General features: G+C 69.0%; 54 protein-coding genes, 3 tRNA genes and 2 pseudogenes (1 of these 59 running past the window's edge). 24 read left to right on the top strand and 35 right to left on the bottom strand.

What is annotated here, in order from left to right:
• Positions 1-524 (bottom strand): annotated as a pseudogene (locus tag ACFQPD_RS04285) (hypothetical protein); the annotation flags it as partial.
• Positions 525-701: 177 nt separating this feature from the next.
• Between ACFQPD_RS04285 and ACFQPD_RS04280 the strand changes: the two are divergent.
• The 10 genes from ACFQPD_RS04280 (at position 702) to ACFQPD_RS04235 (ending at position 12,021) form a co-directional block, all read left to right on the top strand.
• Positions 702-774: transfer RNA gene (locus ACFQPD_RS04280), tRNA-Gly, on the top strand.
• 49 nt (positions 775-823) lie between these two features.
• Positions 824-894, top strand: a tRNA-Cys gene (locus ACFQPD_RS04275).
• A 1-nt stretch (position 895) separates the two neighbouring features.
• Positions 896-967 (top strand) — tRNA-Val (locus ACFQPD_RS04270).
• Positions 968-1,835: 868 nt separating this feature from the next.
• On the top strand, positions 1,836-3,791 hold the full coding sequence (locus ACFQPD_RS04265) for an N-6 DNA methylase (RefSeq protein WP_385898755.1): 1,956 nt from the start codon (positions 1,836-1,838) through the stop codon (positions 3,789-3,791).
• Positions 3,788-5,047, top strand: coding sequence for a restriction endonuclease subunit S (locus ACFQPD_RS04260; protein ID WP_385898753.1), 1,260 nt, complete (start codon positions 3,788-3,790; stop codon positions 5,045-5,047). Before ACFQPD_RS04265 ends, ACFQPD_RS04260 begins: the two co-directional genes overlap by 4 nt.
• A complete protein-coding gene (locus ACFQPD_RS04255) occupies positions 5,044-8,262 on the top strand; it encodes a type I restriction endonuclease (RefSeq protein WP_353082496.1) in 3,219 nt (1,072 codons plus the stop codon). The genes ACFQPD_RS04260 and ACFQPD_RS04255 overlap by 4 nt, the downstream gene beginning before the upstream one ends.
• A gap of 88 nt (positions 8,263-8,350) precedes the next feature.
• Complete coding sequence (locus ACFQPD_RS04250; protein WP_353082497.1) at positions 8,351-8,950, top strand: Pycsar system effector family protein; 600 nt, start codon at positions 8,351-8,353, stop codon at positions 8,948-8,950.
• A 37-nt stretch (positions 8,951-8,987) separates the two neighbouring features.
• A complete protein-coding gene (locus tag ACFQPD_RS04245) occupies positions 8,988-9,911 on the top strand; it encodes a hypothetical protein (protein WP_353082498.1) in 924 nt (307 codons plus the stop codon).
• A 36-nt stretch (positions 9,912-9,947) separates the two neighbouring features.
• Positions 9,948-11,747: an SIR2 family protein gene (locus ACFQPD_RS04240; RefSeq protein ID WP_385898750.1), complete on the top strand. Its 1,800-nt coding sequence runs from the start codon at positions 9,948-9,950 to the stop codon at positions 11,745-11,747.
• Between the two features lie 85 nt (positions 11,748-11,832).
• The gene (locus tag ACFQPD_RS04235; protein ID WP_385898747.1) at positions 11,833-12,021 is read left to right on the top strand and encodes a hypothetical protein; all 189 of its coding nucleotides are present in this window, start codon (positions 11,833-11,835) and stop codon (positions 12,019-12,021) included.
• A 19-nt stretch (positions 12,022-12,040) separates the two neighbouring features.
• Here the strand turns inward: ACFQPD_RS04235 and ACFQPD_RS04230 are convergent, their stop codons facing one another.
• Positions 12,041-12,205: a hypothetical protein gene (locus ACFQPD_RS04230; RefSeq protein ID WP_385898744.1), complete on the bottom strand. Its 165-nt coding sequence runs from the start codon at positions 12,203-12,205 to the stop codon at positions 12,041-12,043.
• A 274-nt stretch (positions 12,206-12,479) separates the two neighbouring features.
• Between ACFQPD_RS04230 and ACFQPD_RS04225 the strand changes: the two genes are divergently transcribed.
• From ACFQPD_RS04225 to ACFQPD_RS04215, 3 genes are all read left to right on the top strand, one after another.
• Positions 12,480-13,256, top strand: coding sequence for a DUF1801 domain-containing protein (locus ACFQPD_RS04225; protein ID WP_385898742.1), 777 nt, complete (start codon positions 12,480-12,482; stop codon positions 13,254-13,256).
• The gene (locus tag ACFQPD_RS04220) at positions 13,253-14,005 is read left to right on the top strand and encodes a PIG-L deacetylase family protein (protein ID WP_385898739.1); all 753 of its coding nucleotides are present in this window, start codon (positions 13,253-13,255) and stop codon (positions 14,003-14,005) included. The genes ACFQPD_RS04225 and ACFQPD_RS04220 overlap by 4 nt, the downstream gene beginning before the upstream one ends.
• A gap of 108 nt (positions 14,006-14,113) precedes the next feature.
• Positions 14,114-14,809 carry a DUF937 domain-containing protein gene (locus tag ACFQPD_RS04215; RefSeq protein WP_385898736.1) on the top strand — a complete coding sequence of 232 codons (696 nt, stop codon included), beginning with the start codon at positions 14,114-14,116 and terminating at the stop codon, positions 14,807-14,809.
• 4 nt (positions 14,810-14,813) lie between these two features.
• Here the strand turns inward: ACFQPD_RS04215 and ACFQPD_RS04210 are convergent, their stop codons facing one another.
• Genes ACFQPD_RS04210 through ACFQPD_RS04195 form a run of 4 tightly spaced genes read right to left on the bottom strand, consistent with a single transcriptional unit; the run spans position 14,814 to position 17,169 of the window.
• Positions 14,814-15,437, bottom strand: a complete 624-nt coding sequence (locus ACFQPD_RS04210; protein ID WP_385898734.1) for an L-threonylcarbamoyladenylate synthase — start codon at positions 15,435-15,437, stop codon at positions 14,814-14,816.
• Positions 15,438-15,457: 20 nt separating this feature from the next.
• Positions 15,458-16,348, bottom strand: a complete 891-nt coding sequence (locus ACFQPD_RS04205; protein ID WP_385898731.1) for an aldo/keto reductase — start codon at positions 16,346-16,348, stop codon at positions 15,458-15,460.
• 9 nt (positions 16,349-16,357) lie between these two features.
• Entirely contained in the window at positions 16,358-16,783 is a 426-nt protein-coding gene (locus tag ACFQPD_RS04200) for a pilus assembly protein (protein WP_385898729.1), read from the bottom strand.
• A complete protein-coding gene (locus ACFQPD_RS04195) occupies positions 16,780-17,169 on the bottom strand; it encodes a TadE/TadG family type IV pilus assembly protein (protein WP_385898727.1) in 390 nt (129 codons plus the stop codon). The genes ACFQPD_RS04200 and ACFQPD_RS04195 overlap by 4 nt, the downstream gene beginning before the upstream one ends.
• 142 nt (positions 17,170-17,311) lie before the next feature.
• Between ACFQPD_RS04195 and ACFQPD_RS04190 the strand changes: the two genes are divergently transcribed.
• The 4 genes from ACFQPD_RS04190 to ACFQPD_RS04175 all read left to right on the top strand — a co-directional run bounded on the left by ACFQPD_RS04190 (position 17,312) and on the right by ACFQPD_RS04175 (position 23,485).
• Positions 17,312-18,532, top strand: a complete 1,221-nt coding sequence (locus tag ACFQPD_RS04190; protein ID WP_068751452.1) for a pyrophosphate--fructose-6-phosphate 1-phosphotransferase — start codon at positions 17,312-17,314, stop codon at positions 18,530-18,532.
• 105 nt (positions 18,533-18,637) lie between these two features.
• The gene (locus ACFQPD_RS04185; protein WP_385898725.1) at positions 18,638-19,171 is read left to right on the top strand and encodes a hypothetical protein; all 534 of its coding nucleotides are present in this window, start codon (positions 18,638-18,640) and stop codon (positions 19,169-19,171) included.
• Between the two features lie 4 nt (positions 19,172-19,175).
• A complete protein-coding gene (locus ACFQPD_RS04180; RefSeq protein ID WP_385898723.1) occupies positions 19,176-21,197 on the top strand; it encodes a beta-galactosidase in 2,022 nt (673 codons plus the stop codon).
• Positions 21,194-23,485: a glycoside hydrolase N-terminal domain-containing protein gene (locus ACFQPD_RS04175; protein WP_385898720.1), complete on the top strand. Its 2,292-nt coding sequence runs from the start codon at positions 21,194-21,196 to the stop codon at positions 23,483-23,485. Before ACFQPD_RS04180 ends, ACFQPD_RS04175 begins: the two co-directional genes overlap by 4 nt.
• Here ACFQPD_RS04175 and ACFQPD_RS04170 read toward each other — a convergent pair whose 3' ends face one another.
• The 16 genes from ACFQPD_RS04170 to ACFQPD_RS04095 all read right to left on the bottom strand — a co-directional run bounded on the left by ACFQPD_RS04170 (position 23,486) and on the right by ACFQPD_RS04095 (position 35,770).
• A complete protein-coding gene (locus ACFQPD_RS04170; RefSeq protein ID WP_385898717.1) occupies positions 23,486-24,676 on the bottom strand; it encodes a YhjD/YihY/BrkB family envelope integrity protein in 1,191 nt (396 codons plus the stop codon).
• Positions 24,677-24,712: 36 nt separating this feature from the next.
• Positions 24,713-25,273, bottom strand: coding sequence for a MerR family transcriptional regulator (locus ACFQPD_RS04165; RefSeq protein ID WP_269466674.1), 561 nt, complete (start codon positions 25,271-25,273; stop codon positions 24,713-24,715).
• 171 nt (positions 25,274-25,444) lie between these two features.
• A complete protein-coding gene (locus ACFQPD_RS04160) occupies positions 25,445-25,918 on the bottom strand; it encodes a bifunctional nuclease family protein (RefSeq protein WP_068751446.1) in 474 nt (157 codons plus the stop codon).
• Between the two features lie 14 nt (positions 25,919-25,932).
• Entirely contained in the window at positions 25,933-26,613 is a 681-nt protein-coding gene (locus ACFQPD_RS04155) for a MerR family transcriptional regulator (RefSeq protein ID WP_068751445.1), read from the bottom strand.
• Positions 26,613-27,098, bottom strand: a complete 486-nt coding sequence (locus tag ACFQPD_RS04150) for an FHA domain-containing protein (RefSeq protein WP_353082156.1) — start codon at positions 27,096-27,098, stop codon at positions 26,613-26,615. The genes ACFQPD_RS04155 and ACFQPD_RS04150 overlap by 1 nt, the downstream gene beginning before the upstream one ends.
• Positions 27,099-27,185: 87 nt before the next feature.
• Positions 27,186-27,941 carry a DUF881 domain-containing protein gene (locus ACFQPD_RS04145; RefSeq protein WP_068751443.1) on the bottom strand — a complete coding sequence of 252 codons (756 nt, stop codon included), beginning with the start codon at positions 27,939-27,941 and terminating at the stop codon, positions 27,186-27,188.
• Positions 27,934-28,266 (bottom strand): small basic family protein, encoded by a 333-nt coding sequence (locus ACFQPD_RS04140; RefSeq protein WP_068751442.1) that lies wholly within the window; start codon positions 28,264-28,266, stop codon positions 27,934-27,936. The genes ACFQPD_RS04145 and ACFQPD_RS04140 overlap by 8 nt, the downstream gene beginning before the upstream one ends.
• Positions 28,267-28,279: 13 nt before the next feature.
• Positions 28,280-29,026, bottom strand: a complete 747-nt coding sequence (locus ACFQPD_RS04135; protein ID WP_385898712.1) for a DUF881 domain-containing protein — start codon at positions 29,024-29,026, stop codon at positions 28,280-28,282.
• Positions 29,027-29,043: 17 nt separating this feature from the next.
• Positions 29,044-29,631: a CDP-alcohol phosphatidyltransferase family protein gene (locus ACFQPD_RS04130; protein WP_385898710.1), complete on the bottom strand. Its 588-nt coding sequence runs from the start codon at positions 29,629-29,631 to the stop codon at positions 29,044-29,046.
• 4 nt (positions 29,632-29,635) lie between these two features.
• Positions 29,636-30,688, bottom strand: coding sequence for a glycosyltransferase family 4 protein (locus ACFQPD_RS04125; protein ID WP_385898708.1), 1,053 nt, complete (start codon positions 30,686-30,688; stop codon positions 29,636-29,638).
• Complete coding sequence (locus tag ACFQPD_RS04120) at positions 30,685-31,512, bottom strand: hypothetical protein (protein WP_385898706.1); 828 nt, start codon at positions 31,510-31,512, stop codon at positions 30,685-30,687. Before ACFQPD_RS04120 ends, ACFQPD_RS04125 begins: the two co-directional genes overlap by 4 nt.
• A gap of 1 nt (position 31,513) precedes the next feature.
• Entirely contained in the window at positions 31,514-32,050 is a 537-nt protein-coding gene (locus tag ACFQPD_RS04115; RefSeq protein ID WP_385898703.1) for an HIT family protein, read from the bottom strand.
• On the bottom strand, positions 32,043-34,079 hold the full coding sequence (gene thrS, locus ACFQPD_RS04110; RefSeq protein ID WP_385898702.1) for a threonine--tRNA ligase: 2,037 nt from the start codon (positions 34,077-34,079) through the stop codon (positions 32,043-32,045). Before thrS ends, ACFQPD_RS04115 begins: the two co-directional genes overlap by 8 nt.
• Positions 34,080-34,152: 73 nt before the next feature.
• Positions 34,153-34,437, bottom strand: a complete 285-nt coding sequence (locus ACFQPD_RS04105; RefSeq protein WP_385898699.1) for a GNAT family N-acetyltransferase — start codon at positions 34,435-34,437, stop codon at positions 34,153-34,155.
• 9 nt (positions 34,438-34,446) lie between these two features.
• Complete coding sequence (locus ACFQPD_RS04100; RefSeq protein WP_385898697.1) at positions 34,447-34,854, bottom strand: aminoacyl-tRNA deacylase; 408 nt, start codon at positions 34,852-34,854, stop codon at positions 34,447-34,449.
• Between the two features lie 34 nt (positions 34,855-34,888).
• Positions 34,889-35,770, bottom strand: a complete 882-nt coding sequence (locus tag ACFQPD_RS04095) for a DMT family transporter (protein ID WP_385898695.1) — start codon at positions 35,768-35,770, stop codon at positions 34,889-34,891.
• A 189-nt stretch (positions 35,771-35,959) separates the two neighbouring features.
• Between ACFQPD_RS04095 and ACFQPD_RS04090 the strand changes: the two genes are divergently transcribed.
• From ACFQPD_RS04090 to ACFQPD_RS04080, 3 genes are all read left to right on the top strand, one after another.
• Positions 35,960-37,717 carry a hypothetical protein gene (locus ACFQPD_RS04090; RefSeq protein WP_385898692.1) on the top strand — a complete coding sequence of 586 codons (1,758 nt, stop codon included), beginning with the start codon at positions 35,960-35,962 and terminating at the stop codon, positions 37,715-37,717.
• Positions 37,718-37,746: 29 nt separating this feature from the next.
• A complete protein-coding gene (locus tag ACFQPD_RS04085) occupies positions 37,747-38,964 on the top strand; it encodes a hypothetical protein (RefSeq protein WP_385898691.1) in 1,218 nt (405 codons plus the stop codon).
• 98 nt (positions 38,965-39,062) lie between these two features.
• Entirely contained in the window at positions 39,063-39,503 is a 441-nt protein-coding gene (locus ACFQPD_RS04080; RefSeq protein ID WP_385898689.1) for a PTS glucose transporter subunit IIA, read from the top strand.
• A 2-nt stretch (positions 39,504-39,505) separates the two neighbouring features.
• Here ACFQPD_RS04080 and ACFQPD_RS04075 read toward each other — a convergent pair whose 3' ends face one another.
• From ACFQPD_RS04075 to lpdA, 3 genes are read right to left on the bottom strand one after another with little or no spacing between them, the layout of a single operon-like run.
• Positions 39,506-40,459 (bottom strand): aldo/keto reductase, encoded by a 954-nt coding sequence (locus ACFQPD_RS04075; protein ID WP_385898686.1) that lies wholly within the window; start codon positions 40,457-40,459, stop codon positions 39,506-39,508.
• 18 nt (positions 40,460-40,477) lie between these two features.
• Positions 40,478-40,723, bottom strand: a complete 246-nt coding sequence (locus tag ACFQPD_RS04070; protein ID WP_385898684.1) for an SDR family NAD(P)-dependent oxidoreductase — start codon at positions 40,721-40,723, stop codon at positions 40,478-40,480.
• Between the two features lie 2 nt (positions 40,724-40,725).
• Positions 40,726-42,126, bottom strand: coding sequence for a dihydrolipoyl dehydrogenase (gene lpdA / locus ACFQPD_RS04065; protein ID WP_385898681.1), 1,401 nt, complete (start codon positions 42,124-42,126; stop codon positions 40,726-40,728).
• A gap of 91 nt (positions 42,127-42,217) precedes the next feature.
• On the opposite strand from lpdA, the gene ACFQPD_RS04060 reads away from it, so the two are divergent.
• Positions 42,218-43,756, top strand: a complete 1,539-nt coding sequence (locus ACFQPD_RS04060; RefSeq protein ID WP_385898679.1) for a helix-turn-helix domain-containing protein — start codon at positions 42,218-42,220, stop codon at positions 43,754-43,756.
• On the opposite strand, the gene pdxY is transcribed toward ACFQPD_RS04060, so the two are convergent.
• Positions 43,757-44,614: a pyridoxal kinase PdxY gene (gene pdxY / locus ACFQPD_RS04055; protein WP_353082143.1), complete on the bottom strand. Its 858-nt coding sequence runs from the start codon at positions 44,612-44,614 to the stop codon at positions 43,757-43,759.
• A gap of 101 nt (positions 44,615-44,715) precedes the next feature.
• Between pdxY and ACFQPD_RS04050 the strand changes: the two genes are divergently transcribed.
• Both ACFQPD_RS04050 and ACFQPD_RS04045 read left to right on the top strand, forming a co-directional pair.
• Positions 44,716-45,486, top strand: a complete 771-nt coding sequence (locus ACFQPD_RS04050) for a glycerophosphodiester phosphodiesterase (protein WP_353082142.1) — start codon at positions 44,716-44,718, stop codon at positions 45,484-45,486.
• A 61-nt stretch (positions 45,487-45,547) separates the two neighbouring features.
• Complete coding sequence (locus tag ACFQPD_RS04045) at positions 45,548-45,889, top strand: RNA polymerase-binding protein RbpA (RefSeq protein ID WP_068751425.1); 342 nt, start codon at positions 45,548-45,550, stop codon at positions 45,887-45,889.
• Here the strand turns inward: ACFQPD_RS04045 and ACFQPD_RS04040 are convergent.
• The 3 genes from ACFQPD_RS04040 to lnt are packed head-to-tail and all read right to left on the bottom strand — an operon-like array spanning position 45,883 to position 48,696.
• Complete coding sequence (locus tag ACFQPD_RS04040) at positions 45,883-46,398, bottom strand: FxsA family protein (protein WP_068751424.1); 516 nt, start codon at positions 46,396-46,398, stop codon at positions 45,883-45,885. The genes ACFQPD_RS04045 and ACFQPD_RS04040 overlap by 7 nt on opposite strands.
• Entirely contained in the window at positions 46,395-47,171 is a 777-nt protein-coding gene (locus ACFQPD_RS04035; protein WP_385898678.1) for a polyprenol monophosphomannose synthase, read from the bottom strand. The genes ACFQPD_RS04040 and ACFQPD_RS04035 overlap by 4 nt, the downstream gene beginning before the upstream one ends.
• A gap of 10 nt (positions 47,172-47,181) precedes the next feature.
• Positions 47,182-48,696 carry an apolipoprotein N-acyltransferase gene (gene lnt, locus ACFQPD_RS04030; protein WP_385898676.1) on the bottom strand — a complete coding sequence of 505 codons (1,515 nt, stop codon included), beginning with the start codon at positions 48,694-48,696 and terminating at the stop codon, positions 47,182-47,184.
• 53 nt (positions 48,697-48,749) lie between these two features.
• Here lnt and ACFQPD_RS04025 point away from each other — a divergent pair, with 53 nt between their 5' ends.
• A complete protein-coding gene (locus ACFQPD_RS04025) occupies positions 48,750-49,640 on the top strand; it encodes a 5'-3' exonuclease H3TH domain-containing protein (RefSeq protein WP_385898674.1) in 891 nt (296 codons plus the stop codon).
• Here ACFQPD_RS04025 and metW read toward each other — a convergent pair.
• From metW to ACFQPD_RS03995, 6 genes and pseudogenes are all read right to left on the bottom strand, one after another.
• Entirely contained in the window at positions 49,630-50,232 is a 603-nt protein-coding gene (gene metW, locus ACFQPD_RS04020; RefSeq protein ID WP_068751422.1) for a methionine biosynthesis protein MetW, read from the bottom strand. The two genes, ACFQPD_RS04025 and metW, sit on opposite strands and share 11 nt — an antisense overlap.
• Positions 50,229-51,371: a homoserine O-acetyltransferase gene (locus tag ACFQPD_RS04015; protein ID WP_068751421.1), complete on the bottom strand. Its 1,143-nt coding sequence runs from the start codon at positions 51,369-51,371 to the stop codon at positions 50,229-50,231. The genes metW and ACFQPD_RS04015 overlap by 4 nt, the downstream gene beginning before the upstream one ends.
• A gap of 34 nt (positions 51,372-51,405) precedes the next feature.
• Positions 51,406-52,122, bottom strand: coding sequence for a VIT1/CCC1 transporter family protein (locus ACFQPD_RS04010; protein ID WP_353082138.1), 717 nt, complete (start codon positions 52,120-52,122; stop codon positions 51,406-51,408).
• Positions 52,123-52,393: 271 nt separating this feature from the next.
• The gene (locus ACFQPD_RS04005; RefSeq protein ID WP_385898776.1) at positions 52,394-52,471 is read right to left on the bottom strand and encodes a PLP-dependent transferase; all 78 of its coding nucleotides are present in this window, start codon (positions 52,469-52,471) and stop codon (positions 52,394-52,396) included.
• Between the two features lie 35 nt (positions 52,472-52,506).
• A pseudogene (locus tag ACFQPD_RS04000) lies at positions 52,507-53,754 on the bottom strand (O-acetylhomoserine aminocarboxypropyltransferase/cysteine synthase family protein); the annotation flags it as partial.
• 77 nt (positions 53,755-53,831) lie between these two features.
• On the bottom strand, positions 53,832-54,256 hold the 3' portion of the coding sequence (locus ACFQPD_RS03995) for an alpha/beta fold hydrolase (RefSeq protein WP_385898672.1). It continues 286 nt past the right edge of the window; 425 of the gene's 711 nt are visible here — the last part of the coding sequence; its start codon lies beyond the right edge, outside the window; its stop codon occupies positions 53,832-53,834.

Genomic DNA, 54,256 nt, shown 5'->3' with positions numbered 1-54,256 from the left:
ATCTGGATGATCCCGGGGATGGTGTCGTTCCACTCGGCCCAGGTCTTGAGCGGGATCGAGGTCTTCAGCAGTGATCCGGGGCGGGTGTGTGACAGGCCCTTGCCTGCGACCAGTCCCTGACGGTGGGGCGCGAGGCGGCGGTCGATGGTGGCCGGTGACATGCGGAGCACGGCCTCGACCACTGCTTGCTCGGTGGGGGTGAGGCGGCCGTGGCGGTCCAGGTTGGTCAGCAGGTCAGGCAGGGCAGAGTGGAGGCGTTTCCCGGAGGGGCCGTCGAGGATCGCCCAGCAGCGCGACAGCAGTGCGACGGTGGCGTCGTCGTAGGTGCGTACCGGGTCGCGTGGCGCTCGGGGGCGGCTGGCCTTGTCGGGGTCGGCGAGCAGGGTTCTGATTGCCTTGCGGGCGTGGTCGCGATGCCAGCCGGTGAGTTGGACCACGGCGTCCAGGATGGCTGATTTATCGGCGCGTGTGGCTTTGGGCCACTTGGCCAGCTGAGCCTGCGTGACAGCCCTGCGTGTCGCCATCGTCAACTCCATCCCCGAGTCTGACCCACGCGGGCATCTTCAGATGAGTCAACGACTCCAGCTACGCGGGCATCTTCGATGAGTCAACGCGTGATTTTGCATCCTTGGAAAGGCTGCGCTAATGTTCTCTACGCGCCAGACGGCCCAGCCCACAAGGGCAGGAACCGCGAGACGCAGGCGGACGTGGCTCAGTTGGTAGAGCATCACCTTGCCAAGGTGAGGGTCGCGAGTTCGAATCTCGTCGTCCGCTCGGAGATAAGTCTCTCCCAACCCGCTTGGGGAGGGTAAACCTCCATCCAGGTGGAGTGGCCGAGAGGCGAGGCAACGGACTGCAAATCCGTGTACACGGGTTCAAATCCCGTCTCCACCTCGGGCGGTTGGCGCAGTGGTAGCGCGCTTCCTTGACACGGAAGAGGTCGCCAGTTCAAACCTGGCATCGCCCACCGACGAACCCCCTCGCAAGAGGGGGTTCTTTGTTTGTCGGCAGCGGCCCGGGCGGTGGGGCTCGGAAGCTGGTGGACCGTCCAGGTCGACCGGACGAAGGACCAGATCACGAACCCGCTGTAGGACTCCGCGGCCTCCGGCCCGTTCCGTGGTGACCGATGACCGATAAGCTGCATTATGTCATCTCACTGGTCCTCCACGACGCAGCATCCCCAAGATGTTTGTCTGCTCCCACAAAACCAGGGACACGCCCAGGACGGCTGGAGTGCCTCTGCCGGTGCACCAGCAGCGATGGCACCCTCACGCAGCGACAACCCGGCCACCCGCGCCACACCCCGAGTCGGGCCGGGACATGTCGGTGTTTGACGCCTTGGCTGTCTGGGCCCGCGCTTCCGACCGAAACTGGCGACCGCACCCGCCGCCCCGCTGGGCGATGGCGGAAGCCGGGACTCCGGTCGTCAAGGCTGAGACCCTGCTTCCGGGCATTCGGGCAGCGCTCCGAGCGGGTTACTCCCCGCGCTCGGTCCTCATGGGCCTCGGCATGTGGGACTCCGAGGGTTTTCGCAGTCCCCGGCAGGTCGAGGAGTGGGTCCAGAAGTCGGCACGTCAGGCTCCAGAGCCCGCCCAAGCCATGAGCGTCCCTGACCTTTTGGCCGAGGGCCGGGAGCGCTACACACGCCTTTTGGGACGCAAGGTCACGGCCACGCCGTCCAAGGCTGATCTTCGTCGCCAGCGGTCGTTGGCTGCCATCCGTGAGTTCACCGAAGGACCACCATGACTGAGCGGCTAGCCCTTGCTCGGCCACGCCTGGCGCCCTGGGCGGGCCAGGCCAAATACGATCAGTGGACCGACTGCAAGGAAGTAAGCGTGACGAAGCCTGACCCGAACTTCATCTGGTCCATCGCGGACCTGCTCCGTGGCCCTTACCGGCCCAAGGAGTACGGCACGGTGATCCTCCCGTTCACCGTGCTCGCCCGGCTGGACTCCGTACTGGCTCCGAGCAAGGAAGCCGTGCTCGATGCGGCGGTGAAGTACGAGAACAGTCCGGCGCTGGTGCGACAGGAGATGTTGCGGCGGGCCTCGGGCCAGACGTTCTACAACACCTCCCCCTTCAGCCTGAAGAACCTGGGCGACCCGGCGAACCTCGCAGCCAACCTCCAGGCCATGATCGAGGGCTTCGACCCGGACGTGTTCGAGGTCTTCGAGCGCTTCGACATGCCCAAGATCATCCGCGACCTGGACGACCGAGATCGGCTGCCGGAGATCGTCAAACGCTTCGCCGCCCTCAACGTGCACCCCGACCGGGTGAGCAACGCCGAGATGGGCGATGTGTTCGAGGAACTGATCCGCCGCTTCATGGAGGCGTCCAAGGACGTGGCCGGCGACTACTTCACCCCGCGCGAAGTGGTCCGCCTCATGGTGAGCCTGCTCTTCGCCCCGGACGAGGACGACCTGTCCGACCCGCACGCCATCCGCCAGGTCTACGACCCCACCTGTGGCACTGGAGGGATGCTGTCGGAAGCCCACGAGTGGCTCCAGAACCACGGCAGCGGCGCGACCCTGAACCTCTTCGGGCAGGAGTTCAACGCACTCTCCTACGCCATGGCCAAGGCCGATCTCATCATCAAGCGGCAGGACGCGCAGAACATCTTCTTCGGGGACACCCTGCTGAAGGACGGGCACGAGGGGCGCACCTTCACCTATTGCCTGTCCAACCCTCCGTTCGGGCAGGAGTGGAAGGTCCAGGAGAAGTCGGTCAGGGCCGAGCGGGAGCGCGACGGCGACGAGGGCCGGTTCGCTGCGGGGCTTCCCAGCGTGGGCGACGGCGCGATGCTCTTCCTCCAGCACTTGGTCTCCAAGATGCGCCCCGCCTCGCAAGGCGGAGCGCGAGGAGCCATCGTCCTCAACGGCTCGGCCCTATTCACCGGGGCGGCTGGCTCGGGGCCCTCGGAGATCAGGCGCTGGCTTCTGGAGAACGACCTTGTGGACGCCATCGTGGGCCTGCCGACCGACATGTTCTACAACACCGGCATCGCGACCTACATCTGGGTGCTGGACAACAACAAGCCCGAGGAGCGGCGAGGCAAGGTCCAGTTGATCGACGCCACCGCGCAGTGGGTGAAGATGCGCAAGTCCATCGGTGCGAAGCGACGGATGCTCTCCCCCGCCAACATCTCGACCATCGTCAACCTCTACGGCGAGTTCACCGACGCAGACCCCGAGGTCTCGAAGGTCTTCAACACCGAGGACTTCGGCTACCGCACTATCACCGTCGAGCAGCCGTTGCGTCTGGTCTTCTCCGTGGACGCCGACAAGGTTGAGCAGGTCATGGAGGCCAAGGCGGTTGCGGCCCTCGACAAGGACCACCGCCACGACCTTCGGACGGCGCTGGAGACGTTGGAGAAGGATCGGACATGGAAGAGCCAGGCGGACTTTGAGAAGGCGCTCGGCCCGGCGTTGGGTGCGCACGGCGTGACGTTGAAGCCAGCCGTCCGCAAGGCGGTCGTCGCCGCGTTCGCGGAGCCCTCCCCCGAGGGAGAGATCGTCAAGACGCCGCGCGGCAAGATCGAGGCCGACTCGGGGTTGCGCGACACCGAGAACGTTCCGCTCACCGAGGACGTGAACGCGTACGTGGAACGCGAGGTTCTCCCTTGGGCTCCCGAGGCATGGGTTGACGAGTCGAAGACCAAGATCGGCTACGAGATTCCCTTCACCCGGGCGTTCTACAAGTACGTCCCGCCGCGACCACTCGCGGAGATCGATGCCGACGTGCAGGCCGCCATCGCTCGCGTACAGGCACTCTTCGCGGAGGTGAAGGCTTGATCCAGCCGCGAGAGGCTCGCCTCTTCAACGTCTCCGATGTCCGCGTTAGCACCGTGGATAAGCACACCAACGAGGGTGAGCAGGCGGTTCGGCTATGCAACTACGTGGACGTGTACAAGAACGAGGTCATTCTCAACGACTTCGACTTCATGCCCGCAACCTGCACGCCGGATGAAATCGCCCGTTTCCGGCTCGCACCAGGCGATGTCGTCTTTACGAAAGATTCGGAAACGGCTGACGACATCGGCATTCCCGCCTTTGTCAAGACGAGCGCGCCTGACCTAGTGTGCGGCTACCACGTCGCCATCGCGACTCCGCACCAAGACTTGGTTGATCCAAAGTTCCTCTTCTGGTACTTGAATAGCCGACCGGCGTTCGCGTGGTGGGAAACGCGTGCGAGCGGCGTAACGCGGGTGGGCCTGCGACAGGAGGACATTCGGCATCTACCCCTGGGCGCGCTTCCACCTATGTCGCACCAACGAGCCATCGCTGACTTCCTCGACCGCGAGACTGCACAGATCGACGCCATGATCGAAGCGCAGGAAGTTTTGATTCTGCGGATAAGCGAGTACGACTCGGCGTGGCGAGCGTATGCTGTGCTCCCACTGCTGGGTTCCGGAGATCGGCTGAAGACCGCCATGTTCGAAACTGAAGAGCGCGCGAATGACGCGGCAGATTCTCTCCCTTTGCTGTCCGTGTCCATCGACTGGGGAGTCAGGCGTCGAGATGAGACCTCCACTAACCAAGCCGCGAGCGAAGACCTCTCGAAGTACAAGGTCGTGTGCAAGGGCGACATCGTTCTTAATCGCATGAGGGCATTCCAAGGAGCCTTGGGACACTCGGACGAGGATGGAATCGTCAGTCCCGACTACGCAGTCTTCCGAGCGCGGGAGGGAGTGAACCCTGAATGGCTCTCTTCGATCATGCGTAGCGCGCCGTTCATCGAAGAGATGGCTTCTCGCATCAGAGGGATCGGTTCGGCTGACTCCGGACAAGTGCGCACCCCACGGCTCAACGCACGTGACCTCCTGGATATCCGACTCGCGCTGCCAAGCCAAGCCGCGCAGGAGGACGCACTGGCCGACTGGCGAGAGAGAACGGGCGAGGTGGAAAGAGTGCTCGACGCTGCTTCTGAGGGAGTTAGACTTCTCCGCGAGCGCCGCGACGCACTCATCACCGCTGCCGTCACGGGCAGGATCGACCCCGCCACCGGCGTCGAGCGGAGCGACCCGACGACGGAAAGGGAGGCGTCGTGACCGAGGCGCACAAGGAACTGGCGATGGAGAACGAGGCCGTCGCACTCCTGGACTCGAAGGGCTGGCTCTACGAAGAGGGCAGCAACGCCCGCTACGACAGGAAGCGTGCCCTGTTCCCCGAGGACGTGTTCGCCTGGCTGGAGGCCACGCAGAGTGACGAACTGGCGAAGTTCATCAAGCCGGGCATGGACTCCACACAGGAGATGAAGGCCCGCGATGGCATCCTCGACGCCCTCGCCACGGCGCTCAATCAGCCTGTCGAGAACGGCGGGGGCACGCTCAACATCCTCCGCAAGGGCTTCCGTCGCATCGGGTCTCGCTTCCTCATGGCCCAGCCCAAACCTACGGAGACCTTGAACCCGAAGACGGTCGAGGACTACCAGCACAATCGGCTGCGCGTGGTGCGGCAGGTGCACTACTCCGTGACGGACTCCAAGAAGTCCATCGACCTGGTGCTCTTCCTCAACGGCCTGCCGGTGGCGACCATCGAGTTGAAAACCGAGTTCACCCAGTCCGTCACCCGGGGGCAGGTGCAGTACAAGAACGACCGCAACCCCGGCGCGGACGGCAAGGAGACGCTGCTGGCGTGGGGCAAGCGAACCTTGGTGCACTTCGTGGTCACCGACAACGAGGTCTCGATGACCACGAAGTTGGACGGGCAGAAGACAACGTTCCTGCCGTTCAACAAGGGCGATGACGGCGGCAAGGGCAATCCCTTGAACCCGAAGGGTGCGCGCACCGAATACTTCTGGGCCGACATCCTCGACAAGGACATGTTCCTGACGATCCTGACCAAGTACCTGGTCACGCGAAAGGAGGAGAAGCCCAACCCGGTCACGGGCAAGCAGGAGACCTCCGTCTCGCTGCGTTTCCCCCGGTTCCACCAACTCTCTGCCGTGGAGAAGATCGTCGGCCACGTCAAGGATCACGGTGTCGGGGACCGCTATCTCATCGAGCACTCGGCTGGCTCCGGCAAGACCGACACCATCGTGTGGACCTCGTTCCGGCTCGCCGCCCTGCACGACGCAGACAACAAGAAGGTCTTCGATTCGGTGATCGTGGTGACCGACCGAAACGTGCTCGACAAGCAGATGACCGACGCCATGCGGCAGTTGGACCCGCGAGGCACCCAGGTCGTCTCCATCGACGGCGCGGGCTCGTCCAAGTCGAAGGAACTGGCTGAGGCCCTGGCCATGCGTACCCCGATCATCGTCGTGACGATCCAGACCGCTCCCTTCGCTCTCCAGTACCTGCGCCAGCAGGCCGAGTCGAAGGGGGGTCACTACGCAGTCATCGCGGACGAGGCGCATTCATCCCAGACCGGCATGGCTGCGTCGAAGTTGAAGGCTGTCCTGAGCCCCGAGGAACAGGCTTCTCTGGACGAGGGCGGCGAGGTGGACACCGAGGCCGTCCTGGCCGCAGAACTGGGCCAGCGGGCAGAGACCCCGAACGTCACCTATCTGGCGTTCACCGCGACGCCGAAGTCGAAGACGCTCGAACTGTTCGGAACCCCCAACCCCGACGTGCTGGACGACGAGGGTAACCCCAAGCCAGAGCCCTTCCACCGCTACACGATGCGGCAGGCCATCGAGGAGGGCTTCATCCTCGACGTGCTCCAGAACTTCACCGAGTACAAGGTCGCCTACGAACTGGCCCTAAAGACCAAGGACGACGACATCAAGTCGGTCGACAAGGAGGCCGCGCGCAAGGCTGCGGTCAAGTGGGTGCAACTCCACGAGCACAACATCAGCCAGAAGGTGGCACTGATCGTGGAGCACTTCCGCGCCAACGTGTCGCACATGCTGGGTGGTGCGGCCAAGGCGATGATCGTCACCTCCTCGCGCAAGGCAGCCCTGCGGTACTACAACGCGGTTGAGCGTTACGTCGCCAAGCGTGGCTACACCGACGTGCACGCCTTGGTCGCCTTTTCCGGGAAGGTCACCGTCAGCAACGATGACCACGACATTGCACCCGATGACCTGCTGGGGGTCGGTGAGTACACCGAGGCCAGCGTCAACACAGGGACCAAGGGCAAGAGCCTCGCGGACGCCTTCCACGGCCCGAACTATCAGGTGATGATCGTCGCCAACAAGTACCAGGTCGGCTTCGACCAGCCGCTGCTGTGCGCGATGTACGTCGACAAGCGCCTCGACGGAGTGATGGCCGTGCAGACCCTCTCACGGCTGAACCGCACGTGGGCTGGCAAGGACCAAGTGTACGTGCTCGACTTCGTGAACTCCGGCGAGGACATCCTGACAGCGTTCATGCCCTACTACGAGGGAGCCGAACTCACCGAGACCACGGACCCCGACCTGGTGAACCGGATCGCAGCCAAGTTGGACGCCGTGGGCCTGGATCGCGTCTATACGGAGGAGGAGATGGGTGAGGCCAGCGACGCCCTGACCAAGGGCCTGCACGGCATGCTTGCTGGGGCCATCGACCCCGGAGCCAAGCGCTTCGTTGACGCGCTGCACCAGTCGCGCGAGGACGAGGACGACGAGGAAGTTCAGCGACTGGAAGGCTTCCGCTCCGACCTGTCCAACTACGTCAAGGCGTACGACTTCCTGTCCCAGATCGTGCCCTACGGCGTCGAGATGGAGCAGCGAGCGATCTACTACCGCCTGCTGGCCAAGCGCCTGCGTGACGAACAGTCCGGAGTGAAAGTGCGCGTGGCTGACATCGCCCTGTCCCGCTACAAGATCGACAACAAGGGCAGCCAGAGCCTCGACCTAGCCAAGGGAGAAGCCACTCCCCTGACCCCATTGGCCGAGATGGGAACAGCCCAGGCTCGCGAGCGCGACCAGGCCCAGTGGGATGAGATCATCGACGCCATCAACAGCCTCTTCGCGGACAGCGGGCTGACCGCCGACGACGCGGTGCAGCAACTGGAACTGACACTGCGCAAGACCAAGGAGAACACCGACCTGGTGGCCAAGGCGAAGGCGAACTCCGATCAGGACTTCAACTCCGACCCCGGCGTCGTTGCGGCCTTCCTGACCACAGTGATCGACATGGCGCAGAACAACGCCGACTTCACGACTGCGCTGCTGAAGGACCAGAACCACCATTCGCTGTCGGTTCTTCTGGAGATGCTCGGCTACCGCAAGTACCTCGCCACGGTGGACTACTCGTTCCCGAACGAGTCGATCTCGGTGGAGTTCGACGCCCGCGCCAGTCGTACGCAGACCAAGCCCGAGGAGGAGGTCCGGGCATGATCGGGTCACGTCGGCACCCGGCAGGCCATCAGGGAATCGAAGACGGCCAAGGGGCTCTACGAGTCCGGTGCGGCTAGCGACCACTGAGATGGGCTTCTTTGATTGGCTTCGTCGCACCTGGACCTCTCCGGTGCCGGAAAGCAGTCCGCCCGCCGCATCGACCTCGACAGGTGCCCCCGATCCGAAAACAGCCACGGAGGCGTGGGGCGTACTGACCAACGTCAACGAGTGGGTGAAGCATGCCGAAACGAAACTCGGCGTCGTTCTGGCGTTCCTGGGCGTCCTGGCGGCGGGACTAATCACGTTGGTCATCGAAGTGGGGCGCGGCTCCGCCCTCATGCTGGCCCTGGAGGGTGTCTCCGGGCTGCTGCTGCTCTTGGCCACTGGGTGCGCCTCGCTGGGTCTCCTGCCCCAGTTCGCACACGAGCCCGACCATGCCAAGTTGAACCCGCTCTACTACGGCGACATTCGACGGCACTTCGCAGGGAAGCCCGAGGAGTATGCGGCACATCTCAGGGAAGCGCTCTCCAGCCCGCCAGCAGTCACGGACCACCTGGCGCGTCAGATTGTGGCCAACTCCGAGGTAGCCGTCCGCAAGTACACGTGGGCCAACCGGGCCATCTTTCTCGGTTTCCTGTCCCTACTGAGCACGGTGGCCGTAGTCGTAGGCCAGGCGCTGTGTTGGTAGCCCAGGAGTGTCAGACCGGCTCCGTAGCCTTGTTCACATGAGTGATGAACCCGCCTTCCTGACCTCCCTCCTCGACGAACTGGGCGAGGAGGTGAACACAGTCCTGAACAACTCCGACATCCCTGTGGTGGAGAAGGACGGCACCTTCAAGGCGCAGGACATCCCCTCCTCGTCCAGCGACACGTGGATCAAACTTCCTGAGGTCGTCGCCGTGGTCTGTGACCTGAAGGGGTCCACCCACCTCGGGACCGGCAAGCACGACAAGTCGACCGCCCGCATCTATAAGAGCAGCGTCGAGGGTGCGGTGCGCATCTTCCACGACTTCGAGGCGAACTTCATCGACATCCAAGGCGACGGCGGATTCGGCCTCTTCTGGGGCGACCGGGCCTACGAGCGTGCCCTGTGCACAGCCGTCACGATCCGCACCTTCAGTGACGATCTCGTGCAGCGACTGGAGAAACGTTGGCCGAACGCGCCGGAGACGGGCTACAAGGTAGGCATCCACGCCGCTCGCACGCTGGTGAAGCGCATCGGCACACGCAAGGTCGTGAGCGAGCAGGAGGCAGTCTGGGCCGGGAAGCCGGTCAACTACGCCGCCAAGTGCGCGCAGGCGGCAGAGCGCCACCAGGTCATCGTCACGCAGGCAGTGTGGGAGAGGTTCAAGGCGAACGACTACATCGTCTTCAGTTGTGACTGCAACGACGGTCCGTCCGCGAACCTTTGGACGGATACGACCGTTGACCGTCTCCCGCAGGACGACCGGGCCGCCGTTGTTCTCAAATCAGGTTGGTGTGAGAAGTGCGGGCCGGAGTTCTGTGACGCCATACGAGCGGGGAAAACCCAGCGCGACATCCCCACCCACGTTCGGGGCGCGATCCAGAAGATGCGCATGCAAGAAGCCCTCGCTGCCAAGCGTGAGCGCGACGCCCAGCGACGCAGCGCGTTGCGCGGCCTGCGCTGAGTCTCTGCCACTCAGCGCCTTACCCGAAGGAGAATCATGGCTGCCCCTCTGTCACCCAGCGCAATGCTGGCCACCTCGATGCACGCTCAGCCGGGGGTCTACGCACTGCTGCTCGGTTCGGGGGCGTCCACCGGAGCGGGCATGCCAACCGGCTGGGGCGTCGTCAATGACCTAGTGCGCAAGGTGGCCGCTCAGGAGGACTCCGAAACCGTGGACCAGGCTCAGGCGGACCCTGAGTCGTGGTGGCAGGACAAGCACGGCGAGCCCTTGGGATACTCCTCACTGCTGGGGTCGCTTGCCCCAACCGCTGCCGCACGCCAGGGACTCCTCGCCGGGTACTTTGAGCCCACGGACGAGGAGCGTGAGGAGGGGGTGAAGACCCCGAGCAAGGCGCACCAAGCCATCGCCCAACTCGTGAAGAAGGGCTACATCAAGGTCGTCATCACTACGAACTTCGACCGGCTCATGGAGCAGGCGCTGGAGGCCGAGGGGGTCGCACCGCAGGTCATCGCCCGCCCGGAGGCAGTTGCGGGCATGGAGCCGCTGGCGCACGCCACCGCCACGGTCATCAAACTCCATGGCGACTACAAGGACTTGGGTTCGCTCAACACGCCTGATGAACTAGCCTCCTATCCCGAGCAGTGGAACCGGCTGATCGAGCGTGTACTGGACGACTACGGGCTCCTGATCTCGGGGTGGTCGGCGGACTGGGACACCGCACTGGTGGCCCTGATGGAGGCTTCCCCCAATCGGCGCTACCCGCTCTATTGGGATGGCCGGAGCAGCAGGGGGGACACAGCCCAGCGGTTGCTGGCCGGGCGTCGGGGAACCGTCATTCCGGCAGCGGGGGCGGATGAACTGTTCACCGCGATCGCCTCCAACATCGAGGCGCTGGAGCGGCTGGTAGTTCCTCCACTCACAACGGCGATGGCCGTCGCACGTCTGAAGCGCTATCTGCCCAATCCCGTGCGACGGATCGACCTGCACGACCTCGTGGTCAACGCTACAGAGGACGTGGCCCAGGGCGTCATCGACCAGGCTCTGTCCTTGCCGGGTGACAGGGGCACCTCTCTCCAGCATGTGCTCGACGGGCACCGGGAGAGGTCGCACCTTCTGCGGACACTCCTTGTGGAAGGCGTACGGCACGACGACGGCGTTCACGACCGTCTCTGGATGGATGTGTTCCAGAGGCTGGTGGACGTGGGCTCGGTCCGCCGCTTGGGTGTCCCCACCCAAGCGCATCTGGAGAGAGCGAGGCTGTACCCAGCCCTGCTTGTCCAAGCCGCGCTCGGGACCGCTGCGACGTATCGCCGCCGCGACGGACTCGTCATCACACTGGCCACGCAGGTAATCGGAACACTTGACCACGGCGTCCGCCTTCGCTTGCCTGCGGCACAGATCGTGCACCCGTGGCGAGTTCTCGACGCAGACGACGTGAACCTCTTGCCACGCTGGGGAGGGGGACGATGGACCTACCCCATCAGCCGTCTCTTGAAGCAGGACACGCGCGATGTGTTCCGTGACCTCATCCCCGATGATGCGCAGTACGCAGAGACCTTCCACGGCTACGAGTACCGGATGAGTCTCATTTACGCCGTCACCGCTGAGGGCTCCGATCACCTCTACGGCCCTATGCAGGGCGAGTACGTCGGAGAGACAGCCTGGTCATGGCAGCAACAAGATGTGCCCTTGGCAGAGATCGCATTCCGCGAAGCAGGCGAACTCGCCAAAGAGTGGCCATGGATCGACTTCCTCGGTGGAGAGAGCGAGCAGGACCAACGACTGGTAGCGCATCGGGAGAAACTCGCACACTTCAAGTACCACAACCTGCGTTGAAGTAGGGCATGACCTGAATCGGACACCTGTGTGTCTACGCTCGATAGCACCCAGTCGCACAAGCCCCCACCCAGGAGGGATGGTCATGACCCAGCAGAACCCCAAGGACACCCTCCAGGCCGATCTGGAGGCACTCGCCAAGGTCTTCGAGGCCGAAGAGCGAGAGGATCGCCGCAAGGAGGCCCAGCGCCGCCGTGACGGCCTTCCCGAGCCCAAGCGGGACATCCGGACGTTCCCCGGCTTCGCGGACGGTGCGGCGGCTCCCCGCAACTGAACACCTCGCTCCCGGGCCGCTACCTCTGCGCGACCCATGCCTCCACCAAGAGAGTCGAGGCAACGGCGTACTCGCAGCGGTCTCGGTCGAGGTCGGGGACGAGGTGGGTGAGGTCCTGGCTGGCACGCGCGGCTGCCTCGAAGACGGTGGAGATCAGGGTCTGCTGCTTGGTCGCTCTCGTCATGCGCCTGGACTGTAGCCAGGTTCTTTGGCCTTGCGCAGCGATGCTAAGTCATGCACCTTGCTTCTCTAGTAACGTCCATGCTGGAGTTTAGGTGATGAAGCGCAGGGGGTTTCGGATTGTGCCAACTGCCTGCGAATACTGTTTCTTGGTCATCTCTCGCAACTACTTGACACTTGCCCTAGGTGCTGGTGACAGATACGGGTCTACCTGACAGAAGCTGCACGGCGTGATACTGAGCCTTGACAGCTGCGTTCCCTGCACGGACAGTGGACAGATGCCCGGCGATCCAGTGACCCGCCCCACTTCTGTACCGGTGCAGGAGTTTCTCGACACCGTCCCCGAGCGGCGCCGCGGTGAGGCGGCGGAGCTGATCGCCATGATGCGGGACATCACCAGGGCGGAGCCGACGATGTGGGGACCCAGCATCATCGGGTTCGGGTCGCAGCACTACCGCTACGACAGCGGGCGGGAGGGCGACATGCCCAGACTCTCTTTCAGCCCGCGCAAGGCGACTCTGACGATCTATTTCAGCGAGGGGTTCGACCGGTACGGCGACCACCTCGCGCGGCTGGGCACGCATCGGACCAGCGTGTCGTGCCTGTACCTCACGAAGCTCAACGACGCGGATCTCGGTGTCCTGCGCGACATGCTCGAGGCCAGCTATTCGCTCGCGGAGGCCCCGCCGACCAAGCCGTCCACCGTGGACGAGTACGTCGCTACCGTCCCACCGGTGGCCCGGCCCAAGTTCGATGAGCTCCGACGGCTGGTGCGCGACACCTTCCCCCAGGCCGATGAGGTCCTCAGCTACGGCATCGTGGGGTACAAGCCCGTCATGGGCCGCGCCAGGGTCTTCGTCTCGGGGTGGAGGGACCACGTGGCCATGTACCCGATTCCCGCGCAGCCCGACCTGCAATCCGAGCTCGCCCCGTACGTCCGCGGCAAGGGAACCCTGTGGTTCCCGCTCGAGGAGCCGCTCCCCCGTTCCCTGATCGTCCGCGCGGTGACCGCGCTCGCGGTCGACACGCCGATACGCAACGAGGAGGAAGCATGAGCACAGCTGAGGCTGGGCCGCGCTCGCTGGATGTCCTGCCCGACGACGGCTTCCGGAGGATCCTGTGCGTCGTGGCCCATCCCGACGACGTCGAGTACGGGCTGTCGGCGTGTGTCCACCGCTGGGTCGCCCAGGGCGCCGAAGTGGCCTACCTCCTTCTCACCGCGGGCGAGGCAGGCATGCAGCGTCCGCCGTCGGAGGTCGGCCCCCTGCGCGCGAGGGAGCAGCGTGCTGCCTGCGCGGAGGTCGGGGTCACGGATCTGGAGATCTTGGACCACCCAGACGGGATGCTCGTGTACTCGCTCGCTCTTCGCCGAGACGTGGCGCGGAAGATCCGGCGGTTCAGGCCCGACGTCGTCGTCACCACCTCGTGGGATGTCGAGGTGGGCTGGGGGCTCAACCAGGCGGACCACCGGGTCGCCGGATTGGTGACCCTCGACGCGGTCCGCGACGCCGACAACACTTGGGTCCACCCCGAGCTCGCTCGTGACGAGGGGCTGCCGAAGTGGGCCGCCAGCTGGCTGCTCGTGGCCGCGGACAACTCCCCCACGCACGGCGCTGTGCTGACGAGCGACGACGTCGACGCCGGTGTCCGCTCGCTCGAGGCCCATGCGGCCTATCTCGCCGACATCCCGGGGCACCCAGCCCCCAGGGACTTCATCCCCGAGATGCTGGCTGGCCAGGGCCAGATGATGGGCGTGGACCACGCCTGCCTGTTCCGAGCGCACCGTCTGGGGCCGCCGGCCTGACGCGGTCCCGGGTTCCGGCTGTCGCGATCGAGCCCGACACGGCGTCCGGCTGGGTAGCGTGGACATACGGCACCGACGAGCCGTGCCCGCACCAGAAGGAGTACGCACGTGTTCGATTACGACGACCTCATGTCCACCCTCCCCGTCGACCAGTTGGCCCGCCGTGTGGGCGCCACTCCGGAGGAGGTCGAGCAGGCCGCGCGGACGGCCCTCCCTGCCCTGCTTATGGGCATGGGCGCCAACGCCCAGGACCCCGCGGGCGAAGCCTCGCTGCGCTCCGCCCTCTCTCAGCACGATCCGCACCTGCTCGACGGTGGGGTCGACCTCGACGCCCTCGACGAGAACGACGGCGCGAAGATCACGCACAACGTGTTCGGCTCGAATGAGCAGCAGGTCGTGGACCGCCTGGGCGGCCTGGGCGGCGGCAGCTCGCTCATCCAGAAGCTGCTGCCGCTCCTGGCGCCCATCGTGATGGCGTGGCTCGCGGGCAAGCTGACGGGGCGAGGCCAGGGCCAGCAGCAGTCCGGCGGCGGGCTCGGCGACATCCTGGGCCAGATCCTCGGCGGCGGGCAGCAGGGCGGCCGTCCCGCGCCCTCCCCCGCCCCGCAGTCGGGCGGCCAACCTCAGTTCCGGGTCCCCGAAACGTCCGGTGGAGACGGGGGTCTGCGCATGCCGATGCCGGATCAGTCGACCGGGCGGCAGCCGACGCCCCAGGCGCCGCAGAGCCAGGGATTGCCGGACGGACTTGGCGGCGGGATCCTCGGCGACATCCTGGGCGGTCTCCTCGGCGGCGGCCGGCGCTGAGGCTCTAGGCCTCGAACGGCGACGGGTCCCCCGCCCCTACGCGGGCGATCACGGGATCGTCGCCGCTCAGGTCCACGACGGTCGTGGGTTCCACGCCGCAGTCCCCGGAGTCGAGCACCGCGTCGATCTGATGGTCCAGGAGCTCCTTGATCGCCCAGCCGTCCGTGAGGGACTCCTCATGCCCCGGCATCAGGAGCGTCGACGACACCAGCGGGGCCCCGACCGCGTCCAGAAGCGCCAACGTGGTCCGGTGGTTCGGGATGCGGACCCCGACGGTGCGCTTCTTCGGGTGCTGCATCATCTTCGGCACCTCCCGCGACGCCTTGAGGATGAAGGTGTACGGGCCCGGTGTCGCGGCCTTGACGGCGCGGAAAATCCGGTTGTCCATCTCGACATACGCCCCCAGCTTCGCGAAGGAGTCGACCACCAGCGTGAAGTGGTGCTTGTCGTCGAGCTGACGGATCCTGCGGATCCGTTCGATGCCGGCCGCGTTGCCGAGCGCGCACCCGAGCGCGAAGCAGGAGTCGGTCGGGTACGCGACGAGTCCCCCCTGCTCCAGGATCCTGGCCACCTGTGCCAGGGCCCTGGGCTGTGGGTTCTCGGGGTGGACGTCGAAGTACTGGGCCATGGGCCCAGGCTACTGGAGGGTCAGAGGACCGCGCCCGAGATGGCGTCGACCTCGTCCGCGGTGAGGGTGAGCTGCATGGCCCCCGCCGAGTCGCGGATCGACTCGGGACGCGAGGCGCCGGGGATGACGATCACGTGGTCGCCCAGAGCCAGCTCCCAGGCCAGGGTCACCTGCTGCGGGGAGACCCCGTGCCGGCCGGCGATCTCCGCCAGCACCGGGAACCTGGTCCCGACTGCGGCGGCCCCGCCGCCCGTGCCGCCGAGGGGGGACCAGGGCAGGAACGCGATCCCGTGGCGGGCGCAGAAGTCCAGCTCGGACTTGCTGGTGTGGTTGAACTTCGGCGAGAACTCGTTCTGCACCGCCGCCAGCTCCCCCTCCCCCAGGACGTCGACGGCGATCTGGATCTCCTCGACGTTGGCGTTCGAAATGCCGATCTCCGCGATGAGCCCCTCGGCCTTCAGCGCCGCGTAGGTCTCCATCACCTCGGCGTAGATACGGCTCCGGTCCGGGCGGTGCAGGTAGAACAGGTCGAGCTTGTCGACGCCGAGAACGTCGAGGGCGGCCTCCACGCGCGCGCGCAGGTAGGCCGGATCGGAGTTACGTCCCCAGCGCTCACCCTCGCTCCGGGTGATGCCACCCTTGGTCGCGACGACGACGTTGCTGGTGTCGCCGGAGTAGCTGCGCAGAGCCTTCGCGACGATGCGCTCGTTGTGGCCCATGGAATCCCAGCTGGGCGCGTAGATGTCAGCCGTGTCGATGAGTGTGACCCCGGCGTCGAGGGCGGCGTGCACAGTCGCGATCGCCTGCTCCTCGGACGGCTTCTCGGGCTTGTCGCTCATGGAGAACGGCATGGCCCCGAGGCCGACGGAGGAAACGGTGAACTGGCCGAGGCGGCGGTGCGTCGTAGTCATGACGCCACTCTAGCCACCGCGAAGCGGGTCGACCGGGGACGTTCGCGTGGCCGACACCGCCACGGTTCCGGGCATGAACGGCAGCGAGACGTCGCTCAGGTCGACGCTGCAGCCGACCTCGACCGAGACGCGCGCCCGTTCGCCCAGCGCCCGGGTGAGCCCCGAGGTGTCGAGCGAGACCGACGTGTGCCGACATGCCACACCCCGGTCCCCCAACGCTCGGACGACGGCGGCCCGCGCCGCGCGCTCGCCTGCGGCCTGAGTCCGCTCGAGCGATGCGGCCCTCGCGCCTGCCCCCGCTGCGACCCCCACGTGTTGGTCGGCGATCGCCACGCGCGCAAGGACCAGGAGCAACCCGACGACGAGCAGGAGCGCGGGGATGAGGACGACGGCCTCGACGGACATGGACAGGCCGCGCTGATCCCGCCCGCTCACGAGCCGGTCACCCGTTCGGTGGGCACCCGGGCGGTGGCGCTGACGTCCCGGGCCCAGATGATCGTGACCACGCGCCCGCGTACCGTCGCCTCCGTCGCCGCGCTGCTCCGCGTGACCCGGACCGAGACCGCGCTCAGCGACCCGTTGGCCGCGACGCGGGCCGCAGTCGTGCGCCCCAGGACCGCGGTGCCGTCGAAGGCCGCCGCCACGGCGGCACCTTCCTGCGCGGCTGCCAGGGCCGTGGAGTGTGCCCACGCGTGGAGGGACCACTGCAGCAGACCCAGGAAGACCCCGAGGGCCAGCGGGAACAGGACGACAGCCTGGACGGCCTGGGTCAGACCGCGTTGATCTCCTCGTCCATGCATGGCGCCATCGTGCCAAGCCACGGGGTCACTCCGCGCCGTCGGCCGGCGACCTGTGGACAAGTCGTGTCCCCGGCATCCGACACTCCTTCGGGGCTCCGGAGAGCGGTGCAATAGGCTGGGGGTGGCGTCGCGCAGACGCCCCGAACTTCATGAAAGGACACTCATGGTCAAGAAGGTAGCCATCCTCACGGCCGGTGGTTTCGCTCCCTGCCTGTCCTCGGCGATCGGTGGCCTCATCGAGCGCTACACGCAGGTCGCGCCGGAGGTGGAGATCATCGCCTACCGCCACGGGTACCAGGGTCTGCTCAAGGGCGACTACCTCGTCGTCGACGACACCGTGCGCGCCAACGCCGCGCTGCTGCACAAGTTCGGCGGCTCCCCCGTCGGCAACTCCCGCGTCAAGCTCACCAACGCGAAGGACCTCGTCAAGCGAGGCCTGGTCGCCGAGGGCGACAACCCGCTCAAGGTCGCGGCTGACCGCCTGGTCGCCGACGGCGTCGACGTGCTGCACACCATCGGCGGCGACGACACCAACACCACCGCTGCAGACCTGGCGGCCTACCTCGCCGAGCACGACTACGGGCTGACGGTCGTCGGCCTGCCCAAGACCATCGACAACGACGTGGTGCCCATCAAGCAGTCCCTCGGCGCATGGACCGCCGCCGAGCAGGGCGCGATCTTCGCCGAGAACATCGTCGCCGAGCACAACTCGGGCTCGCGCATGCTGATCGTGCACGAGGTCATGGGCCGCCACTGCGGATGGCTGACCGCCGCCACCGCCGCCGAGTACCGCAAGTGGCTCGACACGCAGGAGTGGCTGCCGGAGATCGGGCTGTCCCGCGAGGCGTGGGACATCCACGGCGTGTACGTCCCCGAGGGCGTCATCGACCTGGCCAAGGAGGCCGAGCGGCTGAGCGAGGTCATGGACCGCGTCGGCAACGTCACCATCTTCCTGTCGGAGGGCGCCGGCCTGGACTCCATCGTCGCTGAGATGGAGGCTGCGGGCGAAGAGGTGCCGCGCGACCCGTTCGGTCACGTCAAGATCGACAAGATCAACCCCGGCGCCTGGTTCGGCTCCAAGTTCGCCAAGAAGCTCTCGGCGGAGAAGGTCATGATCCAGAAGTCCGGCTACTTCTCCCGCTCGGCCGCGGCCAACGATGCCGATCTGGCGCTCATCAAGCAGTGCACCGACCTCGCGGTCGACTCCGCCCTGCGCGGCGAGCCGGGCGTCGTCGGTCAGGACGAGGAGAACGGCGACGTGCTGAGCGTCATCGCGTTCGACCGCATCAAGGGCGGCAAGCCCTTCGACATCCAGCAGGACTGGTTCAAGGAGCTGCTCGCCGGCATCGGGCAGGAGTTCCCCGCCCCGGCCACGGCTCACTGACGCCCCACCACCTTCGGCCCCGAGTTCGCCCGTTCGTGGCTGCTCGTCAACGCCACCCAACCGCCCCGTTTCGACTCGGCGGCCCGATCCGCGGCCGACGCCGTCGTGCTGGACGTGGAGGACGCGGTCGCGCCCAGCCGGAAGGATGCGGAGGCGCGCCCCACGTTCCTGTTGGGCTTCGGGCTGGGCGACTACCGCCGCGACACCGGATTCGCCGATGATCCCCTCACGCTCGCCTACACGCGCTCGCAGTTCACGATCGCGGCACGGGGCGCCGGCCTGCCGGGTCCCATCGACGGACCGTCGGTCGGCGCCCTGGGCGTGGCCCTCGCCGACGCGGCCGGGGTGACCTCGCAGTTCGGGATGACGGGCAAGATCTGCCTCACGCCCGAGCAGGCGCCGATCGTCAACGAGATCCTCTCCCCCTCCGTCGCCGACATCTCGTGGGCGCGGCAGTTCCTCCGCCAGCTCGACGCCCAGGGCGGTGAGATCCGGGACGGGTCCGATCTGCCCCGCATGGCGCGCGCCCGCAAGATCCTGCACCTGGCGGAGCTGACGGCATGGAGACCGACGAGGAGTACACCGACTGGAACGAGCCCACCGAGGTGCACCACTGCTGAGCGCCCCCATGTAGGGTGAGCGCGTGCCTTTCGAAACGATTCGACACGAGGGCGTGTGGTTCGGCGGCGACTACAACCCGGAGCAGTGGCCGCCGGCCGTGCTCGACGAGGACCTGGAGCTCATGGAGCGGGCCGGCATCACGACGGTGACCGTCGGGGTCTTCGCCTGGTCGTCCCTGGAGCCCGAGCCCGGCCGCTTCGAGTTCGGATGGCTCGACGACGCGCTGGAACGACTGACTGCCGCCGGGATCGGGGTGGTGCTGGCCACCCCGACGGCCTCTCCCCCGCCATGGTTCTCGCGGCTCCACCCCGAGGGGCTGCCCGTCACGGCCGACGGCGTCCGGCTCATCCACGGCAGCCGCGACACCTACAACCCCGCTGCCCCCGCGTACCGGGAGGCGGCGGCCCGCATCACCCGGGCGCTCGCGGAGCGCTACGGGAGCCACCCGGCCCTGCGGATGTGGCACCTCCACAACGAGTACGGCACGGTGTCCTACGGACCCGTGACCGACGTGGCCTTCCGGGAGTGGCTCCGGGCCCGCTACGGCGACCTGTCGCGGCTCAACGAGGCCTGGAACACGTCCTTCTGGTCCCAGGTCTACGGCGACTGGCGCGACGTGCACGCCCCCCAGGCCACGCAGTACCTCCCCAACCCGGCACACGTGCTCGACTTCAAGCGCTTCAGCGCCGACCTGCTGCTGGAGCGGCTTCGGGACCAGGTCGCCATCGTCCGGGAACTGAGCCCGGGCGTGCCCGTCACCACCAACTTCATGCTCCCCAGCTGGAATCACTACGACCAGTGGGCGTTCGCCCGAGGGCTCGACGTCGTCTCGATCGATCACTACCTGGATGATCCGGGCCCGGCGGGCGAGGTGCACGCGGCCTTCGGAGCGGACCTGGCGAGGTCGTTCGCCGGAGGCGCGCCGTGGCTGCTGATGGAGCAGGCCACGAGCCTGGTCTACGACTACGACGGCGGCCGCATGCTGGTCAAGGAGCCGGGCCGGATGCGGCGCAACACCTACCAGTACCTGGCCCGGGGGGCCATGGGGTCGCTGTTCTTCCAGTGGCGGTCCCCGGTGGTCGGCGCGGAGTTCTTCCACTCGGCGATGGTGCCGCACGTCGGCGCCGACTCCCGGCTGTTCAGGGAGATCGAGCAGCTCGGGCGCGAGCTACCCCGCATCGCCGAGCTCGCGATCGCACCCACCGACGGCCCTGTCGTGGACTCCCGGGTCGCGATCGTGTGGAGCGCCGACGCCTGGTGGGCTGCCGACACGCGCGCCATGCCGTCGGCCGACGTCGGGTTCCTGCCGGCGGTCCGGCGCGTCCACACCGCGCTGTGGGAGCTCGGCGTCGTGGCCGACGTCGTCGCCCCGGACGGCGACCTGTCGCGCTACGACGTCGTGCTCGTGCCCAGTCTGCTCGCCGTGTCCGACCGCGACGCAGCGGCGTTCGCGGACTTCGCCCACAGCGGCGGACACCTGGCGGTGTGGCACTTCGCGGGCAGCACCGACGAACGTCTCCACGTGCGGCAGGGCTCCTACAGCGGGGCGTTCGCCGACCTCGCGGGGGTGCGCGTCGAGGAGCACGTCCCGCTCCGCGACGGCGAGCGGGTGACCCTGAGCGACGGATCCACGGCGGAGGCCTGGACCGAGCGCCTGCACCTGAGCGGCGCCACGGCCGTGTGTTCCTACACAGACGACGCCCATCCTGTCGTCGGGCCCGGCTCCCCCGCCATCACCGAGCGTCCGCTGCCCGGCGGCGGCCGGGTCCACTACCTGTCGACCCGCCTCGCGGCCGGGGACCTAGGCCGTCACCTGGGCCGCATCGTGCGGGCGGCCGGCGTCGAGGCCCGCGGCTTCACCGGCCTGGAGGTCGTCCACCGGCGCGCCGGCACGTCCTCGTATCTCGTCGCGATCAACCACTCGCGGGAGGATGGGACCCTGGAGGCCCACGGGACCGATCTCATCACGGGCCGCGTCGCGGCCGGTAATGTCGTCGTCCCCGCCGGGGATGTCGCCGTCGTCCGCCTTGAGGAGAACGCATGACCATCCTGCGCTACGGGCGTCCGTCCACCGGCTGGCTCGACCGGCTACCGCTGGGCAACGGCCGGATCGGGGCGATGGTGGGGGTCGATGGTGCGGGCGTGCGGATCGGGGTCAACGAGTCCACCGCCTGGTCCGGCGGGATCGGCTCGGCCCGCCGCGACCTGGTAGCACCAGGGCGGGCATCGGAAGCGCTGGCCGCGGCCCGCGACCTCCTGGGCCGCGGCGACCCCGTCGGCGCCGAGGAGGCGCTGCGGCCGCTGCAGCATCACTACGCCCAGGCGTACCTGCCGGTGGGCGAGCTGGAGATCCTCCTGGGGCTCGACGAGCCCTCGATCACGAGGACGCTGGACCTGGACACCGCGGTGCACCACGCCACGCTCGCCTCGTCGACCGGCTCGTGGACGGCGACCACCGCCACGGCGTGGGCCGACGACGTGCTGGTCCACCGCATGCGCGGGACCCGGCCGGCCGACCTGTCCATCGCCCTGACGACGTCGCTGCGTCGGGTCAGCCTGGCCACGATGGCCGACGGCGTGGCGATGCAGCTCGCCCTCCCCGCTGATGTCGCCCCCGGCCATGAGCCCGACGAACCGGCGTGCACCTGGGAACGGCCCGGGGTCGCTCCGGCGCAGGTGATGCTGCACCTGCGTGTCGTCACCGACGGCGCCGTGACCGGGGACCCCGACGGCCGGATCACCATCACCGGCGCCAGGGCCGTCGACGTCGCGCTGGCGATCGAGACGACGTTCCGCTCCCCCACCCTCGATCCCGGCCCCGCAGGACCTGCCGCCGAGCGTGCCGCCGCGCGCGCACAGGCCGACGTCGGTGAGGCGTTCGACCGCCACCGTGCCCACTACGCGGCACTCGCCGGCGACTTCAGCCTGCGCCTCGGTGCGGGCTCGGCACGCGAGTCGCTGGACCCGGACCGGCGTCTCCACGAGGTCGCCGACGTGGCCCGGGAGGACCCGGGACTGCTCGCCCTGCTCGCCGAGTACTCCCGCTACCTCCTCGTGGCGTCGAGCCGCCCCGGCGGTCTCCCGGCGAATCTCCAGGGGATCTGGAACGCCGAGATGCAGCCGCCGTGGTCGTCGGCCTACACCTTGAACATCAACCTGCAGATGAACTACTGGGGCGCCGAATCGACCGGCGCCTCCCGGGCGCATGAGGCCCTCCTGACACTCCTCGAGGGCTTGGCGGACCGGGGCCGCGACACCGCCCGGCGGCTCTATGGGGCGCGAGGCTGGGTGGCACACCACAACTCCGACGCCTGGGCCTACTCGCTGCCCACCGGCGGAGACGCTTCCTGGGCGCACTGGCCGATGGGCGGCGCCTGGCTCGTCCTGCAGTTCGACGAGCACCGCCGCTTCGGCGCCATGACCCGGGAGACGCTCGACCGCTTCTGGCCGGTCGTGCGCGGCGCCGCCCAGTTCCTCATCGACTGGATCGGCGACGACGGAAGCACCTCGCCGTCGACGTCCCCGGAGAACCGGTTCCTGCATGCCGGGGTGCCGGCATCCGTGACCACATCCTCGGCCATGGACCGGGCCATCGCCGGTGACTGTCTGCGCCTGGCGGCGGAGCTCGCGGCGCGGCTCGCGCCCGGCGACCCGGTCGGTGCCGAGGCCGCGGCCGCTGCGGCGAGGATCGCGCCTCCGCGCGTCGCAGCCGATGGACGGATCGAGGAGTGGGGATCGCCGCGCGTCGATGAAGATCCGCGACACCGGCACCTGTCGCACCTCTATCCGTGGTTCCCCGGAACGGTCGTCCCCGCGGAGCCGCACGGCGCCGCTGTGGCCAGGACGCTCGACACTCGCGGCGACGATTCGACCGGGTGGTCCCTGGCCTGGAAGATCGCGCTGCGGGCCAGGCTCGGGGACGCAGCCGCCGTGGGCCGGCTCCTGAACCTGGTCACGCGCCCCGCCGACGACGGATTCGGGCAGCGCGGCGGCCTCTACCCCAACCTGTTCGCCGCTCACCCACCGTTCCAGATCGACGGCAATCTGGGCTTCCTGGGCGCGTTCGTCGAGACGCTCGTCCAGAGCCACCGCCCCGGACGGATCGACCTGCTCCCAGCGCTGGCGCCCGGCCTCGACTCGGGCGAGGTCACCGGCATCGTGGCCAGGCCCGGTGTCCTTGTCCACCTGGCTTGGGAGGGCCGTCGGCCGACCCTCGTCCGGCTGCGGCCCCGGACCCCGGCCGCGGCTGGCCGCTACCGGGTGACGCACAGCGGCGCCGAGCAGCTCGTCGACCTCACCGACGGGCAGTGGTCGGAGGTGCGGTTCGCCTAGTCAGCGGCGGCGCCGCACCCTCCGGGCGAGGGCGGCCGCCGCTGCGCCCAGCCCCAGGCCGGTCGCAGCTCCGATGCCGTAGCCGATGGACGTTCCGAGCCGGACGCTGCGCCCGGCCACGTCCTGACGGACCGCCCGCTCGGGGTCCGGCGACAGTGGAGGGATGGGCTGCGCGCGCCGCAGGTCGTCGAGGCTGCGGGTCGCCGACCACCGCCGCGGGGTGACCGGCTCGTCGCCGTGCGGGATGTCGTCGAGGTCGATCTCCGCGGCAGCGGCCACGCCGGAGGCCCGCTCCGCGTGCTTGCGCGCCAGATCGGCCGGCCACACCTCGTCGGTGCCGATCCAGGCGGCCGACATGAGGATGATGGTCGCCAACAGGTTGAACACCAGCATCAACACGATCACGGGGCCGAAGACCGACGCCGCGGGATTGCCGGTGAAGACGCCGACGAGCCGGCCGGCGAGCTGCTGCAGCACCGTGATCAGCACGGCCCCCAGGACGGTCCCGGTCAGCCACGCCCTGGGGGTGGCGCGCTGCCGCGGAAACACGATGAACAGGAACGCGAGCAGGATCCAGCTGGCGATGAAGGTCAGGAGTACTGCGACCGCCTGGAAGACGAACCCGATCCCCGGCAGGTGGTCCCACCCCAACCAGGCGATGACCTGCCGGGAGAATCCGCCGCCGACGGACGACACCGCCAGGCTGGCGGCGACGCTGACCAGCAGCCCGACGAAGATCGCCAGGTTCACGCCCAGCTCGGCGAAGAAGTTGCCCTTCTCCGACGCGTCGGAGAACTTGCTGGCCCACATGACCCGGACGGCGCGCTTGAGGTTGCCGACCCAGTTGGAGCCGGAGTACGCCGCGGTGAGAACGGCGATCGCTCCGACCGAGGCCCATTTGCGGAACGCGTGGTCGACGACGGCCCCGAGGCTCTTCGACAGATCCGACCCCTCGCCCAGCTCGGCGTCGATGATGCCCTTGATCTGGTCCATGAGGTCCGGACGCAGCACCGTGAGGGTCCAGCCGAGCATCGAGAACGCGAACATGACGATCGGCACCATCGACAGGACCGAGAAGTACGTGACGGCCGCGGCGAACTGCGGGCCGAGGCGCTTGTTGTAGCGCTCGTTGGCCGCCATCGCGTGGGCGACGAACGGCTGGTTGGTGACCTTCTCGATCCAGTCCTTCATCTTGCCGACCCTACCGCCCGCGGCGGCCGTGAGAGGTCAGACGGCCTTGGACCGCCGCCGCGCGGCCAGCTCGTCGGACGGGTCGCTCGCCTGGTCCTCGACGTCCCCGGTGCGCTCCCCCGGCAGCGACGAGAGCGTGCCCTCGAGTTCCTTCCAGACGCTGCTGACCGAGATCATGAACATGCCCTGGCCTCCGCGGGTCAGGTCGAACAGTTCGTTGGCCGAGGTCACCTCGTACACGCTGAAGCCGTCGCTGACAAGCGTCAGCTCGGTGAGGTCGTCGACGCCGCGGACGCGGAGGTGGTCGATGGCCACCCGGATCTGCTGCAGCGAGATGCCGACGTCGAGGAACCGCTTCACGACCCGCAGCAGGAGGATGTCGCGGAACGAGTAGAGGCGCTGGGTCCCGGAGCCCTCGGCGTTGCGGATGGAGGGGACGACCAGACCCGTCCGGGCCCAGTAGTCCAGCTGGCGATACGTGATCCCCGCCACCCGGTGTGCGATCGGTCCCCGGTACCCGGTGTCGCTCGGCACAGGGGTGAAGTCGCCGTCGAACAGCACCGCCTGCAGCGGCTCGGCTCCGGGCGTCTCAGTCACGGTCCCCACACTCCTCAGCGTCCGTCGGACATCGCGGATCCGACGCTAACCGTCCGTGGCGCGCAGGCACCGCGACACGCCCGAAGCGGCGGCACAATTCTTGCCTGCCCTCCCCGGCGGGGGCGGTGACGCGGCTCTCAGTGGCCCGGACAAACCCGGGCTGACCAGGCATTACTCGTCCTCGAAGTCGTCGGCGTTGACCGTGTCGAGGAACGCCCGGAAGGCCTCGACCTCATCGGTCGACGACTCTTCAACCTCAACCCCGACTTGATCCATGAGCGCCACGGGGCACTCCATGGGCCACCCCAGCCGAACGGCGATGGCCACACAATCGCTGGGCCGCGCGGGGATCTCGTGCCCGCCGACGAGGAGGACGGCGTCGTAGACCCCGTCGTGCATGCGGGTGATGCGCACCGCGCCCGCCTCGCCGACCCCGTCGCCGAGCAGGTCGACGACGCTCGCGAGCAGGTCATGGGTCATCGGGCGCTGCGGAGGCTCGCCCTCCAACGCCACCGCGATCGCGGCGGCTTCGATGTTTCCGATCCAGATGGGCAGGCACCGCGAGCCGCCCTGCTCCTGCAGCAGCAGCACCGGGGGTTCCTCCGGGGAGACCAGGCGGATGCCGAGCACGTCGAGGCCGATCATGGGTCCAAGCCTACTCAGTGCATCTGTCCGTGCAGGAGAGCCGCGTGCGCCTGCATGACGACGCGGTAGAGGTCCATGACGACTTCCTGCGGGGGGCCGGATCGGCGCCGATAGGGTTCGAGTGCCTGTTCCACGACCGCCGCGTCCATGGCCGCCGCCTGCTGCATGACCCGAAGTTGCCGTAGATCGATGCCGTAGCTCGTCAGCTTCTTGGCCGCGGACGCCAGGGCGACGGCCTCGCGTCCGTAGAGCTGCGATCCGCGCCGCGGATGCACGATCTTGAGGCGCTCCAGCTGGATGAACGCGGCCTCGGCCAGTCCCGACTCCGCCAACACCTGGCGGCGCGTCATGAGCCCGGGGGTCGGGCCCTGCCTGGAGGGGGGCCGCGGGTCCGGACTCGCTTCGGGGTCTGGGTCCGGTGCCGCGAGGGACGGCGGCTGCTCCCCCCGGTCCAGGGCCTCCAACTCCTCCCGGATGACCTTGAGGGGCAGGTAACGGTCCCGCTGGGCGCGCAGCACGTACAGCAGCCGGTCGACGTCGTCCTGGCTGAACCGCCGATAGCCAGACGGCTGCTGCCGGTCCGGCGAGATCAGGCCCTCCGCCTCCAGGTAGCGGAGCTTGGACACCGAGATGTCGGGGAACTCGGGCCGGATCATCTCCAGCACGCGGCCGATGGTGCGCGCCGCGCCAGGCATCAGCTCAGACCGGACTCGCCCAGCGAGATCGTGGCCCGGTACTTGCCGATCTGGATCTCGTCCCCCTCGCGCAGCAGCGTGCGCCCGTCGAGGAGCGTGCGGTTGACGTACGTGCCGTTCAGGCTCCCCAGATCCTCCAGGTAGAGCTTGCCGCCGCTGCGCACGAACTTCGCGTGGTGCCGCGACACCGTGATGTCGTCGAGGAAGATGTCCGACTCGGGGTGGCGGCCGACGTTGGTGATGTCGCTGTCGATGAGGAAGGACGCGGAGTCCCCGCGCCCACGGTTGACGACGAGCAGGGCGTTGCCGGCCGCGAGCGTGCGGACCTCCTGTAACTCCTGGTCGGTCAGCTCGACCGGGCGGTCCTCGCTCGTGACGGGGAACATCGTCGTGGTGTCCCCGGTGGGGTCAGTCAGCGGAGCGCCGCATTCGCTGCAGAACCGCGCTTGTGCGGGGCTTTCCGTTCCACATTTGCGGCACTTCATCGCTGCACACTCCTGGATAGTCCGGTCAGGCTCGATCTCTACGGATCAACGCTACCCTGAGGAACTTATCACCCTCTGACAAGTGGATCAGCGCGGTGTGGCGAACTCGTTGTCCTCCGGTTCGACGACGGTGGTGATGCTGACCTCGTCGAGTTGCGTGATCTGCACGCGGCCACCGACGCGCTCGCCCTCCACCTCGCTGACGAGGCCCCCGCGGAACCGGGCGCCGGCCTCCAGCGTCGCCGGATCGCCGATGGCCTCGATGACGTACGGCGCCTCGAGCGCGACGCCGTCGGCCGTCAACCGCCCTGAGTCGTCGGTGCCGAACCAGGAACTCATCACGAGCCGCACCGAGTCGTTGAGTTCGATCACCTCGGCGCCTGCGTCCCGCAACTCCTCGACGGCGTCCAGCAGCAGTTCGGCGCTCACCCGGGCTCCCGGATCCTGGATCTCGAGCCGGACGCCCGGCCCCGACACCGCGACCGTCCCGGCGATGATCTGCGCCTGCTCGAGCCGCCGCTCGGCCTCCTGCCGGGCCGCCTCGTCGCGATCGACGCCGCTGAGCAGTTCGCTCTGTGCCTGCTCCAGCGTGCGCACCTCCTCCTCCAGGCGCCGGGTCTCCGCGGTGACGTTGTCGAGCAGCTGGATGAGATCGGCCTGGCGGACGTTGGCGAACTCCGGCTGGTTGGCCTGGGAGCGCAGCGTGAGGACGACGATGAGCGCGGTCAGGAACAGCGCGACACCGGCGACGAACTGGCCCCTGCTGGGGCGCAGGAAGTCCCGCAGGAGTCGTCGCGGGGGCGCGTCCGTCGCGCGGCGAGGTTCGGGGGCGGGATCAGGCATGCAGCAGCGCCCTCCGGATCGCGGCGGCGTTGGTGAAGATGCGAATGCCGAGCACGACGACGACGCCGGTCGACAGCTGCGACCCGACCCCGATCTGATCGCCCACGAAGACGATCAGCCCCGCGATGATGATGTTGGACAGGAACGACACCAGGAACACCCGGTCGGAGAAGATGCCCTCCAGGTAGGCACGGGTCGCGCCGAGGATCGCATCGAAGGCCGCCACGATCGCGATCGGCAGATAGGGCGCGAGGACCGGTGGCAGGGTGGGTTGCAGCAGCAGGCCCACGGCCACTCCGGCGATGAGTCCCAGGATCGCGAACACTGGTGTGAGCTCCTCAGTCTGTGGTGGCGTAGCGGATCGCCATGCCGGGGTCGGCGGGCAGGACGAGGTCGTCGTCGGCCTGCTCGATGGTCATGGTCAGGCCGTAGTTGGCCGTGATGAACTGCCACCAGGCGGCGGCAGGGGTCTGGTTGAAGCGCGCCTGCAGGGTCGCGGGGTCGCCGATCACCTCGACGCGGTAGGGCGGGCTCAGCGACACGAAGTCCACCGTGATGGCCGCCCCCGCCGCGCGGATCGGGGTGAGTGTGGTGATCCGCCGGCCGTTGATCGCCACGGCCTCGGCCCCTGCCTGCCAGAGACCGTTGACGAGCCGGCTCAGATCGCTGTCGAGCACGAGGCCGTTGTCCGTACCGCCCTCGGCCGCGTCGTCGACGGTGACGATGATGCCGGGGCCGGCGACGGGCACAGCGCCGGCCGCCGTCTCCACGGCGCCGAGGCGTTCGCGCTGCGTCGGGTCCCCCAGCGCCTCTTCGCCGAGTTCGCGGACCTCCTGCTCGAGGGCCGCAGCCCGCTCGGCGAGGTCGGATTGCCGGGCGCGCGCGGTCGCGACCCGGTCCAGCAGGTCCGCGCGCTGATCGGCCTCGGCGCCAGCGCCTCGCGTGGTCTGCAGCAGCGCGACGGTGACCAGGGCGACGATGAGGGTGACCGCCACGAGCAGCGGCAGCCGCGTCGGCCCGCCGGGACCCGCGACGCGGTACTCGGGCTCCAGCGCGCCCTCGGCCACGTCCGTGAGCAGGCTCATGCTGGCGTCGGGACGCCTCACACGCCGCTCCGGTTCAAGCGGACGGTCTCCCGCACGTACAGGATGCCGGCCGCCCAGTACACGGCGGCTCCGAGTGCCCCGAGGATCCACCCGGCCCAGTGCGCCCAGGTGAGGTCGAGGGACGAGGGCGCGCCCAGCAGGATGAGAGGCAGCGCGAGCAGCAGCAGCATCGTGCCGGCCTTGCCGACGATGTTGACGGGGAGGGCGAGCATCCCGTGCCGGCGCAGCACGGGGATGAGCCCGGCGAGCATGAGGTCGCGCGCGACAAGGATGACGACGAACCACCAGGGCACGATCCCCCGGATCAGCAGGACGACGACCGCTCCCAGGATGTACAGGCGGTCCGCGACCGGATCGAGCCGGGTTCCGAGGCGGCTGCGCTGCTTGAGCGAGCGGGCGAGGTGCCCGTCGAACCAGTCGGTCACCCCGAACAGGGCGAGCATGGTGACGGCCGCCACATCGTGTCCAGCGAGGATGAGCCAGCAGAAGACCGGGATGCCCAGCAGCCGGATGAACGACAGCGCGTTGGGCAGCGTGAGGACCGCCTCGGTGTCCCAGGCCGGGACGGGGGGCTGAGTCTCCACCCGCTCAGCCTACGTCAGCCCCGGTGGCACGTGTGGTCACGCGCCCGTAGAGCTCGACGATCCGCGGCCCGACGTGGTCCCAGCTGTAGCGCTCGGCGAGGGCCCGGGCCGCGGCCGGCGGCGGGGGGTCGTCGAGCCGACGGCGGAGCGCGGCACGGGCGGACACCACGTCGTCCACGGGGAACCAGGAGATCACCCCGGGATGGTCGACGACGGCGCGGAACGCGGGCAGGTCGCTCGCGACCACGGCGCAGCCGTGGGCAAGGCCTTCCAGCAGGATCAGCCCGAAGGACTCGCCGAAGCGGTTCGGCGCGACCAGGACCGTGGCCTGGTCCAGGATCTCGGCCGCGGCCCGGTCGTCGAGGCGGCCGAGTTCGCGCACCCCGGTCGCCCCGGGACCTCCCGGGCCGATCGCCACGAAGTCCGCCTCAGGCACCGACTGGGCCAGAGCCGCGAAGAGCGGATAGCCCTTGCGCGGCTCGTCCTGACGGCCGAGGAAGACCACCAACGGCCGTCCTGCGGGGCGGGCCGGGGCCGGGGGCGGCATCGTGATGGCGTTGGGGATGATGAGCGGCTCGTAGCCGATGGCGGCGCGGGCCGTCGCCGCCGCCGCGGCGGACACGGCGACAGAGATCCGGTCGGCGGGCAGGCGGGAGGCGCGCACTCGCAAGGTGGTGGCGAGGTGGGCGGGGTCGAAGCTGGCGTGGTGCGTCACGACCAGCGCCGACGACGCGCGAGCCGTCGCGTACCCCGCCCCCGGCGTCAGGGGCTCGTGCACGTGGACGACGTCGGCGTCGGCCACGGCTCTCACCGCCATGACACGCTGCCGATGGGAGACGGCCAGTCGGGCCACGGATCCGTTGAAGCGGAAGGCGCTGGCCGAACCGAGCAGCACCACCGGCACGCCGCGGTCGACCTCCTGCTCCCCCGGCGCGACGACGACGGGGTCGTGTCCCTGTTCCAGCAGCCACCGTGCGAGCCCCAGGACGTGGGTGGCGACGCCCCCTGGCGTGTCCAGCGAGTAGGGGCACACGAGCGCGACGCGCAGCCCGGTCATCGCAGCGCCTTCCGCAGCATGAGCCAATTCTCCGGGCTCGCGCGGATGGCGGAGGCGAAGTGGGCCACGACGCCCTGGAGAAGCTGGGTCACGTCGCTGCCCTCGATGGGGTCCGACACGTCGATCCGAAGCCGCCTGCCTTCGAACCGGGTGGTGGCGGCCCGGAGGTGGGCGCCGGTGCGCAGCGCGAGGAGCGCGGGGCCGGCCGGCACGGTGATCCGGACCTGGTCGCCGCCCGGCCAGTCGACGGTGACCCCGTGGCTGGACAAGGCGCGGTCGCTCACCAGACAGACCAGGCGTCCCGCGTGCACGTCCTCGGCGAGCCTGTCCAGCACCTCGGGTTCGTCCACGGGGTAGACGGTGATGCCCATGGCGGCGCGCGCGTCGCGGAACCGCTCGTAGAGACCGTCGGGCAGCCGCTCGGCGACACTCACCACCGGCAGCCCGGTCCGGGCGGCCCAGGCGCCCGCGCAGTCCCAGGAGCCCATGTGCGGCAGCGCCACGACCAGCCCCGGCCCGGCGGCGGACGAACGCAGCTTCTCCGCGTCGAGGTCACTGATCACCACGGCGTCGACGATGTCGTCGGCGGACCAGCCCGCCAGCCCGAGCGACCACAGGGTGTTGCGCAGCCAGTTCTCAAGCATCAGGCGCCGCTGCCGTCGCGTCGGTGCCTGCCCGGTGGCCTGCAGGATGGTCCGCTCCCAGGCGCGCACGGGCGCCGGCGGGCGGAGATTGATCACCGGGGCGGCGAGGCGGGCCAGGAGATCGGCCGTGCGGCGCGTGACCCTCCGGCCCACCCGCCAGGTGAGCAGCGAGAGGGACACCTCACTCCTCCCAGGCGGCGGCGAGCAGGTCCCGGGCATCCCCGAGCAGCTGGGGCAGGGCCCTCGTCCGGGCCACGATGGGCAGGAAGTTCATGTCCCCCGTCCAGCGCGGGACGATGTGCTGATGCAGGTGCATCGCGATACCCGCGCCGGCCACTTCGCCCATGTTCATCCCGATGTTGAATCCCTGCGCCCCGGAGACGCGCCTGATCACCCGTATCGCCCGCTGGGTCAGCTGCGCGATCTCCAAGGTCTCCTCGGGCGTCAGGTCCGGGTAGTCGCTCAGGTGCCGGTAGGGGCACACGAGCAGGTGCCCGGGCGAGTACGGGAACAGGTTCATCACCACGTAGGCGTACGTTCCCCGCGCGACGATGAGCCCGTCCGCGTCCTCGCGCCGCGGTGCGCTGCAGAAGGGGCACTCCCCCGGGTGTGTCGGCTTGAGGTCTCCCTGGATGTAGACCATCCGGTGCGGCGTCCACAGGCGCTGGAAGGCGTCGGGGACGCCCGCCAGAGCGTCGGTGGACTCCACCTCAGGCATCGGCGCTGGGTGAGGTGTTCGTGCGCGAGCCGATGACGTCGATGATGTGCGCCACGGCCTCGTCGACAGGCACCTGGTTACGCTGTGAGCCGTCGCGGAACCGGAACGAGACCGCGCCGGCGTCCCGGTCGTCGCCGCCGGCGATGAGCACGAACGGCGCCTTCTCCTTCGCGGCGTTGCGGATCTTCTTGCCGAATCGGTCGTCGGAGTCGTCGAACTGGACCCGGACGCCCGCGGCCCGCAGCCGGGCGACGACGCCGTCGAGGTAGTCGTTGAACTCCGCCGCGACGGGGACCGCGACCACCTGCACCGGCGACAGCCACGCGGGGAAGGCCCCCGCGTAGTGCTCGATGAGGACGCCCATGAAGCGCTCGATGGACCCGAACTTGGCCGAGTGGATCATCACGGGCCGCTGCCGGCTGCCGTCGGACGCCGTGTACTCGAGCTCGAACCGCTCCGGCTGATTGAAGTCGTACTGGATGGTCGACATCTGCCATGTGCGGCCGATGGCGTCCTTGGCCTGGATGGAGATCTTGGGCCCGTAGTAGGCGGCGCCGCCCGGATCCGCCACGACGGGCAGACCGGACTCGTGCGCGATGGCCTCGAGGATTGCGGTGGCCTCGGCCCACTGCTCGTCCGACCCGATGAACTTGTCCGCCTTGCGGCCGTCCTCGTCGCGGGTGGACACCTCGAGCGCGACATCCGTCAGGCCGAAGTCCGTCAGCAGCGACAGGATGAAACGCAGCAGGTGGCGCACCTCGTCGGGGGCCTGTTCCTTCGCGCAGTAGCTGTGCGAATCGTCCTGCGTGATCGAACGCACCCGGGTGAGGCCCTGGACCACGCCGGACTTCTCGTCGCGGTAGACAGTGCCGAACTCGAAGAACCGGAGAGGGAGCTCGCGGTACGAGCGGCCGCGCGAGGAGAAGATGAGGTTGTGCATGGGGCAGTTCATCGCCTTGAGGCGGTACGCCTGCCCGCCTCGCACCACGGCCCCCTGTTCGTCACGCTCGGCGTCCTCGAGGAGGGGCGGGAACATGCCGTCGGCGTAGTACGGCAGGTGCCCCGAGGTGTAGAAGAGGTCCTCCTTGGCGATGTGCGGCGTCCCGACGTAGTCGAAGCCCTCCTCGATGTGTCGGGTGCGCACGTAGTCCTCCATGGCGCGCTTGATGACGCCGCCGCGGGGATGGAAGAGGGGCAGGCCGGAGCCGACGACCTCGTGGAAGCTGAACAGGTCCAGCTCGACGCCGAGCTTGCGGTGGTCGCGCTTGGCGGCCTCCTCGAGGCGGTGCTGGTAGGCCTGCAGGTCGTCCTTCGACGGCCATGCGGTGCCGTACACGCGCTGGAGGGCGGTGTTGCGCTGGTCGCCGCGCCAGTAGGCGGCCGACGTGCGGGTCAGCGCCCAGCCGTTGCCGAGGTATCCGGTGTGCGGGATGTGGGGACCGCGACACAGGTCCTTCCAGGCGACCGAACCGTCCCGGCGGACGTTGTCGTAGATGGTGAGCTCGCCGGCGCCCACTTCCACGCTGGATCCGTCGGCGTCCGTGGATGACCCCTTGTCGGCGATGAGTTCAAGCTTGAACGGCTCTTCGGCGAGCTCGCTCCTGGCCTCCTCGTCGCTGACGACGCGGCGCACGAAGCGCTGCCGTTCCTTGACGATCTGGCCCATCTTCTTCTCGATGGCCTTGAGGTCCTCGGGGGTCAGCGCTCCCGTGGCGAAGTCGTAATAGAAGCCGTCGGTGATCGGCGGGCCGATCCCGAGCTTCGCGTCGACGTGCAGGCTCTGCAGGGCCTGGGCGGTGACGTGGCCGGCCGAGTGGCGCAACACGCTGAGCCCTTCCGGGCTGTCGATGGTGACGGGCTCGACGACGTCGCCGTCGTTCAGCTCGCGGGCGAGGTCGCGCAGTTCACCGGCGACCCGCATCGCAACGACGGTGCGGTCCTCGCCGAACAGGTCGAGACCCGTCGTCGTGGTGGTCAGCGTCACCTGTTCCGCATCGTCGTTACGGCGGACGGTGATGACTCCACTCATGGGGTCTCCCTCGGATGTGCTGACAGGACAAGGCCATTCTGCCCCCGGCGGGGGCGCCCCGTCATCTCGGGCGTCAGGCGCGCAGGTCGGCGTACTCCGGGTGCCGGTCGAGGTATGTGGCGATGAACGGGCAGGTCGGCCGGATCATCAGGCCGGTGTCGGCCGCGTCGGCGACGGCGTGGGCGACGAGGCGGTTGCCGTAGCCGTTGCCCCCGTGCGCCGGGTCCACCTCCGTGTGATACATGTCCATGACGTCGCCATCGACCCGGTAGTCCACCCGCCCGATGAGCTCGTCGCCGAGCCGCAGTTCATAGCGGTTGCGGGCGTCGTTCCTGGTCACGGTCGTCTCGTCGCTCATGGCGCGAGACTACCCGGCGGAGATGGGAGCCACCAGCGCCCGGGTCACCCTGACCAGGTCCTCGAGGGTCAGCTCTACGTCGAGGCCGCGCCGCCCGCCCGAGACGAAGATGGTGTCGTGACGTCGCGCGGAGCTGTCCACGACGGTCGGCAGCGCCCGCTTCTGCCCCACCGGGCTGATGCCGCCCACCACCATGCCTGTGGCGCGCTCCGCGGCGGCGGGATCGGCCATGGCCAACCGCTTCGCCCCGAGGGTGGCGGCCAGTGCCTTGAGATCGAGCGCGTGGTCCACGGGGACCACGCCTACGACCAGGCGGGTGCCGTCAGTGGCGAGGAGCGTCTTGAACACCCGCTCGGCGGGCACGCCGAGCGCCGCCGCGGCCTCGAGCCCGAAGTTCCGCTCCCTGGGGTTGTGCACATACTCGTGTACGCGATAGCCGGCGCCTGCTTGATCAAGCGCCTTCAACGCGGGTGTTCCCGACGGTGATCTGGCCACGTGCCCTCCTCGTCGCCGCTGTCCGGATCGCGCCCGCCGACGCGGCGATGACCGCGGCCATCGCCAGCCACTCCAGCGGGCGCAGCCATTCTCCCAGGACCAGCCAGGCGAACAGCGCCGCGGCGGCCGGCTCGAGACTCATGAGCACCCCGAACGTCCCCGCGGAGATCGAGCGGCGCGCGTGCAGTTCGAGCCCGTACGGGATGACGGTGCTCAACAGGGCGACCATGGCCATGACTCCCAGGACGCGAGGGTCGCGCCACGCCCCGTCGGCGAGGGCGAGGCCGGGACCGGCCAACAGGAGGACGCCGAACGCGCTGCCGACGGTGAGCCCCGTCGCCCCCTGCCAACGGCGGCCCAGCGGTCCGGCGAGCGCGATGTAGGCGGCCCACAGGGCGCCGGCTCCCAACGCCAGCGCGATGCCGACGGGGTCGTGCGCGGTCGGTCCGGCGCCCAGGAGCACCACGCCGACGGCGGCGAGCGCCACCCACAGGAGGTCTACCGCGCGGCGGGATCCCAGCACCCCGAGCGCCAAGGGCCCGACGAACTCGAGAGTGACCGCCAGCCCGACGGGGATCCGCGCGAAGCTGAGGTAGATCAGCGCGTTCATCCCCGCCAGACAGACGCCGTACCCCGCCGCGACGACCCAGTCCCTCCGGGATCGCCCGGTGAGGCGTGGGGGCGCGATCGCGAGGAACACGACGCTGGCGATGGCCCCGCGAAGGAGTGCCAGGGTCGCCGGGTGCGCGAGGTCGAACGCGCCTTTGGCCAGGGACGCGCCGAACTGGACGGAGGCGATGGCGACCAGCACGAGGACGACGGGATGGACGCGGTTCACACCGCGACCCTAGCCCGGCCGGGTGAGGACGTGTCGCGGCCGTCCTCACCTTCGGTCACCGGAGCACTCGACGTTCGTCGGCGGTGGCGGTCACCTTCGGCCCGACTCTTGGCTAACTTGTGTTCACAGCTGGGTCGTCCGGCGTCGATCGGGGCAAATGGTCCTGCCAGGGGGGTCTACGGTCCCCCCGTGACGAGACTCCTGACCCTCTGGGCGACCGCGGCGGTCGCCCTCGCCGCGCTGGCGCCGGCGCTGCCCGCGCAGGCCGAGACCAGCGGAATCGCCTCGGGCGTCGACTCCGCGCGCGGCTGCGTGTACAACGGCTTCGACTACGTGCCTCCGCCCTCCGGTATCGCCGTCGGCCCACACTGCTTCTCGACCCCCGACGCGTCGAGAAAGCCTGTCGTCGCGGCGGTCGACCCGGGCAAGACGGCTGCGGATCTGGCCGCGGTCCAGCGCTGGTCGCCGCTGCATCCGGACCACTACGTGGCGGAGGGCACGATGGCCACGCGCCTGGTGGGCGCGGCTCCCCGCGCCGCCAACTCCGCAGCCATCGCGAAGTTCGTCTCCGACGCCCTCCCCCGCAAGTATCTGCCCGACACGCTCGATCCGTGGCTGCGGATGGGGGTCAACGTCGGTGGCGGCGTCCACGCGCACGACAACATCCCGATCTACACCGTCGACTCGTCGAACCCCCACCAGGCGTTCGCCACCTTCGTCTCCACCGACGCCCGGGTGGTGAACTTCCCGCGCCTGGTCCAGGTGACCACGGGGCGGCTTCCCATCCCGACCTGGGCCAAGCCCTCGGACGGTGGGGACCGAGCGTTCGCCACGTTCGACGTCGCCACCGGCATCATGCGCGGCTACTACGGCGTCACCAAGGGCGGCGCGAGCGGCAACGAGTGGCACTTCGCCGCCTCGGGCTACTGGTACGGCGACCCCACGACCAGGACGGCCGGCCCGGGCAACTACTGGCTCGGCTACCTCACCGGCTCCAGCTCCGTCATCGGCATCAGCAACGAGCTGACCCAGATCGGCGCCGAAGAGGTGCGCCGTGGCGAGATCAACCACATGGTCTCGGTCACCTTCCCCGACTATCTCAAGGGCACCATCTCCTTCCCGGCGAAGCAGACCGACGGTGGGCTCGACCCCGCCGCGTTCCCCGCCGCACCGGCTGCCGGGCAGGTGTTCACGTTCCCCCGCGGCTTCGACGTCGACGCCTACGTCAGGGCCAACGGCATCGATCCGACGATGGCCGCGGTGATGCGGGCGGTGAAGAAGTACGGCGGAATCGTGGCGGACCGCAACGCCTTCGTGATGGCACTGAACTTCGAGCACCCCTACGGCATGGGCGACGGCGTCAACCCGTGGAAGACGGATCCCGTCCTGTCCGCGCGCATCAACGGGCTGAAGCAGAACGCCTTCCCGTGGGCGCTGACGGAGTGGCTTCCCGTCGGCTACGCCGGCCACCTCACCAACGCCGCGGACCAGGCACCGGTGACACCGGCGCCGAGCGCTCCCACGGCACCCGCCGTCGAGCAGCCGCGGCCCACGGGCGTCTACTACAACCCTGGCTACGCGACCTCGGGCGGACGGAAGTGGTTCACGCGGTGCGAGCCCTACAGCACCACAGAGCGCTGCTTCGCCTACATCTGGGCCACCGAGGTCGTCCAGACCCGGACCGGCTGGAGCACGCGCTGGAACTGGGTGTTCAACAACCTGTCGTACCTGCCGGCCACCCGGGCGAGCTGGGGATCCAACCCGCTCGCCAACACGGGCACCTTCACCTCCGGCGGTCGGTCGTGGAAGACGTCGTGCGGCGACGAATGGACCGGGGACAACGGGTGCCGCGCGTTCATCCGCTCCCGCGTGCCGGTCTACCGCGACGGTACCTACCGCTACGAGGACCGCTGGGTCTTCAACAACGTCATCGCCTTCAACGGCTGACCCTCCTCCCCCCACCCCAAGGAACATCCATGCTCAGAACCCGCCTGGCCGCCACCGTCGTGGCAGCCGCCGCCCTCACCGCGCCCCTGATCGGCCCGGCCGATGCCGCGCCGAAGGTCCGAGTTCCGGGACCCGCAGCCGGAATGACGCTGTTCGCCACCCACCCCATGGCATCGAAGACGGCCTTCGACTCCTCCGCGCCTGATCAGATGAACGGCGGCACGTACTGCGACACCGGCAAGCTGTGCCCCGTGGGACGCACGATCATCGACATGAACGTCGACCGCAATGGGCAGCTCGTCGCCGGGTACGGCGACTGGGGATACAACGCAGACACCCACACGGTTCCGGAAGGCCGGATCGCGGCCGTGCCCCTCGACCTGGCCGCGGCGAGCTGGGGCGACCCCCATCTCGTGCTCAGCGAGGCCATCGAGGTCGTCCGTCGGGCGCCGGACGGCTCGCTGTGGATCCCCAAGACCGACCCGAGCGGGCATGCCGGGGCCACGTCGGGGGTCGCCACGAATGCGTCCGGGACATGGCGAAACATCGACGACGGCCTGAACATGATCCACACCTTCGATGTGTCCGTCGGCGAGGGCGGCAGCGTCTGGCTGTTCGGCGCCAGGTACGCCGCCGCAGGGGCTTCGGGGGTCGTGGCGACGAGCACTGGCACCTCCGCGTTCGCCGCGAGCCTTGAGCACCGCGACGACGGACTGCTTGACTGGTCGCGCTTCTACTCCGGCGTCCTCACCCCCGATGGCACCGTGCACGCCGGCATGAGCTGGTCCGTGGGCACGTTCGTCCTCAAGTCAGGATCCTGGCAACAGGACACCGGCCGGGCGCTCTCCCAGCAGCCTCGACTCACGGAGCGTTTCGCCGGTGGGTACGTGACCGTGCCGTGGGTCAGGCCGGTCTACGTCGCGGGAGGGGTGCAGCGGGAGCTTGGGTATCCCGAGGGAATCAGCCTGAGCGCCACGGTGCGCGACCTGTATGTGGACTTCGACGGCGCCTTGTTCTACTTGGCCGACACGACCGTCGTCCGGGTCGACCCCACGACTCTCGAGTCGCGCATCATCGCCACCGGAGTCGACGGCACCTCGATCGTGGTGCACGGTGGCCGCGTCTATGCGGGATCCACCGAGGGACGGATCTTCCGGTCCGTCGCGCTCGACACCGACGGCGTGGCCGACGAACCGACCACCGCCTCGGCCCCCACCAAGGGGAAGGGCGGCGGTCGCAAGGGCTGATCGTCGCGCCGGGCGCGGTCAAGGGTCCGGACACGCCCCGCTGCGGTGGCAACGGCGATAGTCTCGCATCGTCATCGACATCCGAAGGAGTGTGTGTGATGCAGATCCTCGCGCCGTGCGCCGGCAGCGTCGTTCCCATGGCTGAGGTGCCGGATCCGGTCTTCAGCGCGCAGACCGTGGGACCCGGGGTGGGCATCCGCCCCCGGGCCGGCCGTCAGACCGTCGTCTCCCCCGTCGACGGAGTCCTGCTCAAGGTGAGCCCGCACGCCTTCATCGTCCTCGTGGGCGGCGACACCGGCATCCTCGTACACGTGGGCATCAACACGGTGCGCCTGGCCGGCGAGGGCTTCGAGGTCCACGGGCAGCAGGGCGCCACCGTGGCCGCGGGCGATCCGGTGGTCAGTTGGGATCCCGCGACCATCACGGACCCGGGCATGGACACCACCGTCGTGGTCGTGGTCATGGATGCCGCGCCGGACAGCATCAGCGACGCCGCCGTCGGCGACGTCACCGCCGGCGATCCGCTCTTCGTGAGCTGAGCTCAGGGAGCGAAAAGCTCGTCGACGGCGTCCAGCAGAGCCCGCGGCACCTGGGCCTCGCCGGCCGCGGCGTTCTGCACCACCTGGTCGACCTGGGTCGCCCCGGCGATGACGGACGAGATCGAGGGGCGGCTCAGCAGCCACTGGAAGGTGACGTGGAGCATCGGGACGCCCGCGTCGTCGCAGAGCTCCCGGTATCTGTCGAGCAGGTCCCAGTCGACGTCGCCCAACTGGGCCGACTTGATGGTGCGCATGCGGCCCTGGCCGCCTCCGTCGGCGGTGTACTTGCCGGTCAGCAGGCCGTTGGCGAGGGGGAAGTAGGGGAAGACGCCCAGGCCGAGCTCGACGGCGGCAGGTAGCAGGTCGAACTCGATGTCCCGCGAGAGCAGGGAGTACTCGTTCTGCGCCGAGATGAACGACTCGTACTCCTCCGCCAGCGAGATGTCCGCGGCCTCGCGGGCCATCGCGCCGGAGAAGTTCGAGTGGCCGATGTAGCGGACCTTGCCTTCGCCGACCAGGTCCGTCAGGATCGCGAGCGTCTCCTCGATCGGAGTCTCCGGGTCCGGGGTGTGCATCTGCAGCAGGTCGATGTGGTCGGTCCGAAGCCGGCGGAGGGAGGCCTCGACGGCGGAGCGCACGTAGCGGCGCGCCCCCTTCGGCCCCCAGGCGTCAGCGCCCGGCATCGCGAAGTCCTGATGGCCGAACTTGGTGGCGATGACCACCTGATCGCGCCGGTCGTGCAGCGCCTCGCCGAGGAACTCCTCGCTCTGCCCGGGGCTGCCGCCGTAGATGTCCGCCCCGTCGAAGAAGGTGATGCCGTGATCGACGGCCGCGTGGATGACGCGGATGCTGTGCTCAAGGCTCTCCGTCGCGGTCCTGGGGCGGGAGAAGTTGTTGCATCCCATCCCGACGACGCTCACGCGGAGATCAGAGGTGCCGACGTTGCGCTGCTCCATGAAGCCACCCTAGCCGGATCACCAGCAGCAGTAGCCCCCGTCGACCAGGAGGTCCGCGCCGGTGACGTGGCTCGCCACGGGCGCCGCCTCACCTCCCAGCGCGCGGATGTCAGCGACCGTTGCCTCGGCACTCGTCCCGCTGCGTGACGCGCAGCCCACGCGGGCCCCGGCCTGGGCCAGGGCCACCGCGACGGCACGCCCGATCCCCTGGGAGGCGCCCGTGACGACGGCGACGCGTCCGCGCAGCGAGAACGAGTCGTCCATGATCAGAAGTTGATCATGTGACCGGCGATGCCCTCGACGGCCTCCTTCAGCGCCTCGGACAGCGTCGGGTGGGCGTGGATGTTGCGGGCGACGTCGTCGGCCGTGAGGTCGTACGCCTGCGCCAAGGTCAACTCGGGCAGCAGTTCCGTGACGTCCGGGCCGATCATGTGGGCGCCGAGGATCTCGTTGTAGCGGGCATCGGCCACGACCTTGACGAACCCGGTCCCCTCGCCGAGCCCCCACGCCTTGCCGTTGGCCGCGAACGGGAACTTGGCGACCTTGACGTCGAAGCCCTTGTCGCGGGCCTGCTGCTCCGTGTAGCCGAAGGAGGCGATCTGCGGCTGGCAGTATGTGGCGCGCGGGATCATGTCGTAGTTGATCGGCTGGGTCTCGGCTCCGGCGATGGTCTCGGCGGCCACGACGCCCTGCGCCTCGGCGGTGTGCGCGAGCATCATCTTGGCCGTGCAGTCGCCGATGGCGTAGATGTGCGCGACGTTGGTGCGCATGTACTCGTCGATCGCGACGGCGCCACGCTCGGTCAGCGCCACGCCGGTGTTCTCCAGGCCGTAGCCCTCCGTCCGGGGGGCGAAGCCGATGGCGGACAGGAACCGGTCCGCCTCGAGGACCTGCTGCTCGCCGCCGGCCGCCGGGCTCACGGTCACCCGCACCCCCGAGCCGGTGTCCTCGATGCTCTCGACCTTGGTCGAGGTGAGCACGGTGACGCCGAGCTTCTTGTACGCCTTGGCGAGTTCCGCCGACACCTCGGCGTCCTCGGTGGGGACCATGCGGTCCAGGTACTCCACGATGGTGACCTTCGCGCCGTACTGGCTGAGCACGAACGCGAACTCGGTGCCGATGGCCCCCGAGCCGCCCACGATGATCGAGTCCGGCACCGAGTCGGAGAGGATCTGCTCCTCATAGGTCACGACGTTGTCCGACAGCGAGGTCCCGGGCAGCAGGCGGGTCGTGGCACCCACCGCGACGATGGCGTTGGTGAAGGTCACCGTGCGCTCCTGGCCGTCGTTGCCGGCGACCCGGATGGTGTGGTCATCGACGAACGTTCCCCAGCCGTCGATCTCCGTGATCTTGTTCTTCTTCATGAGGTAGTGGATGCCCTTGGTCATCCGGTCCGAGACCTGACGGCTCCGGCTGTACGCCTTGCCGTAGTCGAACGTCACCTGGCCCTCGATGCCGAACGTGCCCGCCTCGTGGGTGAAGATGTGCGCCAGCTCGGCGTTGCGCAGCAGCGACTTGGTGGGGATGCAGCCGACGTTGAGGCAGACACCGCCCCAGTACTTCTTCTCGATGATGCCCACGCGCAGCCCCAGCTGCGCGGCGCGGATGGCGGCGACGTACCCACCAGGGCCCGCACCGAGGACGACGACGTCAAAATCAGAGCTCATGGCGCCCACTGTAGTGCGACGCGTCGCCGCGCGTCGGGCCGTCTGCCAGCAAAACCGATGGCCCATCTCACACATGAGATAGTCTGGCCGGATGAGTGCGACGAGTGAGTCCATCGGACGGATGATCCGGGAGGCGCGGCTGGCCCGCGGGTGGTCGCAGCAGCGGCTGGCCGACGAACTGGGCACCGTCCAGAGCGCGGTGCACCGCATCGAGAACGGTCAGCAGAACCTGTCCCTCAGCATGATCAACCGCCTCGCCGAGGCGCTGGACATGCCCCTCATCCAGACGGCCACCCAGGGCAACGTCAACTTCGAGATCCAGGGGCCCACGAGGCTCAGCGGGGAGATCGATGTGCGCACGAGCAAGAACGCCGCCATGGCGATCCTCTGCGCGAGCCTGCTCAACCAGGGCCGGACCGTGCTGCGCGGCATCGCGCGCATCGAGGAGGTGGACCGGATCAGCGAGGTGCTCACCTCGATCGGAGTCCGACTGACCTGGATCGGCGACAACGACCTGGAGATCGTCCGACCCGGGACGCTCACACCCGAGACCATCGACGCGCGGGCGGCCAGGCGCACGCGCAGCATCCTGATGCTGTTGGGCCCGCTCATGCATGAGTTCGAGCAGTTCCTGCTCCCCTACGCCGGCGGCTGCGACCTGGGTGCCAGGACGGTGCATCCCCATATGTCCGCGCTGAGCAAGATGGGTCTCACGGTCGAGGCGACGGAGGGCAACTACCACGCAACCGTGCAGCCCATCGAGGGTGTGGAGCGGTCGATCACCCTGATCGAACGCGGCGACACCGTCACGGAGAATGCGGTCATGGCGGCTGCCCGCGCCCCGGGCGTGACCGTGCTGCGGAACGCGTCGGGCAACTACATGGTGCAGGACCTGTGCTTCTTCCTGCAGGAACTCGGCGTCGACATCGACGGCATCGGGACCACCACCCTGACCGTGCGTGGGCGCGACCACCTCGAGGCCGACGTGGAATACCACATCTCGGAGGATCCGATCGAGGCGATGAGTCTCGTCACTGCCGGGATCGTCACGCGCTCGGAGATCACGGTGCGCCGGTGCCCGATCGAGTTCCTCGAGGTCGAGTTTGCCGTCCTCGACGAGATGGGCCAGCGGCTCGAGCTCTCGCCGGAGTACCGCAGCCGTAACGGCAGGACCCGCCTCGTCGACGTGACGGTGGTGCCGTCGGATCTCGTGGCACCGCTGGACAAGATCCACCCGATGCCCTTCCCCGGCCTCAACATCGACAACCTGCCGTTCTTCGCGGTCATCTGCGCCACCGCGACTGGCCAGAGCGTCATCTACGACTGGGTCTACGACAACCGGGCCATCCACCTCAAGAAGCTGGCCGACCTGGGGGCCAACATCCAGCTCATGGACGCCCACCGCCTGCTCATCCTGGGCCCCACGAAGTGGCGGGCCCGGGAGATCGAGTCGCCCCCCGCCCTCCGCCCCGCGGTGTGCCTCCTGCTCGCGGCCATGGCCGCTCGGGGCACCACCAACCTCATGGACGTCTACGTCATCAACCGCGGCTACGAGGACCTGCCCCAGCGGCTCAACAAGCTGGGCGCCTCCATCAACGTCTTCTGGGGCACACCGCAGAACGACGCCTGACTAGCTCTCCAGCCGTTCGGCCGTGAAGCGGAACCTGGGCGACACGATGTCGTCCTGCGCGGCCACCAGCCGCAGCTCGGGGTGGCCCGCCGCCGTCGTGGCCTCCAGGACCGAGTAGACGATCGACGCGGTGGCCCCCAGCGCCTCACCGACGTCGCGGGTACGCAGCCAGTGCGCCAGGAACATGGCCGTGGTGAGATCCCCCGACCCGGTGAACTTCCGATCGAGCACGGGCGTCTCGACCTGCCAGGCGCCGTCCGGACCCACGCCGATCATGCGCATCACGTCGTCGGAGGCGTCCGCCCCGACGACCGAGGTGACGACGACGACGCGCGGCCCGCGTGCGCGCAGCGCCTCGGCGGCCGCCAACACGTCGGCGGTCGTGGCGGTGGAGCGGCCCGTGAGGAACTCCAGCTCGAAGAGGTTGGGGGTCATGATGTCGGCGCGCTCGACGACGTGGTCGCGCCAGAACTCCGGGATGCCGGGCCGCGCGTAGAAGCCACGGTCGACGTCGCCCATGACGGGGTCGGCGCAGAACACCGCGTCGGGGTTCCGCTGCCGGATCAGCGCCGCCGTGTCGAGGATCACGCGACCCACCTCCGGCGTGCCCTGGTAACCGCACAGCAGGGCGTCGACCTGCCCGAGCACCCCGCGTTCGTCGATGCCGCGGACCACCTCGGACACGTCGTCGGCGGGGATGAGGGGACCCCGCCACGCGCCATAGCCAGTGTGGTTCGAGAAGTTGACGGTGTAGACGGGCCACACGTCGACACCTGACCTCTGCAGGGGGAACACGGCTGACGAGTTGCCGGCGTGACCGTACGCGACGGCGGACTGGATGGACACAACGGTTGCCATCCGCACATCTATACACCACCGCGCCCTCGACGGCATATCCGGCGGGCCCGCGGAGCCCGACCCTTGGCGAAACCCACAGTCAGCCCATAAGCTGCGACTCTATGGCCGGTGTGCACGAGGACTATCTGTCCCCCGAGTTCATCCCGATGGCCCACCGCGGCGGCGCGTTCCTCACCGCGAATCTGGGCATCGAGAACACTGTGCGCGCGTTCAGCAACGCGGTCCGGCTCGGTTACCGCTACCTCGAAACCGACGTACACGTCACGCGCGACGGCCACCTCATCGCCTTCCACGACGACGACTTCGCGCGCGTGACCGACGTCGAAGGATCGATGTCGGGCGTGACCCTGGGCGAGGTCCAAGAGCTCCGGGTGGGAGGCCGCGAGCCGATTCCCACACTGGACGAGCTGCTCGAGGTGTTTCCCGAGTGCAACTTCAACATCGACATCAAGCACGCGGCGGCCGCCGCCCCGCTCGCCGAGTGCCTCCGTCGCCACCGGGCGGAGCGGCGCGTGTGCGTGGGGTCGTTCTCCCGCGTGACGATCCGGCGATTCCGCGCGATGCTTCCGCAGGTCCCCACCGCCGTATCGACAGCGGGCGTCGCGGCCATGGCCGTGGGCGGGATGCCGCCGGGTGGTCAGGTGTTCCAAGTGCCGCTCAGCCACACCGTCGGCCCCATGACGGTCGACCTGGTGACGCCGCGCACCGTCCGCCGCATCCACGCAGCGGGCCGCCGGATCCACGTGTGGACCATCGACGACCCCACCACCATGCACCGCCTCCTCGACTGGGGTGTCGACGGCATCGTCACCGACCGGCCGGATTTGCTGAAAGAGGTTCTCAGGGCCCGGGGTATGTGGTCTACTCGGTAGGGGGTCGGAACCGATCGGCCCGTCCGTTCGTTGTTCATGCAGCAGACGAAGGAGGACATTGATGGCTGACCGTGCACTGCGTGGTGTGGGCCTTGGCTCCAAGACATTCGAAGACGAACAGGGCGTCGAGTTCGCCGAGCGCCGCCAGATCGAGTTCGACTGCCCCAAGGGGCACCATTTCGCCGTGACGTTCGCCCTCGAGGCCGAGCTGCCGACCGAATGGGAATGCAAGAAGTGCGGCTCCGTCGCCGTGCGCTCCGACGGCGTGGTCGGCGAGGAGAAGGAAACCAAGCCGGCGCGCACGCACTGGGACATGCTGCGCGAGCGCAGGTCGATCCCCGAACTCGAGGACATCCTCAACGAGCAGCTGACGAAGCTGCGGGAGTCTGACCGGCTCTACTGACGTTCCGTCGGCGGCTGGTCGTCGTGCTCGATCTCCGGGATGAGCGTCTGCGGCTCCGCGACGACGTCGCCCCGGATCACGCTGGACGGACCGGCCGGCGTGCCGGAGCGCTTCAATGCCGCCGACGCCACCCAAGCGAGCGCCGATCGCATGAACGGGCGGGTGAACGGAAGCAGCAGAAGCAGGCCGATGACGTCGGTCAACAGACCGGGGAGCACGAGCAGCACGCCTCCGATGAGCACCAGCGACGCGTCCGCGAGGCGGCCGGACGGCAGTTCTCCTGACCGGAGCGCGTCCGCGAGACCTGCCCAGGCCTTGCGCCACTCCCGTTGCAGCAGGACGATGCCGATCAGGGTCGTGGTCAGGAGGATGGCGAGCGTCCACCACCCGATCTCCCCCGCGACCCACAGGATCGCGGCGATCTCGGCGAAGACGAGCAGGAAGATCACCAGCCCGACGACGCCGATCTTGAGACCCACCGCGCGGGGCGTCCCCCGCTGCCCGCTCACGCGGCCCTGCGCCCGGCGAGGCGGCGGACGGCGCGGAGCACCTGTCCGATCCGGTGCTCGACGCCCCACAGCGTCGTGCGGATGAGGGCCTCGACGACGATGTTGCGGCTCATCTTCGAGTCGCCGAACTCGCGCTCCACGAACTCGATCGGCACCTCGACGACGCGGAAGCCGTTCTTGAGGGCGCGCCACACCAGGTCGATCTGGAAGCAGTAGCCGGCGGAGGCCACCTCGTCGAGGCTGATTCCGCGCAGCGTGCCGGCCCGGTAGGCGTTGAACCCGCCCGTGGCGTCCTTCACGGGGATGCCCAGCCACAGCCGGGTCCACAGCGATCCGCCCTTCGAGATGAGCTCGCGCGTCTTGGGCCAGTTGACGACCGAACCGCCCTTGACCCAGCGCGACCCCTTGACCATGTCGGCACCGGCGTCGATGGCTGCCAGCAGCCGGGGCAGTTCCTCCGGTTGGTGGGAGCCGTCGGCGTCGTGCGAGACGAGCACGCCGTAGCCGTTGTCGAGCCCCCAGTGGAACCCCGCGAGATAGGCGGCGCCGAGGCCCTCCTTGCCCTTGCGGTGCATCACGTGGATGTGGTCGTCGTCGGCGGCCAGCCGGTCTGCGATGGCCCCGGTCCCGTCGGGAGAGTTGTCGTCGGCGACGAGGATGTGCGCGTGCGGCACCGCTCGGCGCAGCCGGGTGGTGATGCTCTCGATGTTCTGAGCCTCGTTGTATGTCGGGATGATGACGAGAACCCGGTCGAGGGCGTCCTGGCTGGTCATGGGCGCCATGCTACCCGGACCTGCCCGTGCGGCGTCGCAGCGCAGCGGCGAGCCCCGCCAGAGCGGCGAGCGACGCGGCCCAGGACGGCCAGGGTCCGAGCGCCACAGCAGGCGTCACGTGATCCCGCAGGGGCAGCGTCACCTGGAAGCTGGCCGCCTCGAACTCGCCCGTGATCTGCTGGACCCTGCCGCGGGCGTCGATGACGGCGGAGGTCGAGTTCAGGGCCGCCGCGGCCACCTCCCGGCGCAGTTCCATGGCGCGGACCCGGTTGAGCACGAGCTGCTGGTGGGGCTCGAAGGTGCCCGCGTAGGTGTTGGTGTTCGACTGCGACACGACGAGATCCGCGCCGGACCTGACGAGGTCGTAGGCCGTGTCGTCGTAGGCCAGTTCGAAGCAGATGAGCGTGCCGACGGTCAGGTCCGGCCGCGTCAGCGTTGGTGCCTCCACGACGCCGGGCCCCTCGCCGGGGATGGATTGCCGGCCCACCTGGCGCAGGATCGGCAGGCGAGGCAGCAGGACGTCGCGGAAGGGGATGTACTCGCCGAACGGCACGAGATTGCGCTTGTGGTACACGTCGCCCGGACCGGAGTCGGGATGCCACCAGATGCTCGAGGTCTGGCGGGAGTCGGGCACGTCCGGGAAGGTGAGGGCCCCGACGAACACCGGAGCGTCGGCCAGCCGCACCGAGAGCTCGACCAGGCGCCGGGTGTCGGCGTCGGTGGCGGGATCGACGTCGGTGGCGTTCTCGGGCCACAGGACGAAGTCCGGCGCCCGATCGGTGGCCCGGGCCTCGGCGAGGGCGAACACTGTCTCGCTCAGGGCGTTGTTGGTCACGGATCGGGCGTAGCTGTCGGTGCCCTTCTCGGCCCGGTTGACGTTCGGCTGCACCATGGCGACCTGCACCTCGCCGCTGGCGGGCGGCAGGGGCGCCAGGTTCGCCAGCCCTCCGACGGCGAACACCGCGGCGGACCCCGCGAGCGCCGGCAAGGCCTTCGGCCGGGAGGTGACCGCGACGAGCAGCAGCTGCGCCACCAGGGCGACGAGATAGCTGACCCCGGCGGCCCCGACCCACGGGAGCAGCCCCGACATCGGCTGATCGATCGCCGTGTAAGCCAGGCGCGTCCACGGGAATCCGCCGAAGGGGACGCTGCCCGAGGCGAACTCCATCGCGACCCAGGCCGCAGGGACGAGCAGCGGCCAGGCGCGCAGGGCGGTGAGCCGCGACACCGCCCAGGCCAGCACGGCCCACCACAGCGCCATGAAGGCGATCAGCGCCACGGCGACGCCGGTGCCGAGGACCGACACCCACGACACCGTGAGGGTGTTCATGACCGCCCCCGCCAGATAGCCGAGCCCCAGCGCGGAGCGCGCGGGGCGTGCCGACATGAGCCACGTGAACAGGGCCACCCCGGCCAGTGTCGCGGGCCACAGCCCCATGGGCGCCTGGCCGGCGCCGACGAGCAGCCCTGCCGCGACGGCCAGCGCCGCCGAGGGTGCCGTGGGGAGCGGCGGACGGTCGATCACGAGGCCCAAGAGTACCCGCGTGGACTCGGATGACGCTGTGCGAGGATGGCGCGGTGAGCACGCTGATGGCCTTCGACACCTCCTACCTGTACTTCCGTGCGTACTTCGGCGTACCCGCGACCTTCCGGTCGCCGGACGACCGCCCGATCAACGCGGTGCGCGGCACGCTGGATTTCATCGGTCGCCTGGTCGGCCAGTACACCCCGGACGTGATCGCCTGCGCGTGGGACGACGACTGGCGACCGGCCTGGCGGGTCGATCTGGTGCCCAGCTACAAGGCGCACCGCGTCGTCGAGGGCGGCTCCGCGGACGAGGAAGTGGTCGACGACGACCTGGCGGTCCAGGTGCCGGTGATCCGGGAGTGCCTGGAGGCGCTGGGGCTGCCGGTCCTCGGGGTGCCGGACCACGAGGCCGACGACGTGCTGGCCTCCCTCGCCCGCGCGCACGACGGCCGCAGCCTCGTCGTCACCGGAGACCGGGACCTGTTCCAGCTGGTCGACGCGGACACGAGCGTCGTCTACGTCGCGCGGTCGGTCGCCAATCACGAGGTCGTCACGCCCGAGACACTGACGGCCCGCTACGGGATCCCGCCGGCGCGCTACGTGGACTTCGCCGTGCTGCGGGGCGACCCGTCGGACGGACTGCCCGGGGTCCGCGGCATCGGCGAGAAAAGCGCCGTGGCCCTGGTGTCGGCCCACGCGTCGCTCGAGGCCATCGTCGAGGCCGCACTGAACCCCGCCTCGGGGATGACGGCGTCGATGCGGGCGAAGGTCCTGGCGGACGTCGACTACCTGGCCCGCGCGCGTGAGGTCGTGACCTGTGTCGATGCGCTGCAGCTGCCACCGCTCACGCGGACGCCGCCGGACCGCGACCGCATCGCCGAGCTGACCACCCGCTGGGGGCTGGGGGGCGCGCTGACCCGCGTCGCCGACCTCATCGCCTAGCGTGCAGCAGGTACAGCGAGGAACTCGCGACCAGGTTGGGGGCGAGGTTCCCCAGCCGGTGGGGGCGGCCCGAGGCGTCGAGCGGGATCCGCGTGTCGATGACCATGCCCAGGCCCGAGAAGAGCGGCTCCAGGTCCGGCAGCGACGAGTGGTGCAGGTTGGGTGTGTCGTACCACTCGAACGGGAGGTCCTTCGACATCGGCATCCGTCCCGAGAGGAGGCGGAGCCGGTTGCGCCAGTGGGCGAAGTTCGGCATCGACACCAGCGAGTGCACGGCGATGCGGCCGATCTCCTGCAGGACGTGGCGGGGATGGCGCACGGTCTGCAGCGTCCGCGACAGCACAACGACGTCGTAGGAGTCGTCCGCGAACTCCCCCAGCTGCCGGTCGAGGTCGAGCTGGATGACGTCGACGCCGCTGCGCATGGCGGCGACCAGGTTCGAGGGGCTCATGTCGACGCCGGTACCCGAGCAGCCCTTGCGCTGCAGGAGCCGCAGCAGCTCCCCGTCACCGCACCCGAGGTCCAGGACGCGGGACCCTTCAGGGATGAGGGTCGAGATGAGCCACAGGTCCCGGCGCGCCTTGGGGGTCATGACAGGTCCTCGGCGGCGCGCTCGAGGAACGCGCGGACGGTGGCGTGGTAGTCAGGGATGTCGAGCAGGAACGAGTCGTGGCCCCACGCCGAGTGGATCTCCCGGAACGAGGTCGGCAGGCGCGCTCCCTCCAGGTGGCGCACGATGCGGCGCGAGTGCTCGGTCGAGAAGCGCCAGTCCGTGTCGAAGCTCAGAACAAGGAACCGGACCGGGTCGTCGAGGAGCGCGTCGAGCGCCTGCGGGTCGGCGAACGGGTCGAAGTAGTCCATCACCCTGGTGAGGTACAGGTAGCTGAGGGCGTCGAACCGGGACAGGAACCGCTCGCCCTGGTGTTCCAGATAGCTCTCGATGGCGAAGTCCACACCGAAGTTCTTGGTGAGTTCGCCTCGCTGGGCGGAGCGGCCGAACTTCTCCTCGAAGCCGGTCTCCGACAGGTACGTGATGTGGGCCATCATGCGCGCGACCGCCAGGCCGCGCCGCGGCGCGGTCCCCTCGGTGAGGAACCGCCCCTCGCGGAAGTCGCCGTCGCGCATGATGGCCTGCCGGCCGACCGCGGAGAACGCGATGTTCTGGGCGGTCAGGCGTGACGATGCCGCGATGATGATGGCCCGGCCGACCTCTGAGGGGTGGTCGATGGCCCACTGCAGCGCCTGCATCCCGCCCAGGGAGCCGCCGACGACGGCGGCGAAGCGGTCGATGCCCAGGTGGCGGCCGAGTGCCCGGTGCACCTCCACGAAGTCGCCCATGTCCAGCAGCGGGAAGTCCAGGCCGTACGGTTCCCCCGTGGTCGGGTTGGTCGACGAGGGACCGGTGGTGCCCTGACAGCCGCCCAGGAGGTTCGCGCAGACGACGTACCAGGTGCCGGTGTCGATCGGCTTGCCCGGCCCGATGATCGTGTCCCACCAGCCGGGTTTGGTGTCGCCGTCGTGGAATCCCGCGGCGTGGGCGTCGCCCGTCAGCGCGTGACAGATGAACACCGCGTTGTCGCGGGCGTGGTTGAGGGTGCCGTACGTCTCGTAGGCGACGTCCACCTGGCCGAGGGTGGCCCCGCTGCGCAGCGTCAGCGGGTGGGCGTCGTCGAACACGCGAGCGGTGCGGGTCGTCACGAGGCCCACGCTGCGGTCGAGGTGCGTTGTCACGCCCCCATTGTTGCAGCAGTTCCGCTGCGCCCGGTCAGGCGACCGTCACGCCGAGCAGCGCGCCGACGCCGTAGGTCGCGGCCAGGGCGAGCAGGCCACCGGTGGTGACCCGCAGCACGGCGCGGCCGACGGGGGCGCCGCCGAGCTTGGCGCCCACACCGCCTGTCAGGGCGAGCGCGACGAGGACCGCGAGCACAGTGACGGGGATGCGCAACTCGAGAGGGCTGAGCAGAATGGTGAGCAGCGGAAGGACAGCGCCCGCGAGGAACGCCAGCGCCGAGGCCACCGCCGCGTGCCAGGGGTTGACCACCTCGTCCTCGGCCAGGTGGAAGCGCTGCGAGAGGTGCGCCGTCACGGCGTGCGCGTCGCCGATCTCGGACACCACGCGCTCGGCGGTGGGACGGCTGAGCCCCTGGCGCATGTATGCCACGACGAGCTCGTCGTCGACGGCCCGCCGGTCGGTGCTCAGCAGCTGACGCAACGCCGCGATGATGGAACGCTGTGAGTCCGCGGCGCTCGAGACCGACACGTACTCCCCCAGCGCCATGGAGATCGCCCCGGCGACCACCGCGGCCACGCCTGCCAGCAGCACGGGGGTGACGGTGTCCGTGGCGGCCGCGACGCCGACGACGGTGGCGGAGATCGAGACGATGCCGTCGTTGGCGCCCAGGACCCCCGCCCGGAGCCAATTCAGCCGACCGGTGAGTGCCGCGGACTCGACGACGTCCGGGGTGGCCGCGCGTGTACTCATGACCCCATTCGACCACCGGAACGGACCCGCGTCCAGGCAGGAGAGGCTAGCCTGACCAGGACCATTCCACACGAAGGAGCCGCCATGTCCGAGCACCGCATCCCCGGTCAGAACGCCGACGCCGCCGTCGAGGACAGCGAGCTGACCCCGCGCGAGACCGAGCAGCCGGAGGCGGGGGAACACCTCCACACCTCCGACCACTCGATCGCCGAGGAAGACATCGAGGCGGATCGCCGGCACCAAGCCAGCGACCCGCGCACCACCTCGTAGGTCAGATCCGGGCGAGCGCCTGATCGATGTCGGCGATGATGTCGTCGATGTGCTCGATGCCCACCGACAGGCGCACCATCTCCGCCGGCACCCCCGCCGATTATCGATGTCGGCGATGATGTCGTCGATGTGCTCGATGCCCACCGACAGGCGCACCATCTCCGCCGGCACCCCCGCCGATTCCAGCTCCTCGTCGGACAGCTGGGAGTGGGTGGTCGACGCGTTGTGGATGGCGAGGGACTTGGCGTCGCCGATGTTGGCCAGGTGGCTGAACAGCTGCAGAGACTCCACGAACGCCGTGCCTGCGGCGCGGCCGCCCTGGATGCCGAACGACACCAGTCCGCCGAACCCACCCTTGAGGATGCGGGTCGCGATGTCGTGCGTCGGGCTCGACGGCAGGCCCGGGTAGCTCACCCAGGCCACCGCCGGGTGCTGCTCCAGGTGCCGCGCGACCGCCATCGCGTTCTCGCTGTGCCGCTCCATCCGCAGGTGCAGCGTCTCGATGCCCTGCAGCAGCAGGAACGAGTTCATGGGCGCGATCGCCGCACCGGTGTTGCGCAGGAGGACGGTGCGGGCCCGGATGACGTAGGCCGCCGGGCCCGCCGCCTCGGTCCACACGACGCCGTGGTAGGCGGCGTCGGGGGCGGTCAGCCCCGGGAAGCGCTCCGCATGCGCGGCCCAGTCGAAGCGGCCGGAGTCCACCAGTACGCCCCCGAGCGACGTCCCGTGTCCCCCCAGGTACTTGGTCGCCGAGTGCACTGCGATGTCGACGCCATGGTCGAACACGCGGGTCAGGTGCGGCGTCGGAACGGTGTTGTCGACGATGAACGGAAGGCCGAGCGCGTGCGCCGCCTCGGACCACGCATCGAGGTCGATGACGTTGAGGGCCGGGTTGCCGACCGTCTCCCCGAAGACCAGCTTGGTCCGGTCGTCGACGTGGCGCGCCAGGTCGTCGGGGCGGGCGGGGTCGACGAACCGGGCCTCGATGCCGAACTGCTTCAGGGTGTGGGCGAAGAGGGCGTAGGTGCCGCCGTAGAGGGTGGACAGGGCCACGATGTTGTCGCCGGCGTAGGTGAGGTTGAGCACGGCGTAGGTGATGGCGGAGGCTCCGGAGGCGGTCGCCAGGGCCCCGACGCCGCCCTCGAGGGCGTTCACGCGGGCCTCGAGCACGGTCTGGGTCGGATTCATCAGCCGCGTGTAGATGTTGCCGGGCCGGGCCAGCGCGAACAGGTCGGCGGCGTGCTGCGCGTCATCGAACACGAAGCTGGTGGTCTGGTAGATCGGCACCGCCCGCGCGTTGGTGGCGGTGTCGGCGGCCTCCTGACCGGCGTGGACGGCGAGTGTCTCGGGGCCGTACGTCATCGTGGCTCCTCAGCTGGGCGGATCAGCGCCCACGGTAGCGTCGGTGCCGCCGGTCCCGGCAGCCTGTCCGTACGCCGTCAGCGATCAGCCCGGTGGTGCACGGTGGCGGCCCTGAGGATCACGTCGGCCAGGTCTTCCGGTCGGCTGAACTGCGGCCAGTGCCCTGACTCGAGGTCGACGTAGGCGACCTCGTCGAGGTGCCGCAGCTCCCCCAGCTGGGCGAAGCCCTCCTCGGACCAGTCCCGCAGCTGCGCGCTGGAGTACTCGGGACACACCATGACAGTGGGGATGGCGTGGCGGCGATCGTCCTGGAGCTGCTGGGTCGCCGACACGAAGTCGGCCGGTGCGGGAGTCATGTGGCTCTCCACCTCCGCCTTCAGCGTCTCGTCGAGATCGGCCGTATCGGGCCCGTCGAAGGCCGCCCATCCGGGGAAGGGGACGACGCCGTCGACCACCTCCAATCCGTCGAGCACCTGCTGACCGTTCGGGATCGGGAACCCGC

The sequence above is a fragment of the Tessaracoccus sp. O5.2 genome (assembly GCF_964266725.1).
Classification (GTDB): domain Bacteria; phylum Actinomycetota; class Actinomycetes; order Propionibacteriales; family Propionibacteriaceae; genus Arachnia; species Arachnia lapidicapta.
The sequence above is the reverse complement of the archived record's forward strand: the minus strand, read 5'-3'. Positions and strand labels throughout refer to the sequence as shown.

Excerpts from the sequence above, each read along its gene's own strand:
- ACFQPD_RS04250 (WP_353082497.1), top strand. The coding sequence starts at position 8,351 with ATGGGCTTCTTTGATTGGCTTCGTCGCACCTGGACCTCTCCGGTGCCG.
- ACFQPD_RS04245 (WP_353082498.1), top strand. The coding sequence starts at position 8,988 with ATGAGTGATGAACCCGCCTTCCTGACCTCCCTCCTCGACGAACTGGGC.
- ACFQPD_RS04240 (WP_385898750.1), top strand. The coding sequence starts at position 9,948 with ATGGCTGCCCCTCTGTCACCCAGCGCAATGCTGGCCACCTCGATGCAC.
- ACFQPD_RS04235 (WP_385898747.1), top strand. The coding sequence starts at position 11,833 with ATGACCCAGCAGAACCCCAAGGACACCCTCCAGGCCGATCTGGAGGCA.
- ACFQPD_RS04230 (WP_385898744.1), bottom strand. The coding sequence starts at position 12,205 with ATGACGAGAGCGACCAAGCAGCAGACCCTGATCTCCACCGTCTTCGAG.
- ACFQPD_RS04225 (WP_385898742.1), top strand. The coding sequence starts at position 12,480 with ATGCCCGGCGATCCAGTGACCCGCCCCACTTCTGTACCGGTGCAGGAG.
- ACFQPD_RS04220 (WP_385898739.1), top strand. The coding sequence starts at position 13,253 with ATGAGCACAGCTGAGGCTGGGCCGCGCTCGCTGGATGTCCTGCCCGAC.
- ACFQPD_RS04210 (WP_385898734.1), bottom strand. The coding sequence starts at position 15,437 with ATGGCCCAGTACTTCGACGTCCACCCCGAGAACCCACAGCCCAGGGCC.
- ACFQPD_RS04205 (WP_385898731.1), bottom strand. The coding sequence starts at position 16,348 with ATGACTACGACGCACCGCCGCCTCGGCCAGTTCACCGTTTCCTCCGTC.
- ACFQPD_RS04190 (WP_068751452.1), top strand. The coding sequence starts at position 17,312 with ATGGTCAAGAAGGTAGCCATCCTCACGGCCGGTGGTTTCGCTCCCTGC.
- ACFQPD_RS04175 (WP_385898720.1), top strand. The coding sequence starts at position 21,194 with ATGACCATCCTGCGCTACGGGCGTCCGTCCACCGGCTGGCTCGACCGG.
- ACFQPD_RS04170 (WP_385898717.1), bottom strand. The coding sequence starts at position 24,676 with ATGAAGGACTGGATCGAGAAGGTCACCAACCAGCCGTTCGTCGCCCAC.
- ACFQPD_RS04160 (WP_068751446.1), bottom strand. The coding sequence starts at position 25,918 with ATGATCGGCCTCGACGTGCTCGGCATCCGCCTGGTCTCCCCGGAGGAA.
- ACFQPD_RS04155 (WP_068751445.1), bottom strand. The coding sequence starts at position 26,613 with ATGCCTGGCGCGGCGCGCACCATCGGCCGCGTGCTGGAGATGATCCGG.
- ACFQPD_RS04150 (WP_353082156.1), bottom strand. The coding sequence starts at position 27,098 with ATGAAGTGCCGCAAATGTGGAACGGAAAGCCCCGCACAAGCGCGGTTC.
- ACFQPD_RS04145 (WP_068751443.1), bottom strand. The coding sequence starts at position 27,941 with ATGCCTGATCCCGCCCCCGAACCTCGCCGCGCGACGGACGCGCCCCCG.
- ACFQPD_RS04135 (WP_385898712.1), bottom strand. The coding sequence starts at position 29,026 with ATGAGCCTGCTCACGGACGTGGCCGAGGGCGCGCTGGAGCCCGAGTAC.
- ACFQPD_RS04125 (WP_385898708.1), bottom strand. The coding sequence starts at position 30,688 with ATGACCGGGCTGCGCGTCGCGCTCGTGTGCCCCTACTCGCTGGACACG.
- ACFQPD_RS04115 (WP_385898703.1), bottom strand. The coding sequence starts at position 32,050 with ATGCCTGAGGTGGAGTCCACCGACGCTCTGGCGGGCGTCCCCGACGCC.
- thrS (WP_385898702.1), bottom strand. The coding sequence starts at position 34,079 with ATGAGTGGAGTCATCACCGTCCGCCGTAACGACGATGCGGAACAGGTG.
- ACFQPD_RS04105 (WP_385898699.1), bottom strand. The coding sequence starts at position 34,437 with ATGAGCGACGAGACGACCGTGACCAGGAACGACGCCCGCAACCGCTAT.
- ACFQPD_RS04085 (WP_385898691.1), top strand. The coding sequence starts at position 37,747 with ATGCTCAGAACCCGCCTGGCCGCCACCGTCGTGGCAGCCGCCGCCCTC.
- ACFQPD_RS04080 (WP_385898689.1), top strand. The coding sequence starts at position 39,063 with ATGCAGATCCTCGCGCCGTGCGCCGGCAGCGTCGTTCCCATGGCTGAG.
- ACFQPD_RS04075 (WP_385898686.1), bottom strand. The coding sequence starts at position 40,459 with ATGGAGCAGCGCAACGTCGGCACCTCTGATCTCCGCGTGAGCGTCGTC.
- ACFQPD_RS04070 (WP_385898684.1), bottom strand. The coding sequence starts at position 40,723 with ATGGACGACTCGTTCTCGCTGCGCGGACGCGTCGCCGTCGTCACGGGC.
- lpdA (WP_385898681.1), bottom strand. The coding sequence starts at position 42,126 with ATGAGCTCTGATTTTGACGTCGTCGTCCTCGGTGCGGGCCCTGGTGGG.
- ACFQPD_RS04060 (WP_385898679.1), top strand. The coding sequence starts at position 42,218 with ATGAGTGCGACGAGTGAGTCCATCGGACGGATGATCCGGGAGGCGCGG.
- pdxY (WP_353082143.1), bottom strand. The coding sequence starts at position 44,614 with ATGGCAACCGTTGTGTCCATCCAGTCCGCCGTCGCGTACGGTCACGCC.
- ACFQPD_RS04050 (WP_353082142.1), top strand. The coding sequence starts at position 44,716 with ATGGCCGGTGTGCACGAGGACTATCTGTCCCCCGAGTTCATCCCGATG.
- ACFQPD_RS04045 (WP_068751425.1), top strand. The coding sequence starts at position 45,548 with ATGGCTGACCGTGCACTGCGTGGTGTGGGCCTTGGCTCCAAGACATTC.
- ACFQPD_RS04035 (WP_385898678.1), bottom strand. The coding sequence starts at position 47,171 with ATGACCAGCCAGGACGCCCTCGACCGGGTTCTCGTCATCATCCCGACA.
- metW (WP_068751422.1), bottom strand. The coding sequence starts at position 50,232 with ATGACCCCCAAGGCGCGCCGGGACCTGTGGCTCATCTCGACCCTCATC.
- ACFQPD_RS04010 (WP_353082138.1), bottom strand. The coding sequence starts at position 52,122 with ATGAGTACACGCGCGGCCACCCCGGACGTCGTCGAGTCCGCGGCACTC.
- ACFQPD_RS04005 (WP_385898776.1), bottom strand. The coding sequence starts at position 52,471 with ATGGTGCGCCTGTCGGTGGGCATCGAGCACATCGACGACATCATCGCC.